51 protein-coding genes and 2 tRNA genes (1 of these 53 only partly in view) are annotated in these 55,431 nt (G+C 71.4%); 25 read left to right on the top strand and 28 right to left on the bottom strand.

Annotation, left to right across the window (positions count from 1 at the left end; genetic code table 11):
- Window positions 1-931, bottom strand: the 5' portion of a protein-coding gene (locus GC203_RS00605) for an amidase (protein ID WP_293450255.1). Its footprint begins 347 nt before the window's first position; only the first 931 of its 1,278 coding nucleotides appear in the window; the start codon lies at window positions 929-931; its stop codon lies beyond the left edge, outside the window.
- A gap of 41 nt (window positions 932-972) precedes the next feature.
- On the opposite strand from GC203_RS00605, the gene GC203_RS00600 reads away from it, so the two are divergent.
- Window positions 973-2,424 (top strand): malonyl-CoA synthase, encoded by a 1,452-nt coding sequence (locus GC203_RS00600; RefSeq protein ID WP_293450253.1) that lies wholly within the window; start codon window positions 973-975, stop codon window positions 2,422-2,424.
- A gap of 6 nt (window positions 2,425-2,430) precedes the next feature.
- On the opposite strand, the gene GC203_RS00595 is transcribed toward GC203_RS00600, so the two are convergent.
- On the bottom strand, window positions 2,431-3,546 hold the full coding sequence (locus GC203_RS00595) for a helix-turn-helix transcriptional regulator (protein ID WP_293450251.1): 1,116 nt from the start codon (window positions 3,544-3,546) through the stop codon (window positions 2,431-2,433).
- A 193-nt stretch (window positions 3,547-3,739) separates the two neighbouring features.
- Between GC203_RS00595 and GC203_RS00590 the strand changes: the two genes are divergently transcribed.
- Genes GC203_RS00590 through GC203_RS00580 form a run of 3 tightly spaced genes read left to right on the top strand, consistent with a single transcriptional unit; the run spans window position 3,740 to window position 6,449 of the window.
- The gene (locus GC203_RS00590) at window positions 3,740-4,510 is read left to right on the top strand and encodes an SDR family oxidoreductase (RefSeq protein WP_293450249.1); all 771 of its coding nucleotides are present in this window, start codon (window positions 3,740-3,742) and stop codon (window positions 4,508-4,510) included.
- The gene (locus tag GC203_RS00585; RefSeq protein WP_293450247.1) at window positions 4,510-5,700 is read left to right on the top strand and encodes a CaiB/BaiF CoA-transferase family protein; all 1,191 of its coding nucleotides are present in this window, start codon (window positions 4,510-4,512) and stop codon (window positions 5,698-5,700) included. Before GC203_RS00590 ends, GC203_RS00585 begins: the two co-directional genes overlap by 1 nt.
- Window positions 5,697-6,449: an enoyl-CoA hydratase/isomerase family protein gene (locus GC203_RS00580; protein WP_293450245.1), complete on the top strand. Its 753-nt coding sequence runs from the start codon at window positions 5,697-5,699 to the stop codon at window positions 6,447-6,449. The genes GC203_RS00585 and GC203_RS00580 overlap by 4 nt, the downstream gene beginning before the upstream one ends.
- An 11-nt stretch (window positions 6,450-6,460) precedes the next feature.
- Here GC203_RS00580 and GC203_RS00575 read toward each other — a convergent pair whose 3' ends face one another.
- Window positions 6,461-6,868 carry a hypothetical protein gene (locus GC203_RS00575; protein WP_293450243.1) on the bottom strand — a complete coding sequence of 136 codons (408 nt, stop codon included), beginning with the start codon at window positions 6,866-6,868 and terminating at the stop codon, window positions 6,461-6,463.
- 154 nt (window positions 6,869-7,022) lie between these two features.
- On the opposite strand from GC203_RS00575, the gene GC203_RS00570 reads away from it, so the two are divergent.
- The 3 genes from GC203_RS00570 (at window position 7,023) to GC203_RS00560 (ending at window position 11,192) form a co-directional block, all read left to right on the top strand.
- On the top strand, window positions 7,023-7,841 hold the full coding sequence (locus tag GC203_RS00570) for an acyl-CoA thioesterase domain-containing protein (protein ID WP_293450241.1): 819 nt from the start codon (window positions 7,023-7,025) through the stop codon (window positions 7,839-7,841).
- Between the two features lie 63 nt (window positions 7,842-7,904).
- A complete protein-coding gene (locus GC203_RS00565) occupies window positions 7,905-8,726 on the top strand; it encodes an RNA methyltransferase (RefSeq protein WP_293450239.1) in 822 nt (273 codons plus the stop codon).
- A gap of 75 nt (window positions 8,727-8,801) precedes the next feature.
- Entirely contained in the window at window positions 8,802-11,192 is a 2,391-nt protein-coding gene (locus tag GC203_RS00560; RefSeq protein WP_293450237.1) for an ATP-binding protein, read from the top strand.
- Between the two features lie 236 nt (window positions 11,193-11,428).
- Here the strand turns inward: GC203_RS00560 and GC203_RS00555 are convergent, their stop codons facing one another.
- Entirely contained in the window at window positions 11,429-12,004 is a 576-nt protein-coding gene (locus GC203_RS00555; protein ID WP_293450235.1) for an NAD(P)H-dependent oxidoreductase, read from the bottom strand.
- 129 nt (window positions 12,005-12,133) lie between these two features.
- Between GC203_RS00555 and GC203_RS00550 the strand changes: the two genes are divergently transcribed.
- Window positions 12,134-13,078, top strand: coding sequence for a LysR family transcriptional regulator (locus tag GC203_RS00550; protein ID WP_293450233.1), 945 nt, complete (start codon window positions 12,134-12,136; stop codon window positions 13,076-13,078).
- 4 nt (window positions 13,079-13,082) lie between these two features.
- Here the strand turns inward: GC203_RS00550 and GC203_RS00545 are convergent, their stop codons facing one another.
- From GC203_RS00545 to GC203_RS00535, 3 genes are all read right to left on the bottom strand, one after another.
- Window positions 13,083-13,913, bottom strand: a complete 831-nt coding sequence (locus GC203_RS00545) for a DUF6644 family protein (RefSeq protein WP_293450231.1) — start codon at window positions 13,911-13,913, stop codon at window positions 13,083-13,085.
- The gene (locus GC203_RS00540; protein WP_293450229.1) at window positions 13,910-14,524 is read right to left on the bottom strand and encodes a DUF6644 family protein; all 615 of its coding nucleotides are present in this window, start codon (window positions 14,522-14,524) and stop codon (window positions 13,910-13,912) included. The genes GC203_RS00545 and GC203_RS00540 overlap by 4 nt, the downstream gene beginning before the upstream one ends.
- Window positions 14,525-14,685: 161 nt before the next feature.
- Complete coding sequence (locus GC203_RS00535; RefSeq protein WP_293450227.1) at window positions 14,686-15,177, bottom strand: hemerythrin domain-containing protein; 492 nt, start codon at window positions 15,175-15,177, stop codon at window positions 14,686-14,688.
- Window positions 15,178-15,273: 96 nt separating this feature from the next.
- Between GC203_RS00535 and GC203_RS00530 the strand changes: the two genes are divergently transcribed.
- Together GC203_RS00530 and GC203_RS00525 are read left to right on the top strand one after the other, a co-directional pair.
- Window positions 15,274-16,299: an FAD-dependent oxidoreductase gene (locus GC203_RS00530; protein ID WP_293450225.1), complete on the top strand. Its 1,026-nt coding sequence runs from the start codon at window positions 15,274-15,276 to the stop codon at window positions 16,297-16,299.
- Window positions 16,296-17,465, top strand: a complete 1,170-nt coding sequence (locus GC203_RS00525) for an acyl-CoA dehydrogenase family protein (protein WP_293450223.1) — start codon at window positions 16,296-16,298, stop codon at window positions 17,463-17,465. Before GC203_RS00530 ends, GC203_RS00525 begins: the two co-directional genes overlap by 4 nt.
- 174 nt (window positions 17,466-17,639) lie before the next feature.
- Here GC203_RS00525 and GC203_RS00520 read toward each other — a convergent pair whose 3' ends face one another.
- Window positions 17,640-18,320 (bottom strand): energy transducer TonB, encoded by a 681-nt coding sequence (locus GC203_RS00520; protein ID WP_293450221.1) that lies wholly within the window; start codon window positions 18,318-18,320, stop codon window positions 17,640-17,642.
- 136 nt (window positions 18,321-18,456) lie between these two features.
- On the opposite strand from GC203_RS00520, the gene GC203_RS00515 reads away from it, so the two are divergent.
- Window positions 18,457-19,281 (top strand): transglycosylase SLT domain-containing protein, encoded by an 825-nt coding sequence (locus GC203_RS00515; RefSeq protein WP_293450332.1) that lies wholly within the window; start codon window positions 18,457-18,459, stop codon window positions 19,279-19,281.
- Window positions 19,282-19,287: 6 nt separating this feature from the next.
- Here the strand turns inward: GC203_RS00515 and GC203_RS00510 are convergent, their stop codons facing one another.
- Window positions 19,288-20,661, bottom strand: coding sequence for a PLP-dependent aminotransferase family protein (locus GC203_RS00510; protein WP_293450219.1), 1,374 nt, complete (start codon window positions 20,659-20,661; stop codon window positions 19,288-19,290).
- A gap of 88 nt (window positions 20,662-20,749) precedes the next feature.
- On the opposite strand from GC203_RS00510, the gene GC203_RS00505 reads away from it, so the two are divergent.
- Entirely contained in the window at window positions 20,750-21,169 is a 420-nt protein-coding gene (locus GC203_RS00505) for a DUF983 domain-containing protein (RefSeq protein WP_293450217.1), read from the top strand.
- Between the two features lie 43 nt (window positions 21,170-21,212).
- On the opposite strand, the gene GC203_RS00500 is transcribed toward GC203_RS00505, so the two are convergent.
- The 3 genes from GC203_RS00500 to GC203_RS00490 form a co-directional block, all read right to left on the bottom strand.
- Window positions 21,213-22,622, bottom strand: coding sequence for an HWE histidine kinase domain-containing protein (locus GC203_RS00500; RefSeq protein ID WP_293450215.1), 1,410 nt, complete (start codon window positions 22,620-22,622; stop codon window positions 21,213-21,215).
- A gap of 68 nt (window positions 22,623-22,690) precedes the next feature.
- Window positions 22,691-23,887 carry a CoA transferase gene (locus GC203_RS00495; RefSeq protein WP_293450213.1) on the bottom strand — a complete coding sequence of 399 codons (1,197 nt, stop codon included), beginning with the start codon at window positions 23,885-23,887 and terminating at the stop codon, window positions 22,691-22,693.
- 44 nt (window positions 23,888-23,931) lie between these two features.
- On the bottom strand, window positions 23,932-25,689 hold the full coding sequence (locus GC203_RS00490) for an ATP-binding protein (protein WP_366501243.1): 1,758 nt from the start codon (window positions 25,687-25,689) through the stop codon (window positions 23,932-23,934).
- Between the two features lie 167 nt (window positions 25,690-25,856).
- Between GC203_RS00490 and GC203_RS00485 the strand changes: the two genes are divergently transcribed.
- The 3 genes from GC203_RS00485 (at window position 25,857) to GC203_RS00475 (ending at window position 28,754) form a co-directional block, all read left to right on the top strand.
- Window positions 25,857-26,996: a DUF2336 domain-containing protein gene (locus GC203_RS00485; protein ID WP_293450211.1), complete on the top strand. Its 1,140-nt coding sequence runs from the start codon at window positions 25,857-25,859 to the stop codon at window positions 26,994-26,996.
- A gap of 54 nt (window positions 26,997-27,050) precedes the next feature.
- Window positions 27,051-27,869 (top strand): NUDIX domain-containing protein, encoded by an 819-nt coding sequence (locus tag GC203_RS00480; protein WP_293450209.1) that lies wholly within the window; start codon window positions 27,051-27,053, stop codon window positions 27,867-27,869.
- A gap of 111 nt (window positions 27,870-27,980) precedes the next feature.
- The gene (locus GC203_RS00475; protein ID WP_293450207.1) at window positions 27,981-28,754 is read left to right on the top strand and encodes an SDR family oxidoreductase; all 774 of its coding nucleotides are present in this window, start codon (window positions 27,981-27,983) and stop codon (window positions 28,752-28,754) included.
- A gap of 77 nt (window positions 28,755-28,831) precedes the next feature.
- Here GC203_RS00475 and GC203_RS00470 read toward each other — a convergent pair whose 3' ends face one another.
- The 3 genes from GC203_RS00470 to GC203_RS00460 form a co-directional block, all read right to left on the bottom strand.
- The gene (locus GC203_RS00470; protein ID WP_293450205.1) at window positions 28,832-29,317 is read right to left on the bottom strand and encodes an Hpt domain-containing protein; all 486 of its coding nucleotides are present in this window, start codon (window positions 29,315-29,317) and stop codon (window positions 28,832-28,834) included.
- Window positions 29,318-29,413: 96 nt separating this feature from the next.
- Window positions 29,414-30,190, bottom strand: coding sequence for an NAD kinase (locus GC203_RS00465; RefSeq protein WP_293450203.1), 777 nt, complete (start codon window positions 30,188-30,190; stop codon window positions 29,414-29,416).
- 47 nt (window positions 30,191-30,237) lie between these two features.
- Window positions 30,238-31,347 carry a DUF2336 domain-containing protein gene (locus GC203_RS00460; RefSeq protein ID WP_293450201.1) on the bottom strand — a complete coding sequence of 370 codons (1,110 nt, stop codon included), beginning with the start codon at window positions 31,345-31,347 and terminating at the stop codon, window positions 30,238-30,240.
- Window positions 31,348-31,463: 116 nt separating this feature from the next.
- On the opposite strand from GC203_RS00460, the gene glpK reads away from it, so the two are divergent.
- Window positions 31,464-32,963, top strand: a complete 1,500-nt coding sequence (glpK, locus tag GC203_RS00455) for a glycerol kinase GlpK (protein WP_293450199.1) — start codon at window positions 31,464-31,466, stop codon at window positions 32,961-32,963.
- On the opposite strand, the gene selD is transcribed toward glpK, so the two are convergent.
- The gene (selD, locus tag GC203_RS00450; RefSeq protein ID WP_293450197.1) at window positions 32,960-34,015 is read right to left on the bottom strand and encodes a selenide, water dikinase SelD; all 1,056 of its coding nucleotides are present in this window, start codon (window positions 34,013-34,015) and stop codon (window positions 32,960-32,962) included. The genes glpK and selD overlap by 4 nt on opposite strands.
- A gap of 38 nt (window positions 34,016-34,053) precedes the next feature.
- Here selD and mnmH point away from each other — a divergent pair, with 38 nt between their 5' ends.
- The 4 genes from mnmH to GC203_RS00430 all read left to right on the top strand — a co-directional run bounded on the left by mnmH (window position 34,054) and on the right by GC203_RS00430 (window position 40,568).
- Window positions 34,054-35,139, top strand: a complete 1,086-nt coding sequence (mnmH, locus tag GC203_RS00445) for a tRNA 2-selenouridine(34) synthase MnmH (RefSeq protein ID WP_293450195.1) — start codon at window positions 34,054-34,056, stop codon at window positions 35,137-35,139.
- Window positions 35,140-35,167: 28 nt separating this feature from the next.
- Complete coding sequence (locus GC203_RS00440) at window positions 35,168-35,938, top strand: class II aldolase/adducin family protein (protein ID WP_293450193.1); 771 nt, start codon at window positions 35,168-35,170, stop codon at window positions 35,936-35,938.
- A gap of 206 nt (window positions 35,939-36,144) precedes the next feature.
- Window positions 36,145-37,335 carry an efflux RND transporter periplasmic adaptor subunit gene (locus tag GC203_RS00435; protein WP_293450191.1) on the top strand — a complete coding sequence of 397 codons (1,191 nt, stop codon included), beginning with the start codon at window positions 36,145-36,147 and terminating at the stop codon, window positions 37,333-37,335.
- The gene (locus GC203_RS00430; RefSeq protein WP_293450328.1) at window positions 37,335-40,568 is read left to right on the top strand and encodes an efflux RND transporter permease subunit; all 3,234 of its coding nucleotides are present in this window, start codon (window positions 37,335-37,337) and stop codon (window positions 40,566-40,568) included. The genes GC203_RS00435 and GC203_RS00430 overlap by 1 nt, the downstream gene beginning before the upstream one ends.
- A 221-nt stretch (window positions 40,569-40,789) precedes the next feature.
- Here the strand turns inward: GC203_RS00430 and GC203_RS00425 are convergent, their stop codons facing one another.
- Entirely contained in the window at window positions 40,790-41,293 is a 504-nt protein-coding gene (locus GC203_RS00425) for a cytochrome c family protein (protein ID WP_293450189.1), read from the bottom strand.
- 83 nt (window positions 41,294-41,376) lie between these two features.
- Window positions 41,377-41,829: a YaiI/YqxD family protein gene (locus GC203_RS00420; protein WP_293450187.1), complete on the bottom strand. Its 453-nt coding sequence runs from the start codon at window positions 41,827-41,829 to the stop codon at window positions 41,377-41,379.
- A gap of 92 nt (window positions 41,830-41,921) precedes the next feature.
- On the opposite strand from GC203_RS00420, the gene GC203_RS00415 reads away from it, so the two are divergent.
- Together GC203_RS00415 and GC203_RS00410 are read left to right on the top strand one after the other, a co-directional pair.
- Window positions 41,922-41,997, top strand: a tRNA-Thr gene (locus GC203_RS00415).
- A 95-nt stretch (window positions 41,998-42,092) separates the two neighbouring features.
- Window positions 42,093-43,502, top strand: a complete 1,410-nt coding sequence (locus tag GC203_RS00410) for an amidase (RefSeq protein ID WP_293450326.1) — start codon at window positions 42,093-42,095, stop codon at window positions 43,500-43,502.
- Window positions 43,503-43,707: 205 nt separating this feature from the next.
- Here GC203_RS00410 and GC203_RS00405 read toward each other — a convergent pair whose 3' ends face one another.
- The 4 genes from GC203_RS00405 to GC203_RS00390 are packed head-to-tail and all read right to left on the bottom strand — an operon-like array spanning window position 43,708 to window position 47,628.
- Complete coding sequence (locus tag GC203_RS00405; RefSeq protein ID WP_293450185.1) at window positions 43,708-44,502, bottom strand: ABC transporter permease; 795 nt, start codon at window positions 44,500-44,502, stop codon at window positions 43,708-43,710.
- A complete protein-coding gene (locus tag GC203_RS00400) occupies window positions 44,499-45,383 on the bottom strand; it encodes an ABC transporter permease subunit (RefSeq protein ID WP_293450183.1) in 885 nt (294 codons plus the stop codon). Before GC203_RS00400 ends, GC203_RS00405 begins: the two co-directional genes overlap by 4 nt.
- On the bottom strand, window positions 45,380-46,522 hold the full coding sequence (locus tag GC203_RS00395; protein WP_293450181.1) for an ABC transporter ATP-binding protein: 1,143 nt from the start codon (window positions 46,520-46,522) through the stop codon (window positions 45,380-45,382). The genes GC203_RS00400 and GC203_RS00395 overlap by 4 nt, the downstream gene beginning before the upstream one ends.
- Complete coding sequence (locus GC203_RS00390) at window positions 46,519-47,628, bottom strand: polyamine ABC transporter substrate-binding protein (protein ID WP_293450179.1); 1,110 nt, start codon at window positions 47,626-47,628, stop codon at window positions 46,519-46,521. Before GC203_RS00390 ends, GC203_RS00395 begins: the two co-directional genes overlap by 4 nt.
- Before the next feature lie 68 nt (window positions 47,629-47,696).
- On the opposite strand from GC203_RS00390, the gene GC203_RS00385 reads away from it, so the two are divergent.
- On the top strand, window positions 47,697-48,053 hold the full coding sequence (locus tag GC203_RS00385; RefSeq protein WP_293450177.1) for a DMT family protein: 357 nt from the start codon (window positions 47,697-47,699) through the stop codon (window positions 48,051-48,053).
- 41 nt (window positions 48,054-48,094) lie between these two features.
- Here the strand turns inward: GC203_RS00385 and GC203_RS00380 are convergent, their stop codons facing one another.
- Window positions 48,095-48,580, bottom strand: a complete 486-nt coding sequence (locus GC203_RS00380; protein WP_293450175.1) for a hypothetical protein — start codon at window positions 48,578-48,580, stop codon at window positions 48,095-48,097.
- A 195-nt stretch (window positions 48,581-48,775) separates the two neighbouring features.
- Between GC203_RS00380 and metG the strand changes: the two genes are divergently transcribed.
- The gene (gene metG / locus GC203_RS00375; protein WP_293450173.1) at window positions 48,776-50,602 is read left to right on the top strand and encodes a methionine--tRNA ligase; all 1,827 of its coding nucleotides are present in this window, start codon (window positions 48,776-48,778) and stop codon (window positions 50,600-50,602) included.
- On the opposite strand, the gene GC203_RS00370 is transcribed toward metG, so the two are convergent.
- The 5 genes from GC203_RS00370 to rlmB all read right to left on the bottom strand — a co-directional run bounded on the left by GC203_RS00370 (window position 50,599) and on the right by rlmB (window position 55,203).
- Window positions 50,599-51,294 carry a YjbE family putative metal transport protein gene (locus tag GC203_RS00370; protein WP_293450171.1) on the bottom strand — a complete coding sequence of 232 codons (696 nt, stop codon included), beginning with the start codon at window positions 51,292-51,294 and terminating at the stop codon, window positions 50,599-50,601. The genes metG and GC203_RS00370 overlap by 4 nt on opposite strands.
- Before the next feature lie 40 nt (window positions 51,295-51,334).
- Window positions 51,335-52,075, bottom strand: coding sequence for a TerC family protein (locus tag GC203_RS00365; RefSeq protein WP_293450169.1), 741 nt, complete (start codon window positions 52,073-52,075; stop codon window positions 51,335-51,337).
- 252 nt (window positions 52,076-52,327) lie between these two features.
- Entirely contained in the window at window positions 52,328-53,242 is a 915-nt protein-coding gene (locus GC203_RS00360; protein ID WP_293450167.1) for a helix-turn-helix domain-containing protein, read from the bottom strand.
- 77 nt (window positions 53,243-53,319) lie between these two features.
- A complete protein-coding gene (locus tag GC203_RS00355) occupies window positions 53,320-54,282 on the bottom strand; it encodes a PEPxxWA-CTERM sorting domain-containing protein (RefSeq protein WP_293450165.1) in 963 nt (320 codons plus the stop codon).
- A 111-nt stretch (window positions 54,283-54,393) separates the two neighbouring features.
- Complete coding sequence (rlmB, locus tag GC203_RS00350; protein ID WP_293450163.1) at window positions 54,394-55,203, bottom strand: 23S rRNA (guanosine(2251)-2'-O)-methyltransferase RlmB; 810 nt, start codon at window positions 55,201-55,203, stop codon at window positions 54,394-54,396.
- Window positions 55,204-55,339: 136 nt separating this feature from the next.
- On the opposite strand from rlmB, the gene GC203_RS00345 reads away from it, so the two are divergent.
- Window positions 55,340-55,426 (top strand) — tRNA-Tyr (locus GC203_RS00345).
- Window positions 55,427-55,431: the final 5 nt, after the last annotated feature.

Raw genomic sequence — 55,431 nt, 5'->3', positions numbered from 1 at the left:
CGTCGCTCACCTCGCGGCCGGCTTCGAAGCGGCGGACGATCCAGGGGTCCATCACCTCGGCGTGCGCCTCGATCCGCTCGCGCCAGATCCGCCAGCCTTCGCCCGACATCAGCATGCCGTTGGGCGTGAACGACTGCTCCAGCGCCTGGGGCGGGCGGGCCGTCTCGACGCGGACCCCGGCGCCGGCCAGCCGCTCCAGCCCCTCGGCGTAGAGGCGGGCGACATCGGGATCGAGCGCGCCCAGTTCCTGGAGCGGCATGGCCGCCACGCGGCAGCCGGTCACGTCGGCGGACAGCGCCGCGCGCGCATCGAACGGCTCGCGTGTGGCCGACACGCCATCCGGCCCCGAGATCACCGCCAGGACGCGCGCCGCCGTGGCGACGTCCGGAGCCAGGGCGCCCACCGTGTCGAGCGAGGGGCTGAGCGGATGCACGCCCTTGAGGCTGACGAGGCCGCGGCCGGGCTTCAGACCCACCACCCCGCAGGTCGCCGCCGGGATGCGCACCGATCCGCCCGTGTCGCTGCCCAGGGCCGCGTCGCAGAGGCCGGCCGCCACGGCCACCGCCGAACCCGAGGACGAGCCGCCGGGCGCGCGATGGACCGCCGCGTCCCAGGGGTTCCAAGGCGCGCCGACCGCGCGGTTGGTGCCCCAGCCGCCATAGGCCAGCTCGACCGTCTGGGTCTTGCCGACGATGGCGCAGCCGGCCTGAAGCAGCCGGTCGACCACCACGGCGTTGTGGGCCGGCTTGGGATCGAGGGGCACGCGCGCGCCGCCGCCGGTGGGGACGCCCGCGATGTCGATCAGGTCCTTCACGGCCACCGTCGGGCCGTCGGCCGTCTCGCCGGCCAGCGGCGGATCGAACACCTGCACGAAGGCCTTGAGCCGGCCGTCGTAGCGGCGGATGCGTGTCAGGGCGTCCTGCGGAGTCATGGGGCGACAATCGCCGCGGAAAATGGGCTAGGGAAGGGCCGATGTCCGAGAACCTCTACGACCTGCTCGCCAGCCGCTTTCCGAAGGACCGCTCGCAGCCGTGCTTCCTGCTCGGCGACGGGACGGCGATCAGCTACGGCGACCTCGAAGCCGGCGCGGCCCACGTCGCCGGCCGCCTCGTCGCCGAGGGCGTCGCGCCCGGCGACCGCATCGCCCTCCAGGCCGAGAAGAGCCCCGAGGTCATCATGGTCTATCTGGGGGTGCTGAAGGCCGGGGCGGTCTTCCTGCCGCTCAATTCGGCCTACACCTCGGCCGAGGTGGATTACTTCCTGGGCGACGCCGAGCCCAAGGCCTTCGTGACCGATCCGCCCGCCTGGGTGGCCGAGGCCCGGCGCCATCCGCCGCTGGAGGCGACGGTCGCGCGGGCCGCCGACGACCTGGCCTCGCTGATCTACACCTCCGGCACGACGGGGCGCTCCAAGGGCGCGATGCTGAGCCACGGCAACCTGGCCAACAACGCCCTGGCCCTGCACCAGGCCTGGGGCTTCACGCCCGACGACGTGCTTCTGCACGCCCTGCCGGTGTTCCACGTCCACGGCCTGTTCGTGGCGCTGCACTGCGCGCTGCTGTCGGGCTGCCCGATGGTCTGGCTGCCCCGGTTCTCGGACGCCGAGGTGCTGGCGGGCCTGAAGCGCGCCACGGTGCTGATGGGCGTGCCAACCTTCTACACCCGCCTGCTGGCCAACCCGGGGTTCACCCGCGAGAGCGCGGCGAACGTGCGCCTGTTCATCTCGGGCTCGGCGCCCCTGCTGCCGTCGACCTTCGCCGAGTTCGAGGCGCGCACCGGCCAGCGCATCCTGGAGCGCTACGGCATGAGCGAGGCGGTGATCATCACCACCAACCCGCTGGACGGCGAACGGGTGGCGGGCTCGGTGGGCTATCCGCTGCCGGGCGTCGAGCTGCGGGTCGGCGGCGCCGCCCCCTCCGTCGGCTCCGCCGACACCTCCCCCGCAAGCGAGGGAGGAGCGACAGGCGTCATCGAGATCAAGGGGCCCAGCGTCTTCTCCGGCTACTGGCGGATGCCCGAGAAGACCGCCGAGGAGTTCACGAAGGACGGCTTCTTCATTACCGGCGATGTCGGCCGGCGCGACCCCGACGGCCGCGTCTGGATCTCGGGCCGGGCCAAGGACCTGATCATCTCGGGCGGCTACAACGTCTATCCCAAGGAGGTCGAGCTGGTGCTCGACGAACTGCCGGGCGTGACCGAGAGCGCGGTCATCGGCGTTCCGCACAAGGATTTCGGCGAGGGCGTGGTGGCGGTGGTCATGGGTGAGGGCGACGAGGCGGCCCTGATCGCCGAGGCCCGCCGCCAGCTCGCGGCCTACAAGGCGCCGAAGAAGATCGTCTTCGTCGACGCGCTGCCGAAGAACACCATGGGCAAGGTGCAGAAGAACCTGCTGCGCCAGCAGTTCGCCGCGCTCTTCGCGGACTAGTTCGGTTCAGCCGACGGCCCCGCCGGCCAGGCGCATCATCAGTTTCACCAGTTCGGCCTGCCGGGTCGCGCCGGTCTTTTCGAACACCCTGGCGAGTTGGAAGCGGGTGGTGTTCACGCTGACGCCGAAGCGGTCGGCGGCTTCGGGCAGCGTCAAGCCTTCGAACACGGCCGCCGCGAGCCGCGCCTCGGCCTGGGTCAGGCCGAAGAGGAGACGAAGTTCCTCCTCGGGCGCTCTGATCTCGCTGTCCAGGTCCGTGACCGAGACGAGGACGGGCGCGGCGGCGAAGTGGATCGGGCCGTCCTCCAGCGGCATCGGCGCCGTCCTGACCGCCAGCGGAAAGCCGCCCGTCGGACTCGGAACGCTCATCGTTCCCCCGCTTCGGGGCCCGGATCGGTGCGCTGCTTGCGCGAGAAGGACCGAGAGGCGGCGTGCGGCCTCGGCGTGACCCGCGGTGAGGCGTCCGTTCAGGACCATGAGGCCGCGGTCGCGGGCCAGGAGGCGTTCGGCGGCGTCGTTCGCGAAGACAACGGCGCCATCCGGGGCCGCCAGCAGCAGGGGATGGGGCGAGTGATGCAGCGTCTCGACGAGGTTCCGGGCGATCCCGATCGGCCCTGCGAGCCGCTGGCCGATCTCGTAGGCGCGGATCATGTGCGGCTGGAGCCGCGCGGCGAGCTCCAGGTCCGCCCGAGCGAAGGTGTCGCCCGTCCTTCGGCCGATGTTGACGGTGCTTGAAACGGTTCCGGCCACGCCGAGGTGGATGAAGAGCGCGCGCTCGACGTCCTGCGGGCGCATGAAGTCATTGTAGTATTCCGAGCGCAGGTAGTCCTCGCGCGGGAGGCAGTTGACCTCGGTGGTGACCGTCCGCGCGGGTAGGGCCGCGGGGCGCCGGTCCATGAAGACGTTGATCGCGCCGTAGTACTCGGCATAGGCGTCGACCCAGGCCGGGTCGGACCGGAAGAGAATCGCCTCCACGCTCTCGCCGGTCTGAAGGTCGATCCGGGTCAGGCAGCCGCGAAGGCCGCCGACGGCCTCGGACAGCGCGTCCATGACGCCAACCCACCGCTTCGGGTCGAGCGCGGCGGCGTAGATCTCGTCGATCAGGCGGGCTTCGTCGACCATCGCACCCCCATCATGCGAACGAACTACGTTGTGCCGCAGATTTCCAGGCCCGCATCATCCATTCGCATGGCGCCGGCCGCCGGGCTCCCGCGGCGAAATCCATCCGATCGCATGCCGCCCGGGCCCCTCGGCCCGGGATGACGCCGCGGGCGATGTGCGATAGCGCTTCCTTCGGCAAAAGAGGGAGGACGCCATGGACCTGCAGCTCAAGGGTAAGAACGCCGTCGTCACCGGGGCGACCCGCGGCATCGGGCGGGCCATCGCCGAGACCTTCGCCGACGAGGGCGCCAACGTCGCCATCTGCGCCCGCAACGCCGAGCAGGTGGCCGAGGCGGTGAAGGCGCTGGAGGCCAAGGGCGTCAAGGCGTTCGGCCAGGCCGTGGACATCGCCGACGGGCCCGCGCTCAAGGCGTTCGTCGCCAAGGCGGCCGAGGCGCTGGGCGGCGTGGACATCCTCGTTTCGAACGCCAGCGCTCTCGTCCAGGGCAACAGCGAGGCCGACTGGCAGGCGATGTTCGACATCGACATGCTGGGCGCGGTGCGCACCTTCGAGATCGCCGCGCCCTTCCTGGAGAAGGCGGCCGAGAAGACGGGCGACGCCGCCTTCCTCATCACCTCGTCGATTTCGGCGGCCGAGACCGATGCGCCCGGCTCGTACGGCGCGATGAAGGCGGCCCAGATCCACTTCGCCAAGGGCGTGGCGCGCGCCTGGGCGCCCAAGAAGGTGCGCTGCAACGTCGTCTCGCCGGGCACCGTGTTCTTCGAGGGCGGCGTATGGGGGAATGTCAAGGCGGGCGCGCCGGCCTTCTTCGAACAGATGATCAAGCGCAATCCGACCGGCCGCATGGCGACCCCCGAAGAGATCGCCGCGGCCACGGTGTTCCTGGCCAGCCCGCGCTCGGCCTTCACCACGGGGATCAACATGGTGGTCGACGGGGCGATCTCGCGCCGCGCCAACTTCTGATGGGGGCGCTCAGCGGCCTGCGGGTGCTGGACTGCACCCACGTGATCGCCGGCGCCTATTGCTCCCTGATCCTGGCGGACCTGGGCGCCGACGTGATCAAGATCGAGCCGCCCGCCGGAGAATCCACGCGCGGCATGCGCGGCGCCGGCGGCGGGTTCCGGGCCTTCGACTACGTCAACCGCAACAAGCGGACCATCGCGCTCGACCTCGGCGCGGAGGCCGGCGCAGACGCGGTGCGCCGGCTGGCCGGGACGGCGGACGTCTTCGTCGAGAACTACCGGCCGGGCGCGATGGACAGGATGGGCCTTGGCTATGACCGCCTGTCGGCGATCAACCCGAAGCTTGTCTATTGCTCGGTCTCGGGTTTCGGCCTCGACGGACCCTACCGCGAGCGCGGCGGGTTCGACCTGGTGACCCAGGCGATGAGCGGGATCATGAGCTTCGTGGGCGAGGCCGGAAGCGACAAGCCCTGCTCCACGGCCGTGCCGATCTCTGATCTCAACGCCGGCGCGTTCGCGGCCGTGGGAGTGCTGGCGGCGCTGCAGAGCCGGCACGCCACCGGCCGCGGGCAGCATGTGGAGACCTCTCTGCTGGAGTCGGCCCTGGCCTACACGATCTGGGAGACGGGCATGTACCTGTCGACGGGCGAGGTGGCCGGCCGCAACGGCGCGCGCCATCGGCTGGCCGCGCCGTACGAGCCGCTGAAGACGGCGGACGGACACGTCGTGGTGGGGGTCAACAGCCAGCGGCTCTGGAAGCGGTTCTGCGAGGCGCTGGACGAACCGGGCCTGGCGGACGAGCCGGGGTTCGACACGCCGGCCGCGCGGGTGAGGAACCGCGACGCGCTGGAGGCGCGCCTCGAGGCCGTGCTGGCGCGCGACACGACGGCGAACTGGCTGCCGAAGTTCGAGGCGGTGGGGGTGCCCGCCGGGCCGCTCAACAACATCGCCCAGGCCTGGGACGATCCGCAGATCAAGGCGCGGGGGCTGCTGGGCGAGGCGGACGGCCGCCGGTTCGTCAAGACGCCCATCAAGCTGCACGAGACGCCCGTCGCCCTGACCCGCGGGCCGGGCGAGGTGGGCCAACACACCCGCGAGGTGCTGGCCGAGGCCGGCTATTCGCCCGAAGAGATCGAAGGTCTGGTCGCTACGGGCGCCGCGGCCACCGAGCGCAAGGAGGTCCCCGCGTGAGCGGAACGGTGCATGTCCATCCGATCTCGCGGACGATCGTCCTCCTGGAGATCGACAATCCGCCCATGAACCCGCTGGGCGTCGAGATGCGCCAGACGTTCATGGACGCGCTGGACCGGGTCGAGGCCGACGACGCCCTGCGCTGCCTGATCGTCACCGGACGGGGGCGGGCGTTCTGCTCGGGCGACGATCTGAAGAACGTCGGCCCCAAGGGCGAGGACCTCGCCGGGTTCGGGCGGCTGCTCGAGCGGCTGGAGGCGACGCGCGTGCCCGTCGTGGCGGCGGTCAACGGCTGGTCCGTGGGCGGCGGCTTCGAGCTGGCGCTGTGCTGCGACATCCGCCTGGCTTCCACCGAGGCGAAGTTCGTCTGCGCCGGCGTCAACGTGGGCCTGATGGCCTCGACCTACCGGCTGCCTCGCCTGATCGGCGTCTCAAGGGCCAAGTCGATGCTGCTGACGGGTCTGCCGCACGACGCCGAGACGGCCGAGCGCTATGGCCTGGTGACCGGCGTGCACCAGCCGGACGAGCTTCGGGGCGCGGCGGTCGCCATGGCGGAACGGATCGCAACCCGTGCGCCGCTGTCGGTGGAAGCCACCAAGCGCACGGCGAACCGCGCGCCGGACCTGTCGCCCGAGGAGGCCGACAGGATCTGGGCCGAGGAGTTGCGGGTGCTGCGCCGGTCGAACGACCACAAGGCCGCCGTCGCGGCCTTCCGCGAACGGCGCGAGCCGGTCTTCACGCGGAGCTAGTTCACGCGCAACTAGCGGGAGCCGAGTTCGGACGCGCGGCGCGCGGAGGGGCGCGTGTCGCCCTGCATCACCTGGCGCAGGCGGGCGAGGTAGATCGGTCCGGCGGCCATCAGCACGCCCAGGACGTCGGCCGTCACCTTCACCGGCGAGATCAGCTGGCCGACGATGCAGGGCGACAGCTCGCTCAGCAGCACGACCCAGGCGGCCACCAGCGGGACGTCGCCGCGGCGCACGAACGGCATCAGGCCGTAGGCCAGGGCGGTGCCGGCGTAGAACAGCAGCAGGCGCGCGACGAAGGCGTCGGTGAGCGGCGTCAGCGACAGGCCCAGCACCGTCGCGCCCACGATCACGCCGACCGGCGCGTAGAACCGGCGCGGCAGGCCGGTGATGCGGGGGAACGGGGCGGCGGGATAAGCCATGGCGCGCGTCAACCTAAATGGCGCCCGTCACTTCGCACTTAAGATTCGTGGTTGAGGCCCGGTTTGCGGGTTCTCGCGATGCGTGTGCCGCAGCGAATTTCGCCTGTTAGAATCGAGGCTTGCGCGGGCCTCGCGGACAGGGTTTCAGGAGGCCATGGACAAGCTGTTCTTCGACCTCAAGCCGACCCACAATCCGCACCGCTGGTACCTGCCGGTGGATCCCACGATCTGTGTCGGTCCGCCGGGCGGCGTGTTCATGTTCGGGGGCGTCGGCATGGCCTCCGCGGTCGCGGCGCTGGAACGCACGACGGGGCGGCCGCTGGTCTGGGCGACGGCCCAGTATCTCGGCTACGCCCAGCCGCCGAGCGTGGTGGACATCGACGTCTGGACGCCGGTCGAGGGCAAGCACATCACCCAGGCCCGGGCGATCGGCCACGTCGACGACAAGGAGATCATTTCGGTCAACGCCGCCCTGGGCTCGCGGCCCAGCGACCTGTCGGGGCAGTGGCTGGAGGCGCCGAAGGTCCCGCCGCCCGAGGACTGCGAGCCGCGGCAGCACTGGCGAGGCTCGGAGGAGGGGGTCCACGCCCGCATGGACGTGCGGTTCGCCAAGGGGCGTTCGGGCTTCGACCGGGTCGGCGCCGCCGAGCCCGATGGCCGCACGGTGCTCTGGGCCCGGCCGGTCGAGGGGCTGAAGATCGACGTCGCCATGCTGGCCGTGATGGCCGACCTGGTGCCCCAGGGCGTCGGCAACGCGCTGGGCCGGAACGCCGGCGGCAACAGCCTGGACAACACCCTGCGGATCCGGCGCATCGTGCCGACCGACTGGGTGCTTTGCGACATCCACGTCACCGGCGTGCATGGCGGCTTCGCCCATGGGACCATGTCCCTGTTCGCCCAGGACGGGGAACTGATGGCCACCGCCAGCCAATCGCTGATCGTGCGGGTGCGCGAGCGCCCCGAAGACCGGTGACGGCGCCGCGGTTCCACGGGTCGAGGCGACCCGCGGGCCTAGGCCCGGGCGCGCGTTAGCGGCGTGCCCCAGGTCTTCGCCGTCGAGGATCCCGACGACCCCCGCCTGGAGCCCTACCGCGCGGTGCGCGAGCGCGACCTCGTCGGCCGCCAGGGGTTCTTCGTCGCCGAGGGGCGGGTGGTGCTGGAGAAGGCGATCGCCGCCGATCCCGCCGCGCTCGTCTCGGCGCTGGTCGCCGCCCACCGGCTGGAGAGCCTGGCGGACGTGCTCGCCGGGCTGCCCGACGACACGCCGGTCTTCGCCGCCGGGCAAGCGGTGATGGACAAGGTGGTGGGCTTTCCGATCCACCGCGGCGTGCTCGCCGTCGGCCGCCGCCGGCTGCGCGACCCCGCCGACCTGCTGGCCGGCCTGCCGGCGCGGGCGCTGGTGGTCGGGCTGGTCGGGATCGCCAATCACGACAACATGGGGGGCGTCTTCCGCAACGCCGCCGCCTTCGGCGCCGACGCGGTGCTGCTGGACGACACGTGCTGCGATCCGCTCTACCGCAAGGCCATCCGGGTCAGCGTGGGCGCGGCGCTGACGACGCCCTTCGCGCGGGCCGGTTCGGCCGGCGATCTGGTCGCGATGCTGGAAGTCGCGGGGTTCGAGACCGTCGCCCTTTCGCCGCGCGGCGCCCTGGAGCTGCGCGACCTCCATCCGGGGCCGCGGAGGGCCGCCCTGTTCGGCGCCGAAGGCCCGGGGCTTCCCGACGACATCCTGACGCGGACGACCAGCGTGCGCATCGCCATGGCGGGCGGCTTCGACTCGCTCAACGTCGCGACGACCAGCGGCATCGTCCTTCACCAACTCGCCTTCGCCGAACGTCGTGTTGAAACACGAGGTTAACCGCTAGCGTGCAACTTGGCCGCAGGTCCGCGATCGCCGATGGACCATCAGGGGCGAGGAATGGGGCGCGAGGGGATGCGAGACGGCGATCCGCCGCCTGGTCTGGAGCAATCCGGACCCATCTTCGATCGCGCGACGCGTCTGGCGCGAACCCTTTTCGGCGAGGTCGAGGCCCAGATCACGCTGCCGGCCGAAGGCGGGTCATGGCGCAGCCGGCCCGCCGGCGCCGAACTGCACGGCGACGCGAGAGGCGTCCGCGAGGTCATGAACCGGGGCGAGGCGATCTGGGTCGAGGACGCCAGCGCTGATCCGCGATTCTCCGACGATCCGGTGGTCGCCGGGCCGCCCCACGTCCGCTTCTTCGCGGGCGCGCCAATCCGCCTGGCCGACGGCACGACGCCCGGCGCGCTCTGGGTCGCCGGGTTCCAGACGCGCGCCTGCGATCCGGTTCTGCTTCGCCGGCTGCAAGATCTCGCGGACTTCGTGGCCGACGAGTGGATCCGGGCCAACGCCGCCAGGGCGCAGGTCGGCTACCAGAGGACGATGTCGGCGATCGTGGACGCCATGCCCGTCTCGATGGTGCTCACCGACCGGGATGCGCGGCTGCTCTACGCCAGCCCGCCGTGGATCCAGGCCCGGGGCCTCGAAGGCCAGGAGGTCATCGGCAAGACGCTCTACGAACTCCGGCCCGACATGTTCGAGCAATGGCGGGCGGGCATCGAGCACAGCCTCCAGGGGAACGAACGCGCCATCGAGCGGCTGCAGATCCCCAAGGTGGGCGGCGGTTCGGAATGGGTCCGCGTCCAGCTCAAGCCGTGGTTCGAACACGACGGGACGGTCGGCGGCCTGATCATCACCTCGTACGAGATCACCCGGCTGATGGAAGCGCTGGAGCGCAGCGCGCGCTCCGAGGAGCGCCTGCGCGTCGCCATGCAACTGGCCGAGCTGCACGTCTACGAGATGGACTACAGGCAACAGGAACTCATCAAGGTGGGGGCGGAGGACACGTTCTTCGACACGCCCAAGACCTACGAAGAGCTGGCGACGGACATCTGGGCCACGATCGATCCGCGCGACCGGTCCGTCGTGCAGGAGATGTGGGACCGCCACGAGCGTCTCGGCGAGAGCTACCGGCCCCAGTATCGCGTCGCGCGCGGCGACGGCCAGGAAGTCTGGGTCTCCGGAACCGCGACGGTCATCGCCGACGAGCACGGGCGGCCCGTTCGCCTGGTGGGCGCCTTGCGCAACATCACCGCCCAGAAGGCCTCGGAGCGGGCGTTGGTGCTGGCCAAGGAGGAGGCCGAGGCCGCCAACCTGGCCAAGAGCGCCTTCCTGGCCACCATGAGCCACGAGATCCGCACGCCGCTGAACGGCGTGCTGGGCATGGCCCAGGCCATGGCCGCCGAGCCCGACCTGAGCGACCCCCAGCGCGAGCGGCTCGACGTGATCCGCCAGTCGGGCGAGAGCCTGCTGGCGATCCTGAACGACGTGCTGGACCTGTCGAAGATCGAGGCCGGCAAGCTGGGCCTGGAGACCGCGCGCTTCGAGGTGACGGCCTTGGCCAAGACGGTCCACGCCACCTTCGAGGCCATCGCCCAGACCAAGGGCCTGACCTTCGAGCTGAGCGTCGATCGCGCGGCGCGCGGCGTCTACGAAGGCGATCAGGTGCGCGTGCGCCAGATCCTCTGGAACCTCGTCTCCAACGCCCTGAAGTTCACCGAGAAGGGCGGCGTGAAGGTGCGTATCGGACGCGACAAGGGCGACCTGTCGCTTACCGTCTTCGATTCCGGCATCGGGATGACGGCCAAGCAGCTCGCGGGCCTGTTCCGCAAGTTCGAGCAGGCCGACGCCTCGACGACCCGGAGATTCGGCGGCACCGGCCTGGGGCTGGCGATCTGCCGCGAGCTGGTCCAGCTGATGGGCGGATCGATCAAGGCCACCAGCGCGCCCGGCATGGGGTCGACCTTCACCGCGCTGCTGCCGCTGGAGAAGGTGGCGCGCGCTGCGCCCCGGCCGAAGCCGGCGAAGGCCAGGCCCCAGGCGGCGCCCCGGCCCGAGCGGCCGATCCGCTTGCTGGCGGCGGAGGACAACGCCATGAACCAGCTCGTGCTGCGCACGCTGCTGGACCAGGTCGGGATCGAGCCGGTGATCGTCTCCGACGGGCGCGAGGCGGTCGAGGCCTGGGAGCGCGAGCCCTGGGACGTGATCCTGATGGACGTGCAGATGCCGGTGATGGACGGGCCGACCGCCACGGCGCTGATCCGCACCCGCGAACGCTCGGAGGGCCGGGCCCGCACGCCGATCGTGGCGCTGACCGCCAACGCCATGAGCCACCAGATCTCGGAATATCTGCAGTCCGGTATGGACGCCCTCGTCGCCAAGCCCATCGAGGCCCAGCGCCTGTACGAGGCCCTGCAGGCGGCGCTGGACGGCCACGGGGACGAGGCCGAGACCGCGGCCGCGTAGGCGCAACGGGCCTCGGGAGGTGTCGGCGGGGCAGGGGCGCGAATTCCGGAGGCCCTCGGCGGCGGGTGTGCGGGCGCCGTGGGGAGGGCCTCCGGGTCCCTCGCGGGGGACGGAAAAGTCTGCGGTCCGCGCCGATCTTGGGGGAGAGCGCGGCGCGGACCGCCTTCGTCCCTGAATGACCGGCCCCTGGGGGAGGGGAACTGGGGCCGGCCGCCGTCAGGGGCGGGAACTCAGGATCAGGCGGCCTTGGCGGCCGGCGCATCGTCGGCGATGCGGTCGATCCAGGCGCTGAAGGCCGCGCCATAGGCCCGCAGGAACTCGGCCGTGCCTTCGTTGATCAGCTCGCCGTTGTCGCCGAAGAGCGAGAAGGCGTTGCCGATGTAGGCTTCCTGGCTGAGCAGCGGCACGTTCAGGAACACGAGCGACTGGCGCAGGTGGTGGTTGGCGCCGAACCCGCCGATCGCGCCGGGCGACAGGCTGATGACCGCGCCGGGCTTGCCGTTCCACACGCTCTGGCCATAGGGGCGCGAGCCCACGTCGATGGCGTTCTTGAGCGCGCCCGGCACCGAGCGGTTGAACTCCGGCGTCACGAACAGCACCGCGTCGGCCGCGGCGATCTCCTTGCGGAAGCGGACCCACTGGGCCGGCGGATCGGACTCGAGGTCCTGGTCGAAGTGCGGCAGGTCGCCGATCTCGACGATGTCGAACTTCAGGTTGGGGGTCAGGGCGGCGAAGGCCTTGGCCAGCTTGCGGCTCACCGAGTCCTTGCGCAGCGAGCCCACGACGACGGCGACGGTACGGGGTTGGGACATCTCTCCGGTCTCCTTTGAATGACTGTCCCGGGGCCATCGCCTCGGGTGTGAGGGGAAGATGGTCGTTATCGGCGCCGTTGATAATCGGCTGAAATTGGAGGACTGTACGTCCGGATAGGAAATAATCTCATGGACCGTCTCGACGAGATCCGCGCCTTCGCCGCCGTGGCCGAGGCGCGCAGCTTCACCCACGGGGCGCGCAAGCTGGGGGTGTCGGGCGCGCAGGCGTCGAAGCTGGTGGCGCGGCTGGAGGACCGGCTGGGCGCGCGCCTGCTGAACCGCACCACGCGCGACGTCTCCCTGACCGACACCGGGCAGGCCTATCTCGAACGCGCGCGCGACCTGCTGGAGGAGTTCGACGCCCTGGAAAGCTCGGTGCGCGACCAGGGCGGGCCCAGCGGCACGCTGAAGGTCTCGGCGCCGGTCTCCTTCGGCCAGGGCCAGCTCACTCCGGCGCTGCTCGACTTCGCGGCCGGCTGCTCAGCGGTGTCGCTGGACGTGTCGTTCTCCGACCGGATCGTCAACCTGGTGGAGGAGGGGTTCGACGTGGCCGTGCGCATCGGCCACCTGAGCGACTCCTCGCTGGTGGCGCGGCGGCTGGCGGCGGTGCGGATGGTCACCTGCGCCTCGCCCGAGTACCTGGCCCGCGCGGGCGTGCCGGCCTCGCTCGAGGACCTGGCGAACCACGAGGTCGTCCTCGACAGCAACCGCAGCGATCCCACGATCTGGCGCTTCGGGCCGCACAACGACACGCGTGAGGTGCGGGTGGGCGGACGCGTGAAGTTCAATGGCGCCGAGCCGTGCGTGGCCGCCGGCGTCGCGGGCTTCGGCATCGTGCGCGCGCCGGCCTTCGCGGCGGCCGACGCGTTGCGGGCCGGGCGGCTGGTCCCCGTGCTCTGCGCCTTCGAGCCCGAACTGATCCACGTCTACGCCGTCTATCCGCACGCCCGCCACCTGGCGGCCAAGGTCCGCGCCTTCGTCGACTTCCTGGCCCACCGCTACGCCGGCGAGCCCGAGTGGCACCGCGGCTGGGGGATCGGAGAGCACCCGGCGCCGCACTGGCAGACGGCCTAGAGCCTCAAGCGAAGGCCAGCCAGCGTCCGGCCGCGGCGGTCATCACCCACACCAGGATCCCGGCATAGGCCATGCCCTTGGCGAAGGCGCTTCCGCCCTGGCCGCGGTTCGAGGCGACGATCTGGGCGGCGGCCCCGGCGGCGATCACGCCCAGGAACACGAAGGCGAAGGTCTTGTTCACCGGGTCGAGGTGTTCGTAGTCGTCGGCCTTGACCACGATGTGGGTCATCACCTGCTGGGCCGCGATCAGCGCCAGCATGACGCCCAGGTAGATCCAGCGGATCCGACCCCGCGTGGCGTAGAGCACGATCAGCCCGCCGGCGGTCAGCACGTGCCAGAGGCCCGGGTTGGCCAGCTTGGCCGAGAAGAACATGCAGACGGCCAGGGCGAAGATCGCCAGGCCCAGGACGCCGGCGATCCGCATGCCCGCGCTGGCGCGCCCGTCGGCCTTGGCCAGCGGCAGGCTGACGCCATAGGTCAGGATCACGCCGGCCAGCAGGCCCACCATCTTCGCGCTGAACGCCTCCGACGTGTAGAGCCGCTCGGCGTTGGCCGAGCCGATCAGCAGGCCGGTCAGCACCACGCCGACGACCCCCACATGCACCCACGGGCCGACGTTGCGCCGCACCTCCGCGGGGCTCTCCTCCGTGAGGCCGACGCCGATCAGGCGCAGGTTCAGGAGGATGCTCGAACCGCCCAGGAGGATCAGGGAGACGATGTGGCCGACCTCCCACTGGGCGAACCAGGGCTTGATCTGCTTGCCGGGGAAGACGTCGTCGAGGTTGGCCACCCAGTCGGCCAGGTGGGGGAAGAAGTCCTGAGGGGCGATGGTCATTGCGGCAGGTCCCCGATGTCCAGCGCGCCCTTGTCGGAGATGGCGCATTCCTCGGCCACGTTCACCCAATGGGGCAGGGCCTTGCCGCAGTCGAACCAGTCGTAGGCGATGAAGCGCCCGAACATGATCACCAGGAGCCACGAGGCCAGCGAGACGACCGCCGAGATCCGCGCCTTGGCCGGCGGCTTCTCGGAGCGATCCCAGGCGGCGCGGTCGCGCTGCACCCGAAAGTGGAAGATCAGGATGTTGATCGCGGCGACCGCGAGGAACGCCATCTTCAGGCGGAACCAGAGGTTATGGTAGTAAAGCAGTGGCTTCGCGAAGAAAAGTGCGGCGCCCGTCAGCACCATGACGGCGAAACCGAAGACGGTCAGCGGCAGCACCTTGTCGCTCAGGGTCGACACCGGAGTCTTCTTGAACGCCAGGCCCAGGAGCCGCAGGTCGACCATGAAGATGGTGCCGGCGAACAGCATGAGGGTGAGCACGTGGGTGCCTTCCAGGAGGCCCCAGAAGTTCAGCGAGCCGGCCAGCAGGTCGGACCAGGAAGGGTCGTACTCGCCCGGGCCCTTCCCGAGTTGGGTGGCCATCCAGACCAGGAATTCGCGCAGCAACTAGAGCGTCCCCCTCGAAAACGTACCGAGGGTTCTAGCGGCTGAGCCGTTCGCGTCCATTACGGATTGCTACGTGCGCGAAACACCGCCGCCCCGGATCGAGCCTCGGTCGGGCCCTACCGGCAAAGCTAGTGGCGGCGGTGGTCGCGGGCAACGCGAGATCAGTGGGCCGCCTTCAGCTCCGCCTTGCGCGTTTTCATCTGCTCGCCGATCGCCTTGAGGTCCATCGTCGAGCGCCGGCACTCGGGGAAGTACTCGGTCTCCTCCTCTTCGACGTGGTGGTCGATCATCTCGCTGAGGACCGTCACCTTGGCGTCGAAGTAGGGATCGGACGGCTCCAAGCCGTCCAGTTGGTCCATCAGGTCCTTCGCCGAGGCGTGTTCGACCTCGGCCTCGTTGACCATGCCCTCGTCCCCCACGAACTTGCGCGAGGCCGGATAGAAGATCTCCTCCTCGATCCGCATGTGGATGCGCAGCTCGGCGGCGATCTTGCGATAGATGGCCTGCTTTTTCCGGTTGTCGCCCTTGGCGGCCTCGTACTGCTTGAACAGGTCCTTGGCTTCGCGGTGGTCGTTGATCAACGGGGTGACGGCGTCGTCGGGCCGGGCCGAGGCGCGGCCGGTGGGGGTGATTCCGGCCTGGGGCGCAGACATCTGAACTCTCCTCTCCAGTGGCGTTGCGCCTGAAATCCACGGCCCGCGCGTTGGTTCCGGCCTTGATTTTCGCCAGGCCAGCGGCTCGTTAGGCGCATGACGAGCGCGCCCCGAGTCACCGTGGCCGGCGCCGGCGTGCTGGGGCTTTCGACGGCCCTGGCGCTGGCCGACGCGGGCGCCCGCGTGACCGTCCACGATCCGGGCGGGCCCAACGCCTCCAGCGTCGCCGCGGGCATGATCGCGCCTGCCTTCGAGGCGGTGCTGGACGCGACGGCCCGGCCGCACTTCGACCTGCTGATGGCGGCGCGCGACCACTGGCCGTGGTTCGCCGAGCGGGCCGGGATCGCGCTCGACCGGTCGGGCGCGATGGCGGTGGGGGAGGCTGACTGGCTGGCCACGTTGGCCGCGGGCTTCGCGGCCCTCCACCTGCGCCCGACCGAGGTCGGCGGCGATACGGCGCGAAGCCTGGCGCCGGGCCTCTCCGAGGCGGTCGACCGGGCCCTGCTCACCCGCGAGGACTGGCGTGTCGATGCGCCCGCGGCGCTGGCGGCCCTGGTCCGCGCGGCCGAGGCGGCGGGGGTGATCTTCCGCCCCGAACCCGTGCGCGAGCGCGGCGACGCCGATGTGCTGATCGTGGCGACCGGGGCGCATGGTCGCCACCTGGCGGATCTCGCCCCGGAACTGGCCGGCCTGAACCCGGTGAAGGGCCACATCGTCCGCGTCGCCGCGCCGTCGGCCGGGGCCGTCGTGCGGGCCCGCAGCGTCTATGCCGCCCCGGGCGCGAGCATGGTCTTCGGCGCCACGATGGAGCACGGCCGCGCCGACGTGGCCGTCGACGAACAGGTGGCCGGGCCGCTGCTCGCCGCCGGGCTGGACTTGTTTCCCGCCTGCCGGGACGCGCCGGTCCAGGTCGCCGCCGGCGTCCGCGCCGCGACGGCCGACGGCCTGCCGATGGTGGGGCCGGCCGCGGCGCCCGGCGTGCTGCTCGCCGTAGGCGCGCGGCGCAACGGCTGGCTGCTCGCGCCGCTGGTCGCCCGCACCATCACGGCTTGCGTGACCGGGCGTGACCTTGGCCCCCATGCCGCCCGCTTCGACCCCGCACGCTTCTCGAGGACTTCATGACCGGCTTCTGGCTGAGCGACGACCAGCAGGCGATCCGCGACGGCGTCCAGCGCCTGTGCGAGCGGTTCGACGCCGATTACTGGCGCAGGACCGACGAGACCGGCGAATTCCCGGAGGCGTTCGTCTCGGCCATGGCCGAGGGCGGCTGGCTGGGCACGGCCATGCCGGTGGAACTGGGGGGCTCGGGCCTCGGCCTCACCGAAGCGGCGATCATGATGCAGACCGTGGCCCAGTCGGGCGCGGGCTTCTCGGGCGCCAGCGCCATCCACCTGAACATCTTCGGCCTGATGCCGGTGGTGAAGTTCGGCTCGGAGGAACAGCGCCGCCGCGCGGTGCCGCCGGTGATCTCGGGCCAGGACAAGATGTGCTTCGCGGTGACCGAGCCCGACGCCGGCCTCGACACCACCAGCCTGTCCACCCGCGCGGTGCGCACCAACGACGGCTACGTCATCTCGGGCCGCAAGATGTGGACGACCAACGCCCAGCGCGCGACCAAGATGCTGATCATCGCGCGCACCACGCCGAAGGATCAGGTGAAGCGGCCCACCGAGGGGCTGAGCCTGTTCTACACCGACTTCGACCGCAGCCGGATCACCGCCACGCCGATCCCGAAGATGGGGCGCAAGGCGGTGGAATCGAACGCGGTCTTCATCGACGACCTGCACGTGCCCGTCGAGGACCTCGTCGGCGAGGAGGGCAAGGGCTTCTACTACCTGCTGGAGGGCCTGAACCCCGAGCGGGTGCTGATCGGCGCCGAGGCCGTGGGGCTGGGCCGCGCGGCCCTGGCGCGGGCGGCGGGCTACGCCAAGGAGCGCGTCGTCTTCGGCCGGCCGATCGGCCAGAACCAGGGGGTGGCGCACCCCCTGGCGCGGGCTTGGGCCGAGCTGGAGGCCGCCAACCTCATGGCCTTCAAGGCCGCGGCCCTGCACGACGCCGGCCGCGAGTGCGGCGCCGAGGCCAACGCCGCCAAGTACCTGGGCGGGGAGGCGGGCTTCCGCGCCTGCGAGGCGGCGGTGATGGCGCACGGCGGCATGGGCTACGCCAAGGAATTCCACGTCGAACGCTACATGCGCGAGGCGATGATCGCCCGCATCGCCCCGGTCAGCCGCGAGATGATCCTCAACTACATCGCCGAGCGCGTCCTGGGCCTGCCCAAGAGCTACTGAGCAGGGTTCGGGCCGCGCAAGCCGGCGCGATACGTCATGGCCGGGCTTGTCCCGGCCATCCAGAAGCACCGGGCGGGCAGCGGGCGGACCGTGTGGCCCACTTCTGACGTCTGCGTGTCTGGGTGGCCGGGACGAGCCCGGCCATGACGATCCGGGGGCGACAGGGCCTGGGTGCTACTTCAGCCTGAAGCGGATGGGGATCAGCACCTGGGCGCCGTCCACCGCCTGGCCGTCGACGGTCTGGGGCTTCATCTGGAAGTAGCGGGCGAGCTTCAGGGCCGCGGCGCCGAACCCGCTGGGGTCGGGATCGGCCGAGGCCACCCGGCAGCCGGTCAGCGAGCCTTTGGCCGTCACCTGGCAGGAGAGGGTGGCCTTGCCCTCGATGCCCATGCGCATCTCGCGGTCGGGATAGTAGCGGGCGAATTCGTCGGCGCCCGGCAGCTTCGACCACGTCGGGTTGCGGATCACCGGATCGCGCGGGGGCGTCGGCGGCGTGGGCGGGGTCAGCGACGCGATGGGGCCGATCGGCGGCGGGGCCACGAGGGGCGGCGGCTCGATCGGCAGCGGCGGGATGCTCGGGACCGTCAGGACAGTCGGGGGCGTGTGGACCGTGATCCTCGGCTTCTCGGGCGCGGCCTGGGGCGGTGGCGGTGGTCGCTTGAAGGTCGTGACGAGTATGGGCGGGGGCTCGTCGATCGCGATGGGGGTCTTCGGCGGAGCGAAGTGCATCATCGCCAGGTAGGCGGCCAGCAGGCCGTGCGCGCCCAGCGAGGCGGCGAGGACGGCGGTGGTGGCGGCCGAGAGCCGGCGCGTCTGCGGCGTGGGTTCGAAGGGGGTGTAGGCGCGGGTGGCCATGGGCGGCTCCTTCCTTTGCGGAAGAAGATATTACACACGTACTCTTTCGTGTAAATTACACACGTAGTTGAACGATCGCCCCAACGAACGCCCGGGGCTTAGCGGCGCATTAACCATGATCGACGACTCCATGGGCATGGCCGTGGAAGGCATCAGAGGCATCGTCGAAGCCGCCATCCAGCGCGCGTCCAAGGCGACGGGCGTGGATTTCGGGTTCCTGATGAAGACCGCCGGGCGCGAAAGCGGGATGAATCCGCACGCCAAGGCCTCCAGCTCGTCGGCGGCCGGCCTCTTCCAGTTCGTCGAGCAGACCTGGCTGTCGACCCTCAAGCAGCACGGATCGAAGTACGGCTACGCCCGCTACGCCGACCTGATCTCCAGGGGCGCGGACGGCCGCTATCACGTGGCGGGCTCGGAGGCCCGGCGCGCGGTCATGGACCTGCGCATGGACCCGCACGCCGCCTCGCTCATGGCCGGCGAGCTGGCCTCGGATCACGCCGCCTATCTGAAGGGCCGCACGGGCCGCACGCCCACCGCAGGCGAACTCTACGCCGCCCACTTCCTGGGCCCCAAGGGCTCGGCCCGGCTGATCGAGGCGGTCCAGACCAGGCCCGAAGCCTCCGCCGCGGCCCTGTTCCCCGACGCGGCCCAGGCCAACCGCTCGATCTTCTACCGCCAGGGGCGGGCGGCGACCGTTGGCGAGGTCTACGCCAATCTCACGCGCACCGCCGGCGCCCAGGACGGCGTCGCGCCCGCCTCCGCGCCCGAGCCCCAGGACGGCGGGTTCATCCAGTACGCCTCGACGCGCCAGAGCGCCCGGGCGCGCCAGCAGGACGCCCTGGTGGCCATGATCCTGCAAGGCTCGCAACCGGCCGACCAGCTGGGCGTGGGCAGCCGGCTGGCGGGCTCGCTGTTCACCAGCGAGATGCTGAAGCTCTTCTCGGACAGCCGCGAGAGCTAGGTCGCTTCAGACGACCGCCGACCGCGAGGGCGGCGCTTCGGCGACCAGCGCGGCCAGCGCCCCCAGCGCACGTTCCAGCGACGCGCGACGCGCGGGTCCGCCGAGCGAGAGGCGGGCGCCCGCGCCGCCGCCGGGCCCCGCGCGGAACGCTTCAGAGGTCACCAGCGCCAGGCCCCGCGCCTGGCCCTCGGCGCGCAGCCGCTCGGAGGCGGCCTCGTCGGCCAGCGGCAGCCAGACGTGCAGGCTCTGCGGCGCGCCCACAGCGCCCGGCAGCCGGCGCGAGGCGATCTCGCGGCGGGCGATGGCCTCGGCCCGGACCCCGGCGAGCACCGCCTCGGCCGTCCCGTCCTGCATCCAGCGGGTGGCGACGGCGACCATCAGCGGCGCGGGCATCAGGGCGACGGCGCGCAGGGCGTCGGTCGTGCGATCGGCCCAGCCGGGCGGGCAGACCAGGTAGGCGACGCGCAGGCCGGGGCTCAGGGTCTTGGCCAGCGTCGCCACGTGGAAGGTCCGCTCGGGCGCCAGCGCGGCGAGCGCAGGAAGCGGCGTCTCGAGAAGGCGGGCATAGGGGTCGTCCTCGACGATCCAGGCCTCCTCGGCCGTCGCGATGCGGGCGATCTCGCGGCGGCGGGCCGGGGTCGTGGTCGTGGTGGTCGGGTTCTGCAGGGTGGGGACCAGATAGATCGCGGCGGGCCGCTCGCGCGCGCAGATCTCCGCCAGGGCGTCCGGGACGAAACCGGCGTCGTCGGTCGGGCAGGGGACCAGCCGCAGCCCCAGATGGTGGGCCAGCCCGATCGCGCCGGGATAGGTCAGGGGCTCGACGACCAGCGCGTCGCCCCGGCGGCGCAACATCGACAGGACGGCGGCCAACGCCGCCTGCGCCCCCGGCGCCACCAGCACCCGATCCGGCTCGACCTCGCCGAGAGCGGGCGAAAGCCAGTGCGCGCCCGCCGCTCTCTGGCCGGCCGCGCCGAACCCCGGGTGATAGCCCATGAGGATGGCGGGATCGGCGTGGGCCAGGATGTCGGCGCTGGTGGCCGCGAGCAGTCGCCCGAGCGCCAGGCCGTGGGGCGGCGGCGGCAGGTTCATGGTGAGGTCGACCAGCCCCGCCTCGTCGGCGTCTTCGGCGGGCGCGCGGACGAAGGTGCCGCGGCCGACCGTCCCGTCCGCCAGGCCGCGCTGGCGCGCCGTGGAGTAGGCCCGGGTGACGGTGGTGAGGTCGACGCCCAGCCGCGCGGCGACCTGGCGCTGGGGCGGCAGCCGGTCGCCGGGCTGCAGATCGCCCGACCGGATCGCCTGGGCCAGGGCCTCGACGATCGCCAGGTAGATTGGGCCGCCGCTCGCGCCCACCCGGTCCAGCCATCCGACGTTCAGCGACATCACGAAATCCTTGCGTTTCGTCGATGAATCCATACATTAGTGAAGCAATGTATGCATACATTGCAGATTGTATGGAAAGGTCGACGCCATGACCAGCCAGGCCGGCAAACTCTCCTCCATCAGCGTGGGCCTCCGCTGCCGTTGCCCGCGGTGCGGCGAGGGCCACCTGTTCAAGGGGTTCCTCAAGCTCTCCGACCGCTGCGAGGCGTGCGGCCTCGACCTCGCCTTCGCCGAACCGGCCGACGGGCCCGCCTTCTTCGTCATGAGCGGCGTGGGGATCGTTGTGGTCGCCCTCTGGGCGATCTGGGCCGCCTCGTTTCAGCCCCCGATCTGGGCCCAGTTCGCGGTGGTGATGCCGGCCCTGCTGGGCGGTTGTCTCGCGACCCTGCGGCCGGTCAAGGCCTGGCTGGTGGCCGAGCAGTTCGTCCACAAGGCCGCCGAGGCCGAATGGCTGAGCACCGGCGTGCACGGCCGCGCGCCCGACGGCTACAATCCCGGCCGCTTCTGAGCGCGCCGCCGCCGCCGACCAGCGGGCTCGACGGCGTGCGAGCCTAACCCGCGGGCCGCGCTTCGCTCTCCAGGAGCGGGAACTCCATCTCGCAGACCACGCCCGCCGGGTCGAACGCGATCCGCGCCGCCCCGTGCAGGCCAGTGGACAGGCTGCGGGTGATCATCCGGGCGCCGAAACCGCGCCGCCTGGCCGGCTGGACCGGCGGCCCGCCGCGCTCGGTCCAGACCAGACGGAGCTGCGGGACGCCGTCCTTCTCGTGACGGTCCCAGACGACCTCCACCGAGCCGCCGGCCGCCGACAGGGCCCCGAACTTCCCCGCGTTGGTGCAAAGCTCGCCGACCGCCATGCCCAGGGCCACGGCGCGGTTGGGCCGGAGCTGGATGTCGGGCCCCGACAGCCGGAACGCGACGTCGCCATCGCGCTCGTAGGGCTTGAGCTGCTCGGCGACGATGTCGGCGATGTGGGCGCCGGACCAGTCGTTTCGGGTCAGGACGTCGTGGCTCTGCGACAGCGCCATGATCCGTGCGGTCAGCGCCTCGTTGAACGCCCCCGGGGTGGCGGCGGTGCGCAGCGTCTGGGCGACGATCGACTGCACGCTGGCCAGGGTGTTCTTCACCCGGTGATTCAGTTCGCGGATCAGCAGCGACTGGGTGGCCTGATGCTCGCGGCGGATCGTCAGGTCGCGGACCACGGCGCAGACCAGGCCCTCGGAACTGCCTGGAAGACGGCTGAGATTGGTCTCGATGGGGAACTCCGACCCGTCGCGGCGCAGGCCATGCATCGCCTCGCCGTCGCCCATCCGCCGGCGCCCGCCCTTGGCGGCGAAGACGGTGATGCGACCCTGGTGATGATCGCGGAACCGCTCGGGCATCAGCATGTCCACGGTTCGCCCGAGCAAATCGCTGCGGTCGTAACCGAACAGCCGCTCGGCCTCGGCGTTCACCAGCACGATGCGCTCGGCGCTGTCGCTGATCACGATCGCGTCCGGCGCCGCCTCGAGCAGATCGCGGAAACGGGCCTCGCTGGCCTGGAGATCGCTGTTGAGGACCTCGACGCGCGCCAGCGCGGCCTGTGAACGCTGGGCCGCGGCCAGAAGGGCCGAGATCAGCGCCACGTCCCAGAGCGCGATGACCGCGAACATGGCCAGGCCGGAGTTCGTCCTGGCCTGGAGGTCGCCGCCGTAGAGATGCGCCGCGCCGGCCGCGAGGACGACCGCCAGCAGGCCGGGCAGGGGCCCGGAAAGCAGGGTCGCGGCGCCCACCGCCGGCAGCAGGATGATGAAGTGCGCGCCGTCCAGCCACGGAGCCGAGGCCGAAGCGAGCAGGGCGCCGGCGGCGACGCACGCCACGGCGATTCCGACGCGGGCCACCGGCTCGCCGGCTGGCGAGCGCCCACGCCTCAGGACCCCGTCGCGCAGCAACGCGGCCGCCAGGGGCCTGACAATCTGCATCTCGCCTTCTCTGGCGGGTTCGCAAACCTCGGCCTTGATCGAGATCAAGGCGGCGTCCGCGATTCCCGCTAGGCGGCCGCGCCGTCCGAGAACATCGATTCGACGTCGGCCTCGCTGTAGCCCATCTCCAGGAGCACTTCGCGGGTGTGTTCGCCCAGGCGCGGGGCGCGCGGCCGCACCTCGGCGTCGGCTCCGGGGAAGCGGGCCGGCGCGGCGGGCGAGCGGTAGGTGCCGCCCTGGCCGTCCTCCACCGCGACGAAGGCGCCGGCGGCGGCGATCTGCGGGTCCTTGTCCACCTCGGCGGGCGTCTGCATCGGGGCCCAGACGAGGTCGGCTTCGTCGAGCCGCCGCGCGATCTCGGCCATCGGCATGGCGGCGAAGGCGGCGTCGAGCTCGGCCGCCAGTTCGCGGGCGTTGGCGCGGCGGGCCTTGCCGCTGGCGAACCGCTCGTCGGTGATCAGGTCGGGCCGCCCGGCCACCTTCAGGAACGCCTCCCAGCCGCCGGAGCCGCCGCGCGGATTGTGCACGAACCAGTGGTCGTCGGCGCTCTTGAAGTGGTTGGCCAGCGCGTTGATCGGGTTGTCGCGCGGGCGCACCGAGGCGACGCGGCCGAACTTGAGCTGCACCGCCAGGTCCGAGCCCCAGAGGTAGACGCCGGTGGCCAGCAGCGACGTCTGCACCAGCCGGCCCTTGCCGGTCTTCTCCCGCTCGTAGAGGGCGGCCAGGATCGCCGACACAGTGGCCAGCGACGTCGAGTGGTCGCCCATGCCCGAGGTGCGCATGAACGGCTCGGCGCCCTTGGGCGCGGTCATGTAGCCGATGCCCGAGCGCGCCCAGAAGGCGGTGACGTCGAAGCCGGGCAGGTGGGCGTCGGGACCTTCCAGCCCATAGCCGGTGATCACCGCGTAGACGAGCCGGGGGTTGATCTTGCGCAGCGTGGGTTCGTCCAGGCCGTACTTCTTGAGCGACGCCGGGCGGGTGTTGGTCAGGAAGACGTCCGCGGTCTCGGCGAGCTTGGCCAGGGCGTCGCGGCCGGCGGGCTTGGTGATGTCCAGGACCACGCCCCGCTTGCCACGGTTGTCGAGCTCGAACGTCGGGTTGGCCCCGAGGTCGTTCTTCAGGTCGGCGAACACGTGGCGCATGTTGTCGCCGCCGGGGCGCTCCACCTTGATCACCTCAGCGCCCCAGTCGCCCAGGATGGCGGCCGCGCCGGGGCCGGCGATGTAGGCGGTGAAGTCGACGACCTTCAGACCCTTGAGCAGCACGCGTACCCTCCCTTTTGAGGGTCCCTTGCCACAGAACGGCGGGCCTAGGCTACCGCCCGGTCGTTGGCGGGCGCCGAGGGGGCCATGGCCTCGGCGATGGCGCGCGCCACCGCCGGCGCGGTCGCCGGCCGGCGGAGCAGGGCGTCGGCCCCGGACGTCAAGGCGGCCTCGGCCTCCTCGGCCTCGCCGTCGGCCAGGGCGATGATGGGCGTTCGGGCCGCCGCGCCGGGCAGGGCGCGCAGGCCCGCGACGGCGGCGGGATCGGCGGCGACCACGAGGTCGAGGTCGCAGACACGCGCGAGCTCCACGGCGCGGCTGGCGTCGGCGGCGTGCACCACCTGATGGCCCAGCTGCTCGAGGCTGGCGCGCAGCATCGCCGCCGGCAGGGCTTCGGGTTCGAGCGCCAGGATCCTCAGTCGCCGAGCGTCGGGCGCGGTCAGCGCCGGGGCGGCGGGCGCCTGGGCCGGGGTCGCCGTGGCGTCGAACGGCAGGTCGAGGGTGAAGCAGCTCCCGATCCCGCGCGCGCTCTCGATGCGGAGTTCGCCGTCCATCAGCCGGGCCAGCTGGGCGGCCAGCGGCAGTCCCAGGCCCGCGCCGGGGCTGCCGGCGCTGGTGCGCGTCACGCGCCGGAACGGCTGCAGCGCCCGGGCGACCTCGTCGTCGTCGAGCCCTGGCCCGGTGTCGGCCACGGCCACCGAGATCCGGCCCGCCGACGGGCGGCTCAGCCGCACCTCGATCCGACCGCGCAGCGTGAACTTCACGGCGTTGCCGATGAGCGCGGAGAGCACCTGGCGGGCGCGGGCGGGATCGGCTGCCGCGGCCCCTCGCGCGTCGGCGAGGTCCGGCTCGATGTGGAGCGACAGTTCCAGCCCCTTGGCGGCCGCCGCCGCGCGATGGGCGGCGACCAGGTCCACGGCCAGGGCGGCGAGGTCGATCGGGCGGGCCTCGACGGTCAGGCGGCCGGCCTCGGCGTTCTCGGCGTCGACCGTGGTCTCCAGCACGTTCAGCAGGTCGTTCACGGCGTCGAGGGCGGCGGCGATCTGCTGGCGCGAGGGGGCGGCGCGGCTGCGGCCGGCGGCCGAGCCGAGGAGATGGGCCACGCTGGCGAGGCCGTTGCGGATCTCGTCGGAGAGGGTGGAGACGAGGTCGGACTTCGAACGGGCCAGCCGGCGGGCGGCCTCGGCCTGTTCGGCGCGTTCGGCGATCAGCGTCTCGCGTTCGGCGGCCAGGGCGAACTGACCGCGCAGGATCGTGTTGACCAGCAGCGCCAGGGCGAGGGCCAGGGCGGCCGCGGCGATGGCGGCCGGCCCCAGAGGGGGCGCGTGATCCCGGAACGCGAAGGCCGCCAGCGGGGCGGCCAGCGCCGCCGGCGCCACGATCAGCAGGCTCGGCAGCCAGGGCGCGGTGAAGACGACGCAGACGATGGCCGCGCCCAGGGCCAGCAGTTCGAGGGTGTCGCGGGCGGGACCCGCCCCCTCGGCGAAGAGGGTGAGTTGGGCGATGGCGGCCGCCCAGATCAGGCCGCCCAGGATCTGCACGCGCGCGCGCCTGCGGGCATTCGCCGCATCGGGCGTCTTCAGCCAGCCGACCACGGCGTAGAAGGCGCCCCAGCCGAGCGCGAACACCGCGAACGACGCGCTCATCCAGGCGGCGTTCGCGGCATGGCTCGCGACCCAGACGAAGATCGGCAGGCAGACGCCAAACGCCAGCAATGCATAGGGAAGCAGCGCCGCCTGGGCTTTCATGCCCTCCTGGCCGAGGCCCGGCCCGGCGGGGCTTTCGGAGGCTGTCGTGAGGCGCACGGCCGGATCCTGCGAAGCTTGGAACGCCCGTCGTAGGGCTCCAGCCGTTCGCGCGGCGTTACGTGAAATCCTTAATCCCGAGATTCCCCGGCAACGCCTCGTTAAGCTTCACCGCCCACTCTCGATTCGTGCGATTTGGGGCGTAATTCGGGAGGGGCTTCCAGGGCATGGCGACCACGCGCACAGCGCTGACGGATTCCGATATCCGCACGCTGGTGAAAGGCGCCACGCCGGACGAACGCGCGCTCGCGGCCCGCAAGCTCTGCGGCAACATGCGGCGCGAGGGGCTCAGCGACGAGGATCGCGCCCTGGCCGCCGACATCCTCCGCGTGATGGCGGCGGATGCGACCGAGCTGGTCCGCGGGGCGATCTCCGAGACTCTCCAGGCGTCGCCGATCGTGCCGCGCGACGTGGCCCTGCGCCTGGCGCGCGATGTCGAGAGCATCTGCCTGCCGATGCTGGCGTTCTCGCCGGCCTTCACCGACGACGACCTCGCCGAGATCGTCCGCCTGGGCGGCCCGGTGCGGCAGGTGGCCATCGCCAAGCGCCCGACCCTCTCGCCGAAAGTCACCGACAGCATCGCCGAGCATGGCGGCGAGCGCGCCGTCACCGCGGCCTGCGCCAATCCCGGCGCGGAGTTCGGCGAGAAGGGGCTGGGCCGCGTGATCGAGCGGTTCGAGGCCTCCGAGCGCGTGCTGGCCGCTGTGGCCTATCGCAACGCCCTGCCGCTCTCGATCACCGAGCGGCTGATCACCCTGGTGAGCGGCCAGGTCCGCCAGCACCTGGAGACCCACCACGCGCTCAGCGCCGAGGCGGCGCTGGAGATCGCCACCGGCGCGGCCGAGCGCGCCACCGTCGACATCGTCGACCAGGCCGGGCGCGCGGCGGACGTCCGCGGTCTGGTGACCCATCTCAACGTCGAGGGCCGGCTCACCGCCTCGCTGCTGCTGCGCGCGCTGGCGCACGGCCACATGACGTTCTTCGAATGGGGCGTGGCCGAACTGGCCGGCGTGCCCCATCATCGCACCTGGTTGATGATCCACGACGCGGGGCCCCTGGGCCTGCGGGCCATCTACGAGCGGGCCGGCCTGCCGGCGCGGCTGTTCCCGGCGTTCCGGGCGGCCGTGGACACCTTCCACTCCATGGAGTTCGACGGCGGCGCCAACGACCAGGCGCGCTTCCAGGAGCGGATGCTGCAGCGCTTCCTCACCCAGCCCCAGAGCGTCGCCCGGGAGGACGTGGACTATCTGCTCGACCGGCTGGGCCGGCCGCCCGAGGAAGCTCCGCAACTGGTGCTCGACGCCTGACCGGCGGCCACGCCGGACTCGACTTCCGCGCGGTCACCCCCGCAAGCTCGGGCCATGAGCGAAACGCCCCAAAGAGACGGGCCGCGGCAAGCGGCCGAAACCAGGCCCGCCGCCACCGTCCTGCTCCTGCGCGACGAGCCCGAGTTCCAGGTGCTGATGGTCAAGCGCCATCACCAGATCGACTTCGCCTCGGGGGCCCTGGTGTTCCCGGGCGGCAAGACCCACGCCGGCGACGCCGATGCGGCCTGGGCGGCCCATTGCGTCGGCTGGGACGCCTTCGACGACGAACAGCGCACGCTGCGCATCGGCGCGATCCGCGAGGCCTGGGAGGAGGCGGGCGTCCTGCTGGCCGAACACCACGACGGCCGCCATTTCGCCGAGGCCTGCGAGCTGTCGCTGCGGGAGGCCGTCGACCGGGGAGAGGTGGCCTTCCTCGACGTGGTGCGCGACCTGGGCGTGAGGCTCAGGCTGGATGCGCTCACCGTCTTCGCCCGGTGGATCACGCCGGTGATGATGCCCAAGCGCTTCGACACCTGGTTCTACGCGATCCGGGCGCCGGCCGATCAGGTGGCGGTGTGCGACGGGCGCGAGGCCGTCGACGCCGAGTGGATCGCGCCGGGCGAGGTGCTGCGGCTGGCCGAAGCCGGACAGAGGACGGTGATCTTCCCGACGCGGATGAACGTTCAGCTGCTGGCCGAGGCGGTCAGCGCCGACGACTGCGTGACACGGGCGGAAGCCCGAACTCTGGTCACCGTGCTGCCGACGGTCGAGCGGCGCGGGGAGGCGAACTTCCTGGTGCTGCCGCCGGACGCCGGCTACGGCGCCGTGGCCGAGCCGATGGAGCGCATCTCGGCGGAAGGTCGCCGGGGCTAGGCCTCGCCCGGTCCGGTTTGCTCGACCCGACGCCGCCCAGGGCCGGGCGGTGATTCTTGGCGCGGGCGTCCGCCGGACGATTCAACGACGCAGTTTTCAGGGTTGGTCGCGATGAAGTTGCTGGAAGACAAGGTGGTTTTCGTCACGGGCGCCGCCCAGGGGCTGGGGGCGGCCTATGCGGCGCATCTGGCGCGCGAAGGGGCCAGGGTGGTCGTGGCCGACATCAACGGCGCCGGCGCCACGGCCCAGGCCGAGGCGATCTCCCAGGATGGCGGCCGCGCCATGGCCGTGACCATCGACGTACGGGACGAGGCCTCGGTGGAAGCCGGCTTCGCGGCCGCCGTCGAGGCGTTCGGGCCGATCGACGTGCTCGTGAACAACGCGGGGGGCGTGTTCGGAGCCGGACCTTCGGAGACGTTCACGCTCGATCAATGGAACCAGCATCTGGCGGTGAATCTGACCGGCGCGTGGCTCTGCGCCCGCGCGGTGATCCCGTCGATGAAGGCGGCGCGGTCCGGGCGGATCATCAACATCACCTCGACGACCTTCGATCGAGGCCTGCCGACCGACATCACGCCCTACATCACGTCCAAGGGCGGGCTCGTAGGCCTCACGCGCTCGCTGGCGCATGAGCTCGGCGCCTTCGGCGTCACGGTGAACGCGGTCGCCCCGGGCCTGATCCCCATGAACAAGGCCACCGAAGGCCGCGTGATCAAGGGCGATCGGCTGAGCGCGATCGTGGACCTCGTCGTCAACCAGCAGTGCATCGTCCGGCCGGGAGAGGCTCGGGATCTGGTGGGCGCGGTGGCCTACCTGGCGTCGGACGCCGCCGCCTTCGTCACCGGGCAGGTCTTCAACGTCGATGGCGGCTGGGCGCACGGCTGATCGCGGCGGAGGCTCGGGCTCTCCGCGCAGGCGGCGATGACGATGTGTGCGGGCCCGCCGTCAGGCGGAGGTCGGCCTCAGGCGCCGAATTCCTTGATGCGGCCTTCCAGCTCCTGGACGAGGATCTTCCCGATCGGATGGTCGTCGGTCTTGATGTCGTCGCGGGCGGCGGCCTTGATCGCGTCGATGTGGGCGTCGATCAGGCTCATCGGGGCCTGCAGGCGCTTGGCCTTGTCGTCGATCAGGCGGCAGAGCAGGCCGGCGATGCGGGTGATCAGCGGGAATCCGTAAGTGGCGCCCAGGCCCTTGAGGTCATGGGCGCGCAGGTAGAGCGACTCCATGTTCTCGGCCGAGGGGCCGTCGCTGCGCACCGTCTGGCGCGCGCCTTCCAGCTTGGTGATCTCGTCGTTCAGCCACTGGGTGAAGTTGCCGGAAAGGCTCTTGAGCGCGGCCTCGGCCTTGGCGATCGCGGCCGGATCGATAGCGCCCAGACGACTGCCGCCGACCTTGAGTCGCAGCGCATTCGGCGCCTGGAACACTTGTCCGGTCTTCGGCTCGCTCACGTTGCATACTCCCGACGGCTCGCCGAAAAACGATAGGGTGAACTCGTTAACGAGCGATGAGGGCCGGGGCGTTTTGGGGGGGCTGGAGCCGCCCGGTCAGACCGAGAACTGCTCGGCGAGCACGCGTTCCTCGAGGCTGCGGCCGGCGTCGAACAGCATGCACAGCGCCACGTCGCGATCCTCGGCGATATAGACCTCCAGCACGTTGGGGGCCTCGAAGTTGTCGGCCACCGCGCTCACCGGCCGCTTCTCGGCTTCCAGCACCTCCAGGCGCAGGCGCGCGGTGTGGGAGAGCAGGGCGCCGCGCCACCGGCGGGGGCGGAAGGCGCTGATCGGCGTCAGCGCCAGGATCTTGGCGTCCAGGGGGATGATCGGGCCGTGCGCCGATAGATTGTAAGCCGTGGAGCCCATCGGCGTGGAGATCAGGGCGCCGTCGCAGATCAGCTCCGAGAGCCGCACCTTGCCGTCGACCGAGATGCGCAGCTTGGCCGCCTGGCGGGTGGTGCGCAGCAGGCTCACCTCGTTGAACGCGAGGGCTTCATGCGTCTGGCCGCTCACGTCCACCGCCTGCATCCGCAGCGGATGGATCTCGGCCTGCTCGGCGGCGTTGATACGGCCCAGCAGGTCTTCCTCGGCGAACTCGTTCATGAGGAAGCCGACCGAGCCGCGATTCATGCCGTAGATGGGCTTGGACGAGGCCATCAGCCCGTGGACGGTCTCCAGCATGAAGCCGTCGCCGCCGAGGGCCACGATCACCTGGGCGTCCTCGAGCCCGGCGTCGCCATAGCGTGCGACCAGCTTGTCCCGCGCCTCCTGCGCTTCAGGACGGTTGCTGGCCACGAAGGTGAGACGGGTGACGAACGACTTCCTCATCGGCGGCCAGAAACGCCGAAGCTTGCCGTCGTGTCAAAGGGTGTCGTTCAGGCGGCGAGCGATTTCGCGGCCTGGCGGAACGCCGCGCCCGCCACTTCGGGCGAAACCGGCGCGAACGCGACCGAGGCCTTGCGCGCGCCCGCCGCGCCGCCGCCGGGCCGGCCGTCGTTGAGCTTGCGGGCCATTTCGAGGATGTCCGGGAATACCGACCGGTCGATCCCCACCGCGGCGCAGGCGAGCGCCAGGAGCTCGGGACGGTCGGAGTCGAGGGTCGCCTGCACCTGGGCCGGCTCGAAGCCGCCCAGCACGGACAGCGCGCTGGCGAACAGGCCGAGGCGTCCCTCGCGCAGGGCCCGGATCAGGTAGCCCGCGCGAAGCTGGCCGGCCGAATGGAGCTTCTCGATCAGCCGCCGCTCCATGGCCTCGTGCTCGCCGTCGCGGCTGGTCCGCAGGGCCACCTCGCGGGACAGGCCGTGGTGGGCTTCGTTGACCGAGGCGGCCAGCGCCTCGTCGAGCACCGTCACGTCGAGGCGGAAGCGTTCCGCCAGACCCTGCCGCAGGGCCAGGCCGGCCCAGAGGTAGAGCCGCTTGGCGAGCTGGCCCGTCAGCTTGGGGTGCTCCACGAGCGGCGTGCGCAGGGCGGCGATCTGGCGCGACGCCTCCACCAGCTCGGCCATGTCGTCCGGCGAGAGCTCGGCCGTCTTGTTCCCCGCCAGGGCCGTGAGCACGGCCGGCTCGCCCTCGTCGAGGATCGCGCTGACCACCTGGTTCGAAAGGTGCGGGCGGCGGGCGACCTCGATCTGGTGCTCGATGGTCGCCTCGACCAGCAGGCGGATCAGGTCGGCGTCCTGCAGCACCGGGCTGCGGGCGATGATGGGGCGGGCGATCTCGATGTCGTCCAGCGCCAGGACGTTGACGAGCGCGTTGGGCGCCCAGTCGGCGGACGCGAGCTTCTGAGACAGGCGGTGGCGGATGTCGCGCTCGGCCTCGACCACGAGGCTCATGAAGATCGAGGAGAGCAGGGCCTGGATGGCGGGCGTCTTCATCGCCTCGCCGCCGCCGGGCGAATCGCACAGGTCCGCGATCGCCAGCAACAGGCGTTCTCGGTCCGCCGGCTGGCGGCTCTTGGCGAGATCGAGCAGACTTCCGCTGCTCAACGCGGGACTCAAGCCGGCCTCTCCATATTCTCAAAGCGAACTCGGCTGACGGCGAATGTGGTCTTGGCGGGTGAAGAGTTGTTTAAGGCGGCGGTGACGGGAGGAACGAGGACACCATGGCCGATCCGCTGATTCTGGCCCTGGATCAGGGTACGACCAGCACCCGCGCGATCCTGTTCACGGCCGACGGCCAGGCCCTGGCCGAGGCCGGGCGGCCGCTCGCCCAGCATTATCCCGCCGACGGCTGGGTGGAGCACGACGCCGAGGAGATCTTCGCCGCCTCGGTCGCTGTCCTGAAGGAGGCCATCGCCAAGGCGGGCCGCGAGCTGTCCGACGTCACCGCGATCGGGATCACCAACCAGCGCGAGACGGTGGTGGTCTGGGAAAAGGCCACCGGCCGGCCGATCCACAAGGCCATCGTCTGGCAGGACCGCCGCACCGAGCCGCTGTGCGCCAGGCTCCGGGCCGCCGACCTCGAACCGCGGGTGACCGCGATCACCGGCCTCCTGCTCGATCCCTACTTCTCCGGGACCAAGCTGGCCTGGCTGCTCGACAACGTGGCCGGCGCGCGGGCCGCGGCCGAGGCCGGCGAGCTGCTGGCCGGCACCATAGATGCGTGGGTGATCTGGAAGCTCACGGGCGGGCGGGTCCACGCCACCGATGCGACCAACGCCTCGCGCACCCTGCTGTACGACATCCGCGCGGCGGCCTGGTCGCCGGAGATGAGCGCGATGCTCTCCGTGCCGCTCGCCATGATGCCCGAGGTCCGCGACTGCGCCGGCGATTTCGGCGAGACCGATCCGGCGGTGCTCGGCCACGCCATCCCCATCCGCGGCGTGGCCGGCGACCAGCAGGCGGCGCTGATGGGCCAGGGCTGCGTGCGGCCGGGCGAGATGAAGGCCACCTACGGCACCGGCTGTTTCATGCTGATCAACACGGGGGAGGCGGCGCCGGTCTCCGAGGCCCGCCTGCTGACCACGGTAGCGGCCCAGGTCGGCGGGCGGACCACCTATGCGCTGGAGGGCGCGATCTTCATCGCCGGGGCGGCGATCCAGTGGCTGGGCGAAGGGCTGGGGATCGAGGGCGGTCCGCAGGCCGCCGAGGCCCTGGCGGCCGGGGCGCGAGACGATCTGGGGGTGGTGCTGGTGCCGGCCTTCACCGGCCTGGGCGCGCCGTGGTGGGACCCCGGCGCGCGCGGCGCCGTCTTCGGCCTGACCCGCGACGCCGGCCGCGCCGAGATCGCCCGGGCGGCCTTCGACGCCTGCGCCCTGCAGACCCGCGACCTCGTCGAGGCCATGCGGGCCGACGCGCCCGAGGCGTTCCGCGGCGACGTGGAGCTGCGCATCGACGGCGGCATGTCGCGGAGCGCCTGGTTCAGCCAGCGCCTGGCCGACCTCACCGGCGTCGCCGTCAGCCGCGCGATCTACCAGGAGACCACCGCCCTGGGCGCGGCGCTGTTCGCCGGGCTGGGCGCCGGCGTCTACCGCGATGTCGAGCAGGCCGCCGCCGCCCGGCCGAAGACCGAAGCCTATCCGCCGAAGATGTCGTCCGAGGCCCGCGAGCGCGCCTACAGCCGCTGGCTCGACGCCGTGCCGCGCGTGCGGACGACGGCCTAGGCGAGCCGAACTTCGGGCGCCTGTCCCGGCTCCAGGGCTGCGAGCCGGCCGACGACCGCGGCTTCGCGGAAGCCCAGGCCGCGCGCGGCCGCCAGCACCGCCTCGGCCGCCTCGGGCGCGGCGGCGATCAGCAGGCCGCCGCTGGTCTGCGGATCGGTCAGCAGGTCGCGCCGCCAATCCGGGAAGTCCGAAGGCTCGCGCACCCGGTCGCCGTAGCTCGCCCAGTTCCGTCCCGAGGCGCCCGTGCGCACGCCGCTCCGGAGGAACGCCTCCACGCCCGGCAGCAGGGCCGGCGCATCGGCGCGGATCTCGGCGGCGAGGCCCGCGCCCTCGGCCATCTCCAGGGCGTGGCCGATCAGGCCGAAGCCGGTCACGTCGGTCACGGCGTGGACGCCCGCGACGCCCGGCAGTTCGCGGCCCAGCACGTTCAGCTGGGTGGTCGCGGCGATCATGGCGTCGTAGCCCGCCGCGTCCAGCTTCTCCTGCTTGAAGGCCGCGCTGAGCACGCCCACGCCCAGAGGCTTGCTCAGGATCAGGACGTCGCCGGCCTGGCCGCCCCGGTTGGTCAGCACCCGGTCCGGATGCACGAGGCCCAGCGCCACGAGGCCGTAGATCGGCTCGACGCTGTCGATGGAATGGCCGCCGGCGACGGGAACGCCCGCCGCCGCGCAGACCGAGGCGCCGCCCGCGAGAATCCGGCCGATGACGTCGGGTTCCAGCTTGGCGACCGGCATGCCGACGATCGCCAGCGCCAGGATCGGGGTTCCGCCCATGGCGTAGACGTCGGACAGCGCGTTCGTGGCTGCGATCCGGCCGAAGTCGAAAGGATCGTCCACCACGGGCATGAAGAAGTCGGTGGTGGCCACCAGGGCCTGGGCGTCGTTCAGCCGCCAGACCGCCGCATCGTCGGACGACTCCGTGCCGACCATGAGGTCGGGAAACGCCGCGGCGGCCGGCATCCGGGCCATGATGTCTCGCAGCACCGCCGGCGCCAGCTTGCAGCCGCAGCCGCCGCCGTGGGCCAGCGAGGTCAGTCGAACCGTCTCCGCCATGGGCTCTCCATCGGAAAGAACCGGGCTATAGCACCGCCATGGCGCTGCAAGTCACCGAAGACGTCTCGGCCGAAGCCCTTTCGCGCTTCGACATGCTCATCGACGTGCGCAGCCCGGGCGAGTTCGCCGAGGATCACGTCCCGGGCGCGACGAACCTGCCGGTGCTCTCCAACGAGGAGCGGGCGGAGGTCGGGACGATCTACGTGCAGGAGAGCCGCTTCAAGGCCCGGCGGATCGGGGCGGCCTACGTCGCCCGCAATGTGGCCCATCACCTCCAGACCGCCCTGGCCGACCGGCCGGGCGGCTTCGCCCCGCTGGTCTACTGCTGGCGCGGCGGCATGCGGTCCAACGCCATGGCCACGATCCTGTCTCAAGTGGGATGGCGCACCACCGTGCTGTCGGGCGGCTATCGCACCTACCGCCGCCACGTCACCGCCCGGCTCTACGACGGCCGGCTCCCGCATCGCTTCGTGCTGCTGGACGGCGAGACCGGCTCGGCCAAGACCGAGATCCTGGCCCGGCTGGCGACGCGCGGGGCCCAGACGCTCGATCTGGAGGACCTGGCGGCCCACCGCGGTTCGCTGTTCGGCGCCATCCCCGGGCGGCCACAGCCGAGCCAGAAGCTGTTTGAGAGCCGCCTGCTCGCCGCGCTGGACGCCCTCGATCCCGCGCGTCCGGTGATCGCCGAGGCCGAGTCCAGCAAGATCGGCGACCGCATGCTTCCGCCCGCGCTGTGGACCCGCCTGGCCGAGGCTCAGCGAATCGAGTTGCAGGCCCAGGCGACCGACCGCGCGCGCTACCTCGTCCAGGCCTACGGCGACCTGATCGGCGACCGCGCCCGCCTCGAGGACGCGTTCGGGCGGCTGCCCGTCCATCCCAGCCGCGAGCGGATCGCCGGGTGGCGGGCCCTGGCCGACGCCGGTGACTTCGAGACCCTGGTGGGCGCGGTCATGGCGCTGCACTACGACCCGGCCTACCTGCGCGCCCGCAAGAAGCACGGCCGCCCGCCGCTGCGCACGATCCCGCTCCCTGGCCTCGACGCCGCCAGCCAGGAGGCCGCGGCCGATCGGATCCTCGGCGCCGTCGATGCGCTTGACGCCCCCGCTCCGGGGCGCGACTCTTAACGGCGATAACCAGCAAGGGGAGGCCGCCATGGCGGACGGGTCGGTCGCGGGCGTCGTGTCGCTCAAGGATAAGGTGAGCCCCGAGGAGTGGCAGGCGCGGGTCGATCTGGCGGCGCTCTACCGGCTGGTGGCGCTGTATGACTGGGACGACCTGATCTACACCCACATCTCCGCCCGCATCCCCGGGCCGGAACACCATTTCCTGATCAATCCGTACGGCCTGCTCTTCGATGAGATCACGGCCTCGTCGCTGGTGAAGATCGACCTGGAGGGCAACGTCCTCCAGGAAACGCCCTACTTCATCAATCCGGCGGGCTTCACGATCCACTCGGCGATCCACGACGCCCGGGAAGACGCCAAGTTCGTCATGCACCTGCACAGCGACCAGGGCGTGGCCGTGGCGGCGCAGAAGGAGGGCCTGCTGCCCCTGTCGCAGCATGCGCTGGTCGTCCTGCCTCACCTGGCCTACCACGACTACGAGGGCATCGCCCTCAACCTCGACGAGCGCGCGCGGCTGGTGGCCGACATCGGCGACAAATCCCTGATGCTGCTTAGAAATCACGGCACGCTCTCGGTGGGCGAGACGGCCGCGGAATGCTGGGTCGGGATGTTCTTCCTGGAGCGGGCCTGCAAGCAGCAGGTCATGGCCCTCTCGGCGGGACGCGACGGCGTGCTGATGGCTCCGAGCGCCTCGATCCGCGAGGTGAAGAACCAGACCGGGCGGGGAATCGGCGGCGGCCTGGCCTGGCCGGGATGCCTGCGGAAGCTGGACCGGGAGCTTCCCGGATACGACGCCTGAGCAGGGGTCGCCTCTAGTTTGGGCGCCCGCGCGCTTGGGGCGGGCGCGGGCGTGGCTTTCCGGCGACACGTTTCAGCGCCGAAATGCATAGCCATTCTGGTGTCATCCGGCCGGGTATATGCAGCCCGACCAACGAGCGCCTCGCGCTTGCCACAGAACCGCCAGACGAACGCCCGGCTTGAACGCGGGCGACGGAGCCCCACAGCTTGATCCGACGACATTTCTTCCTGGTCGCAGCCGTGGCGGTGCTGATCGTCATGGTGCTGGTCGGCGGCTTCAAGATCCTATCGAAGCGCGGCGACGCCGGCGGCGCGGCCGGTCCGGCCGCGGCGGGCGCCCCGCCCGGCAAGTCCGGGGGCGGCCGTCCTGGCGGCCGCGGGGGCATGGGCGGCGGGCCGACGCTCGTCTCCGTCGCGGTGGTGCAGTCGCGGCCGTTCCAGGACACCATCGAGGCGCTGGGCGTCGCCAAGGGCCGTCAGTCGGTCACCCTGACCGCGGCCGCCACCCAGCTGGTCCAGCGCGTCCGCTTCTCGGACGGCCAGCATGTGCCGAAGGGCGCCGTGCTGGTGGAGCTGAAGGACACCGAGCAGGACGCCGCGACCGCCCAGGCCGAGGCCCGGCTGGTCGAGGCCAAGCGCGCCTTCGAACGCTACAAGGCCCTGGGCGAACAGGGGTGGGCCTCGAAGGCCGCCGTGGACCAGTACGAAGCCGCCTGGCGCTCGGCCGAGGCCGACGTGGCGGCCGCGCGCGCCCGTCAGGCCGACCGCGTCATCCGCGCCCCCTTCGCGGGCGTGGTGGGACTCTCCGACGTGGCGCCCGGCGCGCTGGTCAATCCCGGCGCCCCGATCGTGACCCTCGACGACGTCTCGCTGATCCGCGTCGATTTCCAGGTGCCCGAGCGGTACCTGGCCCAACTGCACGAGGGTCAGACGATCCTGGCCACCGCCGACGCCTATCCCGGCGAAACGATCTCCGGCCGGATCGCGCGGCTGGATACGCGGGTGGACGAGCGGACCCGCGCGATCACCGCGCGCGCCGAGTTCTCCAACGCCGGCGGTCGGCTGAAGCCCGGGATGCTCATGCGCGTCGGCGTCTCGCGCGGCCAGCGCAGCAGCCCCAGCGCGCCTGAGACGGCGATCTCGGTGGAGGGCGACGCGGCCTATGTGTTCGTCCTCGAAAAGCGGGGCCAGATGACGATGGCCGAGCAGCGGCCGGTCGTGACCGGCGTCCGCCAGCAGGGCTATGTCGAGATCCTCGACGGGGTCCGGCCGGGCGACCGGCTGGTCGCCGACGGCCTCAACAAGGTCCAGCCCGGCCAGCCGGTGCGGATCGCCCAGGCGGGCGGCGCCGGCGCGGCCAAGGGAGCGCAGCCGGCCCGGCCGCGGCCCGGCGCATGATGCTCTCCGACATCTCGGTCCGCCGGCCCGTCTTCGCGGCGGTGGCGGCGATCATCCTCTGCGTCGTGGGCTTCGCGGCCTTCAAGTCGCTGACGGTGCGCGAGCTGCCCAGCGTCGATCCGCCCGTGGTGTCGATCTCCACCGACTATCGCGGCGCCTCGGCCGAGGTGATCGAGGAGCGGATCACCGAGGTGATCGAGCGCCAGGTGGCCGGCATCGAGGGCATCGACCGGATCAATTCGTCGTCCCGCGACGGCTCGTCCCGCATCAGCATCTCGTTCAAGCTGAGCCGCGACCTCGACGCCGCCGCCAACGATATCCGCGACGCGGTCAGCCGCGTGGCCGCCTCGCTGCCCGATCAGGCCGATCCGCCGCAGATCCGCAAGGCCACGGCGGACTCCTCGCCGATCATGTACCTGAGCTTCACGTCCTCGACGATGAACCGGCTCGAGCTCTCCGACTACGCCGAGCGCTACCTGGTCGAGCGGCTGTCCACGGTCCCAGGCGTCGCCAACGTCGGCGTCGGCGGGGAACAGCTCTATTCCATGCGCATCTGGCTCGATCCCGACGCCATGGCCGCCCACGGCATCACCGTGGAGGACGTCGAGACCGCGCTGAACACCCAGAACGCCGAGCTGCCGGCCGGTTCGCTGGAAGCGCCGACCAAGGATTTCACCATCCGCGTCGCGCGCGGCTATTCCACGCCCGCCCAGTTCGCCCGGCTGCCGGTCGTGCCCAGCCGCAGCCCCAGCACGGCCGCCGCCTCGGCGGCCCTCGGCGGAGCCGCCGCCGGGGCGGGCGCGGCCCAGGGCGCCACGCGCACCGTCGCCACGGCCGCCACCGGCCAGGACTACATCGTCCGGCTGGGCGACATCGCGCGCGTGGAGGAGGGACCCAGCGAGCCGCGGCGCCTGTTCCGATCCAACAATCGCGACCAGGTCGGCATCGCCATCTTCCGCCAGAGCCAGGCCAACGACCTGGAAATCTCGGATGGCGTCCGCGCCGCGGCGAAGGAGATCAACGCAGGCCTGCCCAAGGGCTCCAAGCTGGAGGTGGCGACCGACTACACCCTGTTCACCCGCGAGGCGATCCACGAGGTGTGGGTCACCATGGGCATCTCGCTGGCCTGCGTGGCCCTGGTGAACTTCCTGTTCCTGGGCACCTGGCGCGCGGCGCTCATCCCCTCGATCGTGGCGCCGATCTGCATCCTGTCGACCTTCATCGTCCTGGCCCCGCTGGGCTTCTCGATCAACCTGCTCACCCTCCTGGCCCTGGTGCTCGCCATCGGCCTCGTCGTCGACGACGCCATCGTGGTGGTCGAGAACATCCAGCGACGGATCGACGAGGGCGAGCCGCCCGTGGTCGCCGCCCAGCGCGGGGCGCGTCAGGTGTTCTTCGCCGTGGTGGCGACCACGGTCGTGCTGATCTCGGTCTTTGCGCCGCTGATGTTCCTGCCCGGGTTCATCGGCCGGCTGTTCGTCGAGCTGGCGGTGTCGGTGGCGGCCGCGGTCGCCTTCTCCGCGCTCCTGGCGCTCTCGTTCTCGCCGATGCTGGCGTCGCAGCTGCTGCGTCCGGCCAAGGGCTCGGGCGTGGTCGCGCGCTTCGTCGACGGCGCCGTTCACCGCCTGCGCAGTTCCTATCACGCCTCGCTCGAGGGGCTTCTGGGGCGGCGCTTCGTCTCGGTCGCGGCCTTCGCCCTGGTCAGCCTGCTGGCGCTGGCGGCCTATGGCGTCTTCAGCGTGCTCCCGCGCGAACTGACGCCCGACGAGGATCGCCGCCGCGTCTCGATCATGGTGGTGGGGCCGGAAGGCGCCGGCTTCGACTACACCCACGCCGCCGTGCAGAAGGTCGAGAACATCCTGATGCGCCACGTCCGCGACGGCACCCTGGACCGGTACGTCATGGCAATGCCGCGTTTCGGCGGCTCCAGTTCGTTCAACAGCGGCGGCGGCGCCGCGATGATGTCGGACAAGGCCACGACCTCGTCGCCCGAACTCGCGGCCAAGCTGAACCGGGAGATGTCATCGGTCACCGCGGTGCGGGCGATCGCGACCTCCGAGGGCGGCCTGCAGCGCGGCGGGCCCGGCGGCGGCGGCGGGTCGAGCCTCCAGGTCATCGGCACCGGGTCGGACTATCCGGAGATCGCGCGGCGCATGGAGCCGCTGCTGCGCGCGGCCGAGGCCAATCCCGGCCTGGGGCGGCCGCGCCTCGACTACGAGCCCACCAGCCCGCGGGTCGCCGTGCAGGTCGACCGGGACAAGGCCGCGGCCCTCGGGGTGTCGGCCCAGCAGGTCGGCCGGGCGCTGGAGACCATGTTCGGATCGCGCCGGGTGACCACCTACATCCGCAACGGCCAGGAATACGACGTCCTGCTCCAGGCCGAGCGCTCGCAGCGCGAGACCCAGCAGGACCTCAATAACCTCTACGTCCGTTCGGCCTCCGGCGAGCCCGTGCCGCTGGCCTCGCTGGTGACCAGCAAGGTGCGGGGCGACACGCCCGACCGGCCGCGGATCGACCGCCTGCGCTCGGTGACGCTCACCACCCAGCTCAACCCCGGCTACAGCATGGGCGAGGCCATCGACTTCTTCAAAGCCGAGGCGGGCAAGCAGCCCGGCGGCATGTCGCTGAAATGGGGCGGCGGCGCGCGCGACTACCTGGAGGCCTCGGGCTCGGTGGGCCTGGCGTTCGGCATGGCGCTGCTGCTCGTCTTCCTGGTGCTGGCCGCCCAGTTCGAGAGCTGGATCCACCCGGCCGTCATCATGCTGACCGTGCCCGTGGCGGCGGTGGGCGGGCTCTTCGGCCTGCTGATCGCCGACTCGTCGGTAAACACCTACAGCCAGATCGGCCTGATCATCCTCGTCGGCATCGCGGCCAAGAACGGCATCCTGATCGTGGAGTTCGCCAACCAGCTGCGCGACGAGGGGCTCACGGTCCGCGAGGCGGTGATCGAGAGCGCGTCGCTGCGCCTGCGGCCGATCATCATGACCTCGATCTCGGCGGCGGCCGGCGCGATCCCGCTGATCCTGTGGGGCGGCGCGGGCGGCGAGGCGCGCAAGACCATCGGCGTGACCATCTTCTTCGGGGCCATCTTCGCCACCATGGTCACGCTGTTCGTCGTGCCGGTGTTCTACAACCTGCTGGCGCGGTTCACGAAGTCGCCCATGGCCACGGCCCGCCGCATCGAGGCGTTCGAGGACGCCGAGCGGGCGCGGGTCGCCAACGCCGCGGAATAGCCGCCGCCACTGCGCCGACCCTCGAGAGGGCCGGCGCCAGGGAGCCTGCAAAAAGGGGGGGTGTCAGGTCCCCTGGGCCCGGCCGGCGACGGGGGCGCCGCCATTCGGATTGGGGTGTCGATCCAGACAGATGCTCTAAGTCGACGACCCCACCATGCCGCCGGTTCTTCTGCGCGTCAAGGTTGAAGACGTACGAAATATTGCGCTCATCGCGCGAGGAGCTACTGGGGCTTGTAGCCGGTCTTGACCATCACATAGGCGATCACGTCGGTCCGGTCCTTGGCGTCCTTCAGGCCCACGAACGACATCTTCGTGCCCGGCACCATGTCCTGGGGCTTGGTGATCCAGGTGTCGAGCTTGTCGGGGGTCCAGGTGATGTGGGACTCCTCCAGCGCCTCCGAGAACTTGAAGCCGTTGCGGCCTTCCCCGGCCTCGGCGCCGACGATGCGCCAGAGGTTCGGCCCGGTCATGTTGGCGCCGCCTTCCGGCAGGGTGTGGCACGACTGGCAGAGCGCGAACTTCGACTTGCCGTTCGACAGGTCGGCCGTGTTGTAGGGCGCGGGCAGGCTCGCCAGCAGCTTCTGGGCCTCCTCGTCGCTCGGCGCGGCCGCCGCGGTCGGCGCCGGGGCGGTTTCCGACTCGCCGGAGGTCGTTGTCTCGGACTTGCTGCAGGCCGCGGCGAACATGGCGAGGGCTGTGGCGGCGACGATCGGTCCCAGACGCATGAGGATCTCCGGTGAAAAATGCGGCGGCAAGCTAGCGCCGGCGCCGTCCGATGCAAGAGGCCCCGCGCGCGGGGCGGAAACCTCTATCCCAGGCGCCGCTTTTCACGGTTCACCGTCAGGTCCAGGGCCTGCAGGAAACGGGACCGGTCGGCCGCCGCGAAAGCCCTCGGCCCACCGGTGATCTCGCCGGTCGAGCGGATGTGCTCCATGATCGCGCGCTGGGCCAGCGCCGACCCGATCGAATCCGCGGTGAACGCCCGTCCATTGGGCGCGATCGCCGCGCCGCCCGCCTTCAGCACCCGGTCGGCCAGGGGGATGTCGTTGGTCACCACGATGTCGCCGGGCCGGACCTCCCCCGCGATCCAGTCGTCGGCCACGTCGGGCCCGGCGTCGACGATCATGCGCTTGATCGCCGGCGACGCCGGGATCTGGATGAACGAATTCGAGACCACCCACGTCGTCAGGCCGTAGCGGGCGGCCACCTTGTAGGTCTCGTCCTTCACGGGGCACGCGTCGGCGTCGATGAAGATCTGCATGCCGAGGCCTTAGCGCGAATGCAGCCGGCGCGCACCGAGCCCCTTGGCGCCGATGGCGCGAGCCCCCATAAGCGGCTCACCGCTTCGGGCGGGCCGGATTAGCTCAGCTGGTAGAGCAGCGGTTTTGTAAACCGAAGGTCGCGGGTTCGAGTCCTGCATCCGGCACCAGCCTTCGCTCCTGCATTATCACCCGTCACTTGGCGCATGGACCAGCGCCCCGCGCGCGCTATGGTCGGGAAAATGTCCAGGGGAGGGTGACCGACATGCGCTTCGACGAGTACCGCGCCCACGACGCCATCGGATTGGCGGAGCTGGTGGCGAAGAAGGCGGTCACGCCCGGGGAGCTGCTCAACACGGCGCTGGCCCGGATGGCCGAGGTCAATCCGAAGATCAACGCGGTCACCCGCGACATGAGCGACCTCGCGCGCGCCAATCCGCCCGCCGGAAGCGGCCCACTGGCCGGCGCGCCCTATCTGCTCAAGGACCTCGGCGCGGCCTACGGCGGCGTGCCCACCACCTACGGCTCGAAGATGTTCGCCGAGGTCGTCCCGGCCGCCGACAGCGCGATCACCCGGCTCTACAAGGCCGCCGGCCTCAACATCTTCGGCAAGACCAACACGCCCGAGTTCGGCCTGTGGCCGGTCACCGAGCCCGACCTGTTGGGCCCCGCCCGCAATCCCTGGGACCTGTCGCGCACGCCCGGCGGCTCGTCCGGCGGCGCCTCGGCGGCGGTTTCGGCGGGGATCGTCCCGGCCGCCCACGCCAGCGACGGCGGCGGCTCGATCCGCATCCCGGCGGCCTGCTGCGGCCTCTTCGGCATGAAGCCGTCGCGCGGGCGCGTGTCGTTCTCGCCGGCGGGCGAGGGGTGGGCCGGCGCCTCGATCCAGCATGCGGTCACGCGCTCGGTGCGCGACAGCGCCGCGCTGCTGGACGCGGTCTGCGCGCCGCAGCCCGGCGACCCCTATTTCCTGGCGCCGCCCGAGCGGCCGTTCCTGGAGGAGGCCGGGCGCGATCCGGGCAAGCTGCGCATCGCCTTCTCCGACAAGGCCCTGACCCCGGGCGCGAAGATCGACCCTGAGGTGGCCGAGGCCGTGCGCGAGGCCGCGCGGCTCTGCGAGAGCCTGGGCCATACGGTCGAGGAGGCGGACCTTCCGGGCGACCACGCCGCCATGCAGGCCGCCGCGCGCACCGCCATCTGGGCCAGCATCGCCGCCAACGTCGAGGCCGAGGCCGACCGCCGCGGCCGGCCCCTGCAGCCGGGCGAACTGGAGGCCGGCACCCTCGACGTCTACCAGCGCGGCAAGCAGACCCTGGGCTCGGACTATGTGCGCGCGGTCCAGACCATCCACGCCTATGGCCGCGCGGCCGCCTCGCTGTTCGAGCGCTACGACGTCTTCCTGTGCGCCACCCTCGGCCAGCCGGCGATCCCGATCGGCTGGCTGTTCGAGGACCCGGCCAAGGTCGTGGAGCGGCTGTTCGCCTACATGCCCAACACCCAGGCCTTCAACAATTCAGGCCAGCCGGCCATGAGCGTGCCGCTGGCCTGGAGCGCCTCGGGCCTGCCCATCGGCATCCAGTTCGTGACCCCCACGGGCGACGAGGCCACGCTTTTCCGCCTCGCCGGCCAGCTGGAGAAGGCGCGGCCCTGGTTCGACCGTATCGCGCCGCTCTAGCCGGCGACCAATCGCGAAGCTTGCACGGCCCTTGCTGCAATCCTGATGCAAGTCGGAAGTGCGTGCCGAGACGGGACACGGCGTCTTCCGGCGGTCGGGCTTGCGGGGGCGGGCCCGGCTCCAGACGTCTACCGACGTTGGCTGCGGACGGTCCGGGATGGCGGCGCGATGGGTCACATTGCCGCCGGCCGGATCGTCCGTGGCGCTACTCCGCGGGAACCCGCGCGCGGCGCTGCTGGATCAGATAGGCCGCGATCACGCCCGTGGCGACCAGCCCGATCAACAGGGTCGAGACGGCGTTGATCTTGGGGTCCACGCCCAGCCGCACCTGGCTGTAGAGCCGCATCGGCAGCGTCGTGGCGCCCGGACCGGACGTGAAGCTCGCGATCACCAGGTCGTCCAGCGACAGTGTGAAGGCCAGCATCCACGCCGCCGCCACGGCGGGCGCGATCACCGGCAGGGTGACGAGCGCGAAGGCCTTCCACGGCGGGCAACCCAGATCCTGGGCGGCTTCCTCCAGGCTGCGGTCGAAGCTGGCCAGCCGCGCCTGGATGGCCACGGTCGTATAGGCCAGCGTCAGGGTCGCGTGGCTGGCCGTCACGGTCCAGAAGCCCCGCGGCAGGCCCGCCGCCACGAACAGCAGCAGCAGGGACAGGCCCAGGATCACTTCCGGCATCACCAGGGTGGCGTAGACGCCGCCCGCCAGCGCCGTGCGCCGCGGCCCGGTCCCGCCGCGCACCAGCGCCACGGCGGCCAGCAGGCCCACGAGCGTGGCCGCCGTCGCCGACAGGATCCCGACCCGCAGCGTCACCCAGACGGCGTCCAGCATCTGGCGGTCGTGGAGGAGCGCGACGTACCAGCGCGTCGAGAAGCCGCCCCACACGGTGACCAGCCGGCTCGCGTTGAACGAATAGGCCACCAGGATGACGATCGGCGCGTAGAGGAACGCCAGCCCCAGGACGATCGAGGCCAGGTTGAACGCCGACGGCCCGCGCCTCACGCCAGCACCTTCCGCTGCTGGCGCTCGAACAGCAGGATCGGGATCACCAGGGTCGCGAGCAGCACGATGGCCACCGCCGAGGCCGCCGGCCAGTCGCGGTTGGCGAAGAACTCGGTCCAGATCACCCGGCCCAGCATCAGGGTCTCCGAACCGCCCAGCAGGTCGGGGATCACGAACTCGCCGGCCATGGGGATGAAGCAGAGCAGGGCGCCGGCCGCCGCCCCGGACAGCGAGAGCGGGAAGGTGACGCGCCAGAACGCCGACAGCGGGGTCGCGCCCAGGTCCTGCGCCGCCTCGATCAGGCTCTCGTCCTGGCGGTCCAGCACCGCGTAGAGCGGCAGCACCATGAACGGCAGATAGGCGTAGACCAGCCCCAGCAGCACGGCGGTCTCGGTATTGAGGATATCCACCGCCGGCAGGCCCAGCGCGCCCAGCGCCGCGTTCAGCACCCCGGCCGGCTTCAGGATCGCGATCCAGGCGTAGATGCGGATCAGGAAGCTGGTCCAGAACGGCAGGATCACCGCCATCACCAGCGCCTGGCGCGCCTTGGGCGGACAGCGGCTGATCCCGTAGGCGATCGGATAGCCGATCAGCAGCAGCAGGCCCGTGGCGACCCCGGCCAGCCTCAGGCTGGAGAGATAGGCGTCGAGGTAAAGGCGGTCGCGGCCCAGCCGGGCGTAGGTCTCCAGGTCGAGGCCCTGAAGGAAGGTCCGCACGCCCTCCAGCCCCCGGCTCCAGTCGATGCGCGGTGCGTACGGCGGGATCGCCAGGGCGGTGTCGGACAGCGACAGCTTGGCGACCAGCATGAAGGGGAAGGCGAAGAAGACCGCCAGCCACAGCAGGGGGACGACGGCGGCGAGGCCTGTGCGGCTGCGCCTCACGTGGTCAGCACCACGGCGCTGGAAGGCGCGAAGGTCAGCCAGACCGGGTCGCCGACGCCCAGGGGACGATCCACGAGGCGGGTGGCGTTGGCGCGCGCGGCGCGCAGCGTGCGCCCCGGCGAGGCTTCGACCACATAGGTCGTCCAGTCGCCCAGGTAGCCGTAGTCCACGATCCTACCGGCGATGACGTTCCCGTCTCCGCCGACGGGCGGCTCGGTATGGACGGCGATCTTCTCCGGCCGCACGGCCAGCCAGGCCTTGTCGCCCACGGCGGCTTCGCCCTCGGCGTCGAACGCGCCGTCGTCGCTCGCCAGCCGCACCCGGCCGCCGCCCGCCGCCGTCACCCGGCCCTCGAACAGGTTCACGTCGCCGATGAAGCCGGCCACGTAGCGATCGGCCGGCGCCTCGTAGACCTCGGTTGGGCGGCCCACCTGAACGATCTCGCCGGCGCGCATCACCGCGATCCGGTCGGCGACCACCATGGCCTCGTCCTGGTCGTGGGTGACGATCATGAAGGTCAGGTTCAGCCGCTGCTGGATGGCCATCAGCTCGAACTGGGTCTCCTCGCGCAGCTTGCGGTCCAGCGCCGCCATCGGCTCGTCGAGCAGGAGGATGCGCGGCCTGGGCGCGAGCGCCCGGGCCAGGGCCACGCGCTGCCGCTGGCCGCCCGAGAGCTGGTCCGGCCGGCGCCGGCCCAGGCCCTCCAGCTTGACCAGCGAGAGCATCTCCTCGACCCGCGGCCCGATCTCGGCCCTGGGCACGCCCTGGCGCTTCAGCCCGAACGCGATGTTCTGGGCCACGGTGAGATGCGGGAACAGCGCATAGGCCTGGAACATCATGTGGACGGGCCGCCGGTGCGGCGGGTCGGCGCCGATGTCGCGGTCGCCCAGCAGCACGCGTCCGGCGTCCGGCGTCTCGAACCCGGCCAGCAGGCGCATCAGGGTGGTCTTGCCGCAGCCGGAAGGGCCGAGCAGGGCGAAGAACTCGCCCTCGTAGATCGAGAGGTCCACGCCCCGCACCGCGGCGGTGTCGCCGAACGACTTGCCGACGCCTTCGAAGCGCACGAGCGGCCGCACCGCGGGATCCTCCCACGGCGCGAAGGCCTCGCGGACGGCGCCGAGCTGCGGACGCCCGCTCAATGCCCGGTCAGAACCTTGGTCCACCGCCGGTTCACCTCGCGCAGCAGGTCCTGGTCCTTGGTGGTGGTCACGAACAGGCGCTTGGAGAGTTCCGGCGTCGGATAGGCGTTGGGGTTGTCGCGGATCTCCTCGTCCACCAGCGGCGTCGCCGCGGCGTTGGCGTTGGCGTACTCGGTGTAGTTCGACGCCTGGGCGATCACCTCGGGGCGCAGCATGAAGGCCAGGAACTTGTGGGCCGCCGCCGGGTTCGGCGCGTCCTTCGGGATCGTGAAGACGTCAAACCAGACCTGGCTGCCTTCCTTGGGGATGACATAGGCGATGTCGACGCCGTTCTTGGCCTCCTCGGCGCGGGCCTTGGCCTGCAGCACGTCGCCCGAATAGCCGATGGCGACGCAGATATCGCCGTTGGCCAGCGCGTCGATGTATTCCGACGAGTGGAACTTCCTCACATAGGGCCGGGCCTTCAGCAGGAAGTCCGTGGCCTCGTCGTAGTCGGCCAGGTTGGTCGAGTTCGGGTCCTTGCCCAGGTCGTTCAGCGTGATCGCGAACATGTCCTCCGAGGCGTCGAGGAAGTAAACGCCGCAGTCCTTCAGCTTGGCCAGGTTCTTGGGGTCGAAGACGATCGCCCAGCTATCCACCTTCACGCCGGGCAGCCGCTTGGCCACGGCGTTCACATTGTAGCCGATGCCCACGGTGCCCTGCATGTAGGGCACGCTGTATTTCTCGCCCGGATCGAATGGCTGCATGTGCGCCAGCACGTCGGGCGCCAGCTTGTCGAGGCCGGGAAGCTGGGTCTTGTCCAGCGGTTGGATCGCGCCGGCCGTGATGTAGCGGGGGATGTTGTGGTTCGAGGGGACGACGATGTCGTAGCCCGTGCCGCCCTGCAGCACCTTGGTCTCCAGCACCTCGTTCGAATCGAAGGTGTCGTAGGTGACCTTGATCCCGGTCTCCTTGGTGAACTGGGTCAGCAGGGCCGGGTCGATGTAGTCCGACCAGTTGTAGATTCGCAGTTCGCCCGGATCCGTGGCCTTGCCGCCGCCGCCGGGGCTGCATGCCGCCAGCGCCAGAGCCGCCATCATCCCCAGGCCGGGAAGCCATGCCTTCATGCCCGATCCCCCATCTTCGCGGCGCACGTTATAGGTCGCATCTCCTCCCCGTTAAGCGCGAAATCACGATGCCCACCGCCTGGACCGCGATCGCTCCCGTCCTGATGCTGATCGCCTCGAACGTGTTCATGACGTTCGCGTGGTACGGCCACCTCAAGATCGAGCACCGGCCGCTCTGGATCATCGTCCTGGCGAGCTGGAGCATCGCCTTCTTCGAGTACTGGCTGGCCGTCCCGGCGAACCGCATCGGCCGGCTGGTCTACGACCCGGCCGAGCTCAAGGCGATGCAGGAGGTGATCACCCTCTCGGTCTTCGCGGTCTTCTCGGTGACCTATCTGGGGGAGCGGCTGACGCTGAACCACGCGGTCGGCTTCGGGTTCATCGCGCTCGGCGCGTGGTTCGTCTTCAAGGGGCCGCTGGGCTGAGCCGACGCCAGGCCGCCCGGAGGCGGCCCGGCGCCCCTCGGCTACTTCTGGTCCGGAGCCGCGCCAGCGGCGGCCGGAAGCATGGCGACGACGTTGTTGGTCTTGGAGATGAACTTGATCCCCTTGACCCGGCCGTCCGTGTACTTGTCCCACGCGCCGGAGACCTCGACCGGCGTCGGCGTCGCCGCGCCCGGCGTGGCCGGCGCATCGGCCACCACATCCACCTCGTAGATCCCGTCGGGCGGGCTGGCGGCGTAGACGTAGGGCAGGAACGCGGCGTTCTTGTAGCCTTCGCCGGCCACCGTGGCCGACGCCTTCAGCATCACGCCGCCGTCCTTGTCGGGCGCGACGCTGGCCGACTGGATCGACTCCACCTTGCCCTGGCCCTGATACATCTGCATCGGACGGCCGTACGACTTCTCGGGCGCGGCGGCGGCCTCGTCCTTGGCGGCGGGCTTGTCCCCGCACGCGGCCAGCGCCAGGCAGCCCGCAAGCGCGGCCGCAATGGGAATGGCGTGTTTCAGCATTTCGATCCTCCCGTTCCGGGCGACGTTCTTCTGCTAGCGACTCACGGGCCGCCGCCCTCTCCCCGTGGGGCGAGTTTGACCCCCTCACCACGCATTGCGAGCTTTTCCTGAAAACACGCGCTTTGGCGAACGCCGCGGGCGGCCTATAAGCCGCGCTTCTCTCCGCCCGGCGCCAGACGTTTTCCGCAACATCCCATGTCCCGCATCCTCATCACCTCGGCCCTGCCGTACGCCGCCGGCGCGAAGCACTTGGGGAACCTCGCGGGCTCCATGCTGCCGGCCGACGTCTACGCGCGGTTCCAGCGCTCGCGGGGGCGCGAGACGCTCTACATCTGCGCCGCCGACGAACACGGCACGCCGGCCGAGCTGGCGGCCGCCGAGGCCGGGCTGCCCGTGGCCGACTTCTGCGCCCAGGCGCACGAGAAGCTGTACGCCACCGGACGCGCCTTCGGCATGTCGTGGGATCACTTCGGCCGCTCGTCCTCGCCCCAGAACCACCGCCTGACCCAGCGCTTCGCCCAGCAGCTCTGGGAAGCCGGCTTCATCGAGGAGCGGGTCACCCAGCAAGTCTATTCGCTGGCGGACAAGCGCTTCCTGCCTGACCGCTACGTGATCGGCACGTGCCCCCACTGCGGCTACGAGGCCGCCCGCGGCGACCAGTGCGAGAACTGCACGCGGGTGCTCGACCCGGCCGACCTGCTGCATCCGCGCTCGGCGCTCTCCGGCTCGACCGAGATCGAGATCCGCGACTCCAAGCATCTCTTCCTGCGCCAGAGCGCGTTCGCCGAGCGCCTTCGCACCTGGATCGAGGACAAGCGCGGGGCCTGGCCGCACCTCGTCACCTCGATCGCGCTCAAGTGGCTGGACGAGGGCCTGCAGGACCGCGGCATCACCCGCGACCTCGAGTGGGGCGTGCCCGTCAACGCCATGGACTGGGGCCCCAATCCCGACGGCAAGCTCCCCGATATCGCGGGGCTGGCGGGCAAGGTCTTCTACGTCTGGTTCGACGCGCCCATCGAGTACATCGGCGCCACCTGGGAATGGGCCGACGCCCGCGCGGCCGAGGCGGGGACCGGCCCCGCGCCCGAGGCGGACTGGGAACGCTGGTGGCGCATGCCCGCCGCCGCCGACGTGACCTATGTGGAGTTCATGGGGAAGGACAACGTGCCCTTCCACACCGTGGGCTTCCCCTGCACGCTGATGGGCGTCAACGAGCGCCGCGACGCCGAGGGGCGCTGGTCGGTCGCCAGCAACACGCCGTGGAAGCTGGTCGACAACCTCAAGGGCTTCAACTGGCTCGACTACTACGGCGGGAAGTTCTCCACCTCGAAGAAGCGCGGCGTCTTCATGGACCAGGCGCTGGAGCTGCTGCCCGCCGACTACTGGCGATGGTGGATCGTGGCGAACACCCCGGAAAGCTCGGACGCCACCTTCACCTGGGAGCAGTTCCGCGACCAGGTGAACGCCGACCTGGCCGACGTGCTGGGCAATTTCGTCAACCGCATCTGCAAGTTCGCCGAGAGCCGGTTCGAGGGCGTCGTGCCCGAGGGCGGCGAGCCGGGCGAGCGCGAGGTCCAGCTCGAGGCCGACGTGCTGATGAAGCTGCGCGAGCTGACCGGCTGCCTGGAGGACCGCGAGTTCCGCAAGTCGACCACGGCGCTGCGCCAGCTCTGGGTGCTGGGCAACCAGTACCTCACCGAGGCCGCGCCCTGGACGGCGATCAAGACGGATCGCGACCGCGCCGCCGTGGTCGTGCGCTACGGCCTGAACCTGGCGGCCCTGTTCGCCAAGGTCTCCGAGCCCTTCATCCCCTTCGCCGCCGAGAAGATCGCCGTGGCCCTGGGCGAGCCGTTCCCGGGCCGCTGGCCGTCGCTGGAGCAGGGCAGGGGGCCGTTGTCGGCGCTGCCGCCGGGCCGGCCGATCGCCGCGCCCGAGGTGCTGTTCCGCAAGGTCGAAGAGGTCCAGGCGGCCGAATGGCGCGAGCGCTTCGGCGGATCCGAGGCGGCGGCCGAGCCGGCCTAGCCGCCGCCGGCCAGTTCCCGGGGCGTCAGGTCCAGCGCGGCGGGCATCACGGCGTTGTAGGCGGGGCCCCGGCCCAAATCGACCACCAGCTCGCGGTGGCCTTCCCAGATCATGTGCAGCGCCACATAGGCGACGATGGCGAGGCCGAGGTAGCCCAGCCAGCGGTGGCGGTCGAGCAGGCGGGCGATGGCGTGGGCGGCCGCGCCCATGAGGGCGATCGAGATCAGCAGGCCGGCGACCAGGACGCCGGGGTGCTCGCGGGCCGCGCCGGCCACCGCCAGCACATTGTCCAGCGACATCGAGATGTCGGCGATGGCGATGGTGGCGAGCGCCCGGCCGAAGCTCTTGGGCGCGCGTGGCGGCGGCGCGGCCCCGTCGCCCGCCAGCGCCGGCTCCTGGGCATGCTCGCGCAGGTCGCGCCACATCTTCCAGCAGACCCAGAGCAGCAGCACCCCGCCGGCCAGCAGCAGGCCCAGCACGTCCAGCAGCTGGGTGGTGATCAGCGCGAAGCCGATGCGGGCGATCACGGCCACGGCCATGCCGAGCAGGATCGCCTTGCGGCGCTGCTCGGGCGGCAGTCCGGCGGCGGCCAGGCCCACGGCCACGGCGTTGTCGCCGGCCAGCACCAGGTCGATCAGCAGGACTTGGACGAGCGCCGAGGCGGCGCCGGCGGCGATCAGGCCTTCCAACATCGCGCTCAAATGGCGTGCTGCGCGCGCGCGCGCAACAGGTTCAGCGACGGGCGTTGTGCTCCGCCTGCTCGGCCGGGGTGATCTCCAGCGCGGCGGGCGCCAGGCGGTTGTAGTCGTCGACCCGGCCCAGATCGATCGCCGCCTCGCGCGCGCCGTCCCAGATCATGTTCATCGCCACCCACAGCACGATGGCGAGGCCGAGGTATCCCAGCCAGCGGAACCGGTGCAGCAGGCGGGCGATCCAGCTGGCCGCCACGCCCATCAGGGTGATCGACAGCAGCAGGCCGGCGATCAGCACGCTGGGGTGCTGGCGCGCCGCGCCGGCCACCGCCAGCACGTTGTCCAGCGACATGGTGAGGTCGGCCACCAGGATCTGCAGCATGGCCTGGCCCATGGTCTTGGCCTTGGCCTTCTGGCGGGGCGAGGCGCCGATCTCGACGCCGGTGGCCTCCTCGAGCGCCGCCTCGCCGACGGCGGCCTCCTCGCGGCCCTGTTCGCGCAGCTCGCGCCACATCTTCCAGCAGACCCAGAGCAGCAGCAGGCCGCCGGCGAACAGCAGGCCGACGACCTTGAGCAGCTGGGTGGTGAGCAGCGCGAAGCAGATCAGCATCACCATCGCGCAGGCCAGGCCCAGCATGATGGCGCGGCGTCGCTGCTGCGGCGGCAGGCCCGCGGCGGAAAGGCCCACCGCCACGGCGTTGTCGCCCGCCAGCGCGAGGTCGATCAGCACGACCTGGAAGAACGCTGAGACCGCGCCGGTCGGGAGGAAGGGGAACGCCATCGGCCCTCAATGGGGCAGGCGGCGCGGGCCTGCAACTGTCCGCTGGACCGCAGGCGCAGGCGAGGGCTGAGGGGGATTGTCCAGGCCCGCCTTTCGGGGTGGAGCAGGCGACCCTGGATCGTCGCGGCGACGGATGGTCAGGTCGCGCCGCCGCGACTCCCCCTCAGCCGGGGCGAAGGATGTCACGCCCGGCGGCCCTGGCCAGTCGCGTCGGCCTGCGTCGCGTTGCGTCGGGTTGCGGGCCGGGCGGCTTCAGCAGGCGCGGGGCGGCGACGCCGGCGCATCCGGGGTGGTGATGTTGGGGCCGCGCGACCAGGAGGTGGCGAACGGCATCGTCAGCAGCGCGTGGCCGCCCTGCGCGAGAGCCGACGGCCCGAAGTCGCGGAGGAGATGCGTCTCGACGTCCTCCGGGATCGAGCCCTTGGGCGCGAGCCCGCTCGCGGCGCCGCGCGCCATGAAGGCGGCTTCGTCGGCCTCCGGGTCGTCGGTCAGGTCGGCCACGCGGTCGAGCAGCAGCGCGCCCGCCACCGGAGAACCGCCGCCGACCCGCTGGATGGTCAAGGAGATGCCGTCCAGGCGCTCGGCCCTATGCCGCAGCACGGCGTTGTAGATCGAGAAGATGAAGACGCCGCTCCGCGCGTCGGCCGCGAACGAGAAGAGCTGGGTCTGGGTCATCAGCGTCCAGCCAACGAACTGCATGTCCTCCACCTGCAGCCGGACCGAGAGGAGGCCGTTGTCGGCCCGGCGGATCAACACGTGGTCGTGCATGAACCGTCCCGGCTGGCCGATCGCCGGCCGGGTCGTGCGCCAGACGCCTTCGTAGTCCGCTCCGCGCAGGGCGGTGAGCGCCCGGGCCTCCTGCAGCACGCCCTCGGGCAGCAGGCTGGCCAGCGGGCCCAGGGCCTCGGGCGCCGGCTCGGCCGCGACCCCCAGCCGGGCGGCCAGGGTGTCGAGGTCCGTCTCCCAGTCCAGCAGCGTGAAACCGGGCCGCTGGGCGGCCACCAGCCGGGTCAGGTTGGCCAGGTTCTCGCCCGAGGGCGCCTGGCGCCCGTTCAGCCAGCGGCTGACCACCGACTTGTGCACCGCCAGTTCGGATGCGAGCCGACCGCGGCTCAAGGACAGCGCCTTGAGCGCCAGCAGCAGCCGCGCCGGAAACTCGCCTTCCACCACCCCGACTCCCGTGTCGACGCATTCGTCGCAGGTTCGTCGGCGGATGTCAGCGGCCGGCGCGCCGGCCGGGGGCCTCAAGCCTGGAAGGCGGGCGCCTTGCGGCGCGCGCGGAACGCCGATCCGGCCAGCCCGAAGCCCAGGATCATCAGCGCCCAGGCCGAAGGCTCGGGCACGCCGCCCTGTGTGGCGTCGGAGTAGAACGCCAGATAGCCGTTGATGCGCCGGCCCGTGTCGATGCTGTCCAGCTCGACGCCCGCCGTGTCGTACCGGCCGATGCTGTGGTCGAAGGCGGCGTAGATGCTGCCGTCGCCGAAGGCCAGGCTGTTCACTTCGCCGTTCAGGTTGGCGAGGATGTCGTACGAGGTGAGGTCCTGCGGGTCGAACGCCAGGAGACCGTTGGCCCCGAAGAAGTTCGCCGCCGCGAAGAGCTGCCCGTTCCCGTAGGCCAGCGAGTCGATGGAGTAGGCGTAGCTCTGCGACGCCAGCAGGTTGCCGCCCAGGTCGTACTCGGCGATCGTTCCGTCCCAGGCCACGAACAGGCTGTCGTCGCCGAAGACCATCCCGGTGGCCTTGCCGCCGATGTCGATCTCGATGGGGCCGACGCCGAAGTCGGGGTCCAGCCAGCCGACGTGGAATCCGCTTCCGCTCCAGACGCCTTCGTAGGACCAGAATACGGACCCGCCGCCGGCGGCCACGATGCCCGCCTCAATGGGGGGGCCGAAGTTGAGGGTGTCGAGATAGTTTTCGCCCAGGTCATAGCGCGAGACGCTGGCGCCCAGGTCGGTCTCCCTGGTCACGAACAGCGCGCCGCCATTGAGCGAGGCGTCGCAGCAGGCCCCGAAGGCGAGCCCTCGTATATCGCCTGGCGCGGTGTGGGCCGCGTATTCGCCAAGCGTCGTCGGATTGTAGCCGATCAGGCCCTGCTCGCCCGTCTCGTAGGAATAGCTGCTGTAGAGGACGCTAGCGTCTGCCGCCGTCGCGCAAAGCGCCAGCGCGCCTGCCGCCGCGGCCAGCGCGGTCTTGATCTCACGTGCCATCGTGGCCCCCGATTGAACTGGGGCCGGGTTATCCTCGCGGGGAGGTTGCGCCGGTAGGTCCGTCGGCCTGCGAGGCGTTGCGTTTGGTTGCGCGCTCCGGCGCCGCCCCGGCTACGTGCGCGGGCGCGCGGCCTCGTAGAGCGCGATGGCGGCGGCGGCCGAGACGTTCAGGCTCTCGAAGCCGCCGGGCATCGGGATCTTCGCCAGCTCGTCGCAGTGCTCGGCCACCAGCCGGCGCAGGCCTTCGCCCTCCGAGCCCATGACCAGAACGGTCGGGGCGCCGTCCAGCACCTGCTCCAGCGATCGCTCGGCCTCGCCCGCCAGGCCCACGGCCCGCCAGCCGGCGTCGGACAGTTCGTCCAGGGCCCGCGACAGGTTCACCACAGGGGCCACCGGCAATTTCTCCACCGCCCCGGCCGCGGCCTTGGCGAGCGCGCCGGCCAGCTTGGGCGCATGGCGGTCCTGCAGCACCACGCCCACGGCGCCGAACGCGGCGGCCGAGCGCAGGATGGCGCCCACGTTCTGGGGATCGGTCACCTGGTCCAGCATCAGCAGCACGGCGCCCGGCCGGGCCTCGAAGTCGCCGAGCTCCACCTCGTCCAGCGGCGCGGGCCGCATCGCCACGCCCTGGTGGACCGCGCCCTGCGGCAGGCTGAGGCCGATGTGGTGCGCGTCGGCGATCTCGACGGCCTTCTGGCGGCCGAACCGCGACTCGATCTGGCGGGCGCGCTCGGCGGTGGCCAGCAGCCGGACGGGCGGCCCGCGGCGCGGATTGTCCAGCGCCGCCTCGACGGCGTGCCAGCCCCAGATCCAGTCGTCGGCGACCCCGGCGGGGCGGCGTTCGCCGCGCCCTTTGCCCGAGGGCGCGGGGCGGAATTTACGGCCCTTCCGGGCGTCGTTGCGTTCGGGATGCGAGGCCACTATAAGACGCGCTCCGATTTGGGGCCCCCTCGGGCGGCCGCCGCTTTTGGACCGCGAGACCGGCCGCTTCAAGCCCCATCGCGTCCGTGGCGGAGGCCATCTTCAGGACGGCTCCCGATCAGGCTCCGAGCGCGCTGGGGGAATGTCCCGAGTGGCAAAGGGGGCGGACTGTAAATCCGCTGCTGTAATGGCTTCGTAGGTTCGAGTCCTACTTCCCCCACCACGCGC

Source organism: Phenylobacterium sp., from assembly GCF_016124325.1.
GTDB lineage: Bacteria > Pseudomonadota > Alphaproteobacteria > Caulobacterales > Caulobacteraceae > Phenylobacterium.
Note: the sequence above shows the minus strand (reverse complement) of the source record. Positions and strands in the feature narration are given on the sequence as shown.

What these genes read in the sequence shown, in the direction of transcription:
- GC203_RS00600 (WP_293450253.1), top strand. Translation starts at nt 973, where the DNA reads ATGTCCGAGAACCTCTACGACCTGCTCGCCAGCCGCTTTCCGAAGGAC.
- GC203_RS00595 (WP_293450251.1), bottom strand. Translation starts at nt 3,546, where the DNA reads ATGGTCGACGAAGCCCGCCTGATCGACGAGATCTACGCCGCCGCGCTC.
- GC203_RS00590 (WP_293450249.1), top strand. Translation starts at nt 3,740, where the DNA reads ATGGACCTGCAGCTCAAGGGTAAGAACGCCGTCGTCACCGGGGCGACC.
- GC203_RS00585 (WP_293450247.1), top strand. Translation starts at nt 4,510, where the DNA reads ATGGGGGCGCTCAGCGGCCTGCGGGTGCTGGACTGCACCCACGTGATC.
- GC203_RS00575 (WP_293450243.1), bottom strand. Translation starts at nt 6,868, where the DNA reads ATGGCTTATCCCGCCGCCCCGTTCCCCCGCATCACCGGCCTGCCGCGC.
- GC203_RS00570 (WP_293450241.1), top strand. Translation starts at nt 7,023, where the DNA reads ATGGACAAGCTGTTCTTCGACCTCAAGCCGACCCACAATCCGCACCGC.
- GC203_RS00560 (WP_293450237.1), top strand. Translation starts at nt 8,802, where the DNA reads ATGCGAGACGGCGATCCGCCGCCTGGTCTGGAGCAATCCGGACCCATC.
- GC203_RS00555 (WP_293450235.1), bottom strand. Translation starts at nt 12,004, where the DNA reads ATGTCCCAACCCCGTACCGTCGCCGTCGTCGTGGGCTCGCTGCGCAAG.
- GC203_RS00550 (WP_293450233.1), top strand. Translation starts at nt 12,134, where the DNA reads ATGGACCGTCTCGACGAGATCCGCGCCTTCGCCGCCGTGGCCGAGGCG.
- GC203_RS00545 (WP_293450231.1), bottom strand. Translation starts at nt 13,913, where the DNA reads ATGACCATCGCCCCTCAGGACTTCTTCCCCCACCTGGCCGACTGGGTG.
- GC203_RS00535 (WP_293450227.1), bottom strand. Translation starts at nt 15,177, where the DNA reads ATGTCTGCGCCCCAGGCCGGAATCACCCCCACCGGCCGCGCCTCGGCC.
- GC203_RS00530 (WP_293450225.1), top strand. Translation starts at nt 15,274, where the DNA reads ATGACGAGCGCGCCCCGAGTCACCGTGGCCGGCGCCGGCGTGCTGGGG.
- GC203_RS00525 (WP_293450223.1), top strand. Translation starts at nt 16,296, where the DNA reads ATGACCGGCTTCTGGCTGAGCGACGACCAGCAGGCGATCCGCGACGGC.
- GC203_RS00520 (WP_293450221.1), bottom strand. Translation starts at nt 18,320, where the DNA reads ATGGCCACCCGCGCCTACACCCCCTTCGAACCCACGCCGCAGACGCGC.
- GC203_RS00515 (WP_293450332.1), top strand. Translation starts at nt 18,457, where the DNA reads ATGGCCGTGGAAGGCATCAGAGGCATCGTCGAAGCCGCCATCCAGCGC.
- GC203_RS00510 (WP_293450219.1), bottom strand. Translation starts at nt 20,661, where the DNA reads ATGTCGCTGAACGTCGGATGGCTGGACCGGGTGGGCGCGAGCGGCGGC.
- GC203_RS00505 (WP_293450217.1), top strand. Translation starts at nt 20,750, where the DNA reads ATGACCAGCCAGGCCGGCAAACTCTCCTCCATCAGCGTGGGCCTCCGC.
- GC203_RS00500 (WP_293450215.1), bottom strand. Translation starts at nt 22,622, where the DNA reads ATGCAGATTGTCAGGCCCCTGGCGGCCGCGTTGCTGCGCGACGGGGTC.
- GC203_RS00485 (WP_293450211.1), top strand. Translation starts at nt 25,857, where the DNA reads ATGGCGACCACGCGCACAGCGCTGACGGATTCCGATATCCGCACGCTG.
- GC203_RS00480 (WP_293450209.1), top strand. Translation starts at nt 27,051, where the DNA reads ATGAGCGAAACGCCCCAAAGAGACGGGCCGCGGCAAGCGGCCGAAACC.
- GC203_RS00475 (WP_293450207.1), top strand. Translation starts at nt 27,981, where the DNA reads ATGAAGTTGCTGGAAGACAAGGTGGTTTTCGTCACGGGCGCCGCCCAG.
- GC203_RS00465 (WP_293450203.1), bottom strand. Translation starts at nt 30,190, where the DNA reads ATGAGGAAGTCGTTCGTCACCCGTCTCACCTTCGTGGCCAGCAACCGT.
- glpK (WP_293450199.1), top strand. Translation starts at nt 31,464, where the DNA reads ATGGCCGATCCGCTGATTCTGGCCCTGGATCAGGGTACGACCAGCACC.
- selD (WP_293450197.1), bottom strand. Translation starts at nt 34,015, where the DNA reads ATGGCGGAGACGGTTCGACTGACCTCGCTGGCCCACGGCGGCGGCTGC.
- mnmH (WP_293450195.1), top strand. Translation starts at nt 34,054, where the DNA reads ATGGCGCTGCAAGTCACCGAAGACGTCTCGGCCGAAGCCCTTTCGCGC.
- GC203_RS00440 (WP_293450193.1), top strand. Translation starts at nt 35,168, where the DNA reads ATGGCGGACGGGTCGGTCGCGGGCGTCGTGTCGCTCAAGGATAAGGTG.
- GC203_RS00430 (WP_293450328.1), top strand. Translation starts at nt 37,335, where the DNA reads ATGCTCTCCGACATCTCGGTCCGCCGGCCCGTCTTCGCGGCGGTGGCG.
- GC203_RS00425 (WP_293450189.1), bottom strand. Translation starts at nt 41,293, where the DNA reads ATGCGTCTGGGACCGATCGTCGCCGCCACAGCCCTCGCCATGTTCGCC.
- GC203_RS00420 (WP_293450187.1), bottom strand. Translation starts at nt 41,829, where the DNA reads ATGCAGATCTTCATCGACGCCGACGCGTGCCCCGTGAAGGACGAGACC.
- GC203_RS00410 (WP_293450326.1), top strand. Translation starts at nt 42,093, where the DNA reads ATGCGCTTCGACGAGTACCGCGCCCACGACGCCATCGGATTGGCGGAG.
- GC203_RS00390 (WP_293450179.1), bottom strand. Translation starts at nt 47,628, where the DNA reads ATGAAGGCATGGCTTCCCGGCCTGGGGATGATGGCGGCTCTGGCGCTG.
- GC203_RS00385 (WP_293450177.1), top strand. Translation starts at nt 47,697, where the DNA reads ATGCCCACCGCCTGGACCGCGATCGCTCCCGTCCTGATGCTGATCGCC.
- GC203_RS00380 (WP_293450175.1), bottom strand. Translation starts at nt 48,580, where the DNA reads ATGCTGAAACACGCCATTCCCATTGCGGCCGCGCTTGCGGGCTGCCTG.
- metG (WP_293450173.1), top strand. Translation starts at nt 48,776, where the DNA reads ATGTCCCGCATCCTCATCACCTCGGCCCTGCCGTACGCCGCCGGCGCG.
- GC203_RS00370 (WP_293450171.1), bottom strand. Translation starts at nt 51,294, where the DNA reads ATGTTGGAAGGCCTGATCGCCGCCGGCGCCGCCTCGGCGCTCGTCCAA.
- GC203_RS00365 (WP_293450169.1), bottom strand. Translation starts at nt 52,075, where the DNA reads ATGGCGTTCCCCTTCCTCCCGACCGGCGCGGTCTCAGCGTTCTTCCAG.
- GC203_RS00355 (WP_293450165.1), bottom strand. Translation starts at nt 54,282, where the DNA reads ATGGCACGTGAGATCAAGACCGCGCTGGCCGCGGCGGCAGGCGCGCTG.